Below are 56679 nucleotides of genomic sequence, written 5' to 3'. Positions count from 1 at the left end.
CTGCTGTAACTGTGATTATCCAACTCCACTTATTTCCTAAATTCATTGTCCAAGCATAAAGCCCTTTCCGCCTGACAAAAATATTCAAGTCTTCATGATTGCAGTATATCCGTCCTATCATTAATTGTTCTACTTCTTCCTGAGAATATTTCCTTTTCATAATTTAACCTCACTCTAAATGAGTCAACATCTATGTAACTAGTTTATCAAATTCAAAGCATAGCTACAACGTTATACTAAAAATTATCCATGCTTACACAAAAGCAGGAAACAGGATTCGTATATGGAATCTTCATGTTAAGAAAGGAGGCAAATTTATGGATAAGAAAACTGTCATTAAGTATGTACTTATATTTATCGCAGGTTTATTGGTTGGCTTTTTTATTCTTTAACTTTTTAATATTCGTTAATATGCGAAGAAAAAAATGGCTTTGTCCAAGCTTAGATTCAGCTTTCTCAGAATAAGCCAATAGCCAAAAATCAAATCCAGTAATAAATGCTTCCAGAAAAAAGAACGCTTTTTCAGCGTTCCTTAACAGGCAACATTTCTCTATAAGTTATTGCTTTAAGTTTTGTAAGATTAATGTTTTCTAATGCATATAATTGATCATCTTTTAATACTAAATCAGTATTATCATTAACTGAAACTTCTTCATCATTATCAACATAATACAGATTATCCTTATCTAAGTTTAAATAAGCTAGTAATTCGTTGTTGCTGAGAATATGGCCTGTTTCTAAATCAATATGAATAATTTCATAATTTGCCGGTCTTAAGCCAGCTTCAAATAGAAACCACTGATCCCTAATCACCAATGAAAGAATATTTTTGTTCAAATATGCAGAGATATCCATGAAATAGCCTTTTCTTAATGTATCTCCCTCATATTGAAGTCCGTTTACATATTTATCATAGCGTTCTGCCATTTGCTGATTAAATTGATTAATTTCGTCACTGTCTAAGTTGATTTGAACTTTATCAAGCTGATATGAGAAATCCCATCGATCATTAATTTCTCGTTGAAAATCAGTAACTGAAATATCGATTGTTTCAATTGTAACCAATTCATCTATACTATACTTTAATTCTTCTGATTCTTCTGGTTCTACAGGCTTTTCCGGCTGTTCAACAATCGAAGGTTCTTCCGGTTCCTCGGCTTTTGGCGGTGTTTGGACACATCCTGCTATCATTGTCATCCATAAGAAACTTGCTAGTATTTTTTTCATATCCTCTATCCTCATTACTATAAATATACGAGATTTATTAAATTATTTCTTCTTAAAATTTGAATTTTTTCATAATAAATTAAAAAAGCCTTATTTATAAGGCTTTAATTGATATATGGCAGGGGTGGAGAGGTGAACAGTATTTATATTTTACTGCCATTTTACCTATTTTTTTATTAATTTATTCCACATTTTCCATATTATTTAATTTTTTTTATTCATATTTTATGCATGGCTTTGTTAATCATTCATAACAATTACATCACCGAATAAATCGGTTAATAAATCTGCTTGGTTATAAGTATAGCCAATGCTGAATTGACTCTCATATATCGGTTCTAAAGCTTCATAATCAGCTTCAGAAGTTGTCAATTCCAATATTTCAGGTTTAAAACAGTTTGACGAATACATGAAGCGCCTGCGGCCTTTTGTATATTCATCATCAATATGCTTCGTAACATACTTTAAAATATACTTACAACAAGCTTCCAAATTATCTATTTTCGTGACTGTTGAATAACCATGTTTATAAGTATTCCAATTATAAACCTGTTTACCCTTTTTAACAATCGGTTTTCCACCTAATCTATGCCCCAATGGATAAGTAGCTTTTTTAAGCATTTTTTCGCTTTCATCCTCTAAATAAATAAGACCATGGAAGTGATAAGCGCCATTTTCGTGTTTTTCATGGATAATCAAATATTTAAAATTCGGACAATTTTCCTTATTTCTCGTTTTAAAATGATTGAAAAAAGAAGATATCTTTTTAATACACTCTTGATAATTATAACGGTCTACCTTTTTATCATTGAATGTCAAAGTGATAAAATAATTCCATTCATTCGCTCTTGCAATATCATAAATCTTAGTTCTAGTCTTAACAATATTATTGCTTTTTTCCTTAGATATTTTTCTCTATCCGCAGTATCGGAAGGAGTATAATTATAATCATCAATTAAAGGTAATTTTTCTTTTGTTTCCAATGTTTCTATATTTGTATCAATATACGTTTTTGATTTACTGCACATATAAGACCATAAGACATCGCCATAAATACGTCTACCTATCCGATCGGCTTCCTTTTCTTTAGCTAAAAAAGTAAAGGAATGTTCTGTTTCTTCCCAACCTGATTTCTTTTTATATGCAGTAAATTTTAATCTTTTAATTGATACGTCACCGTTAGGATAACGCTTCTCAACCGTATTAAAAGCATTGTATAACTGCGACGTATCGGAGACACTGTATCGCATGATAAACTTACCTTTCGTTTCTTTTTGGTTGACTTCGAGGGGTATAGTCAAGTATAGTACCCCTCTCGTTTGCTCATAATCTGCTCTATTATTAAGCAGATTATTAACTGCCTTGTACTGCCTAATAAGGCTCAAGGCTGTTTTTTGCTCACCGCCTTGCGACCTGCTCCGCTATGCTGCGCTGATCACAAGACTACAAGCAAAAATAGGATAATTGATTTTATGTCAGCCGTGCTGACGGCTGACAGATACGCAAAGAGATTGCAGACAGCCACAGAGACGCACACGCTTGTTGATTAGTACGTTCTACCTCTCCTTGTACCGTCAAGCGGTGCAAGGCTCTGCCGAGGGCCCTGACAGGGGTCATTATTTGCCTATACCGCTATCTGCTTTATACTGCTTTTCTGCTTCGCCCGGCAGGCGATTGACAGAATGTGATACGGACAGCTAGTCTTTTTTATAGGAATGGCCGCTGACGCTCTCGGGGGCTTGTCAGGTGCGTTTGTATCATAAGCGCCTACAAAGAGTGATAGACCCTTATTAAAAGCAGCTGAGGGCGATTGTGTGGCTGAGGGGGAAAGAAAAGAGGTGCTAAACCTCTTTATCCTTAATTTTGATAATCATATCGCGAAGTTCGTCAGCTTCAATTTCATAAGAACGCATAACCGATAAAGAAATCAAATTATCTTCATCATACTTATCTCGATAATTGTCATTTCTTTCTTTTTCTTTTTCATACATAAGGAGCGTGTAATGATATGCTCTCGTTAAAATCGTTAATTTATCCATTTTTTTCTCCTCTCAAGAAATCTCCCATTAAAATTTTGTCTATGATTGCTTCAACATGTTGCAAAATAACCATGTTTTCTATTGCCTGTTCAACTGGTTGAGGAACTTCAAGACGTTCATCAATCTGCTGCTTTAATTCTAATAATAAAGTAACTACGATAATACGCTCATTATCGGTTAGGTTAATTAGCATTTTCTTTACCTATCCCTTTATAATTTTCAGCAATGATAATTAACTCATGCAATTCATTGTAATCATCGTTTAATCTTTCTAAATTTGTTATGATAATTTCATCATCTTTACCATGTACTTCTTTATACCCTTTATTTCTTTTTTCATTATAAGCAATTATATTGATCGTCGAACTCAATGCTCTTTTTAAATACTTAATTAATGTCTTTATTTCTACTTCTTTTCCTAACAATTTTGTTGTCATATTCTTTCCTCAGGGGATTGCCCTTTTTTAACTAATTTAGTAAAATGAGGGCGGCGGTTGACCGCCCGTGTGGGATACTGCTATTCTTTAATTCGGTTTAGAAACGCTTGAAGGCTCTCAATTCTACAAGCATCTAAACCTTTTTCTTTGCAGTATTCTTTATATTCTGAAAACATTATTTTCACCTCCTTTACCTTACACCTATATTATAAATCAATTTGAGTTATATGTCAACATCATATTGAGTTATTTTTAATTAAATATGAATTATTTTTTGCTGAAGCAATGACATAATTTGATATATTTATAAATAGTATTGATTTATTTAAAATTAAACCTTATAATAAAATCAAGAGGTGATACCATGAGTAAATCAAAAAAGATTAAATACTTACTAGATTGTAAGAATATCAAAAGTAAAGATTATGCAAAAAAATTAGGTTTAACAAGGCCACAAGCGCTAAACACTAAATATATAAGAGAGTCATTCAGCAGCAATGATTTAATAAAATTAGCTGATATAACGCATACAAAACTAGTTTTCTATGACTATCTTAATGATAGAATAATAATCGAATTCGATAATGATGATTTAAGCGATTAACAATCGCTTTTTTTATCGCTCATACATATTCAGCAACATAATTGAGAGACACACATATCCCGGCTGAAGATATGTAGGATTGTCTAAGATATAAACTATACAGCAGATACAATAACGGCCAGTAAGACCCATTAATGTATTTTCACGTATAACTAGGATATCATTGACCTTATAATTTCGGTCATTAAACCTTATTTCAAAACGCTTAGCTCCATTAATTATTTCCTGATAATATTCGGGATAACATTTTATTTCATGTGTTTTCATGACAACACCAAGTTCCTTTCTAACTTTTCAGAGTAACATTCAATATCGCGCGTTTGCATCGTCTGAACACAATACAAATAAATGACACACCTAATATGAGCAACACTGCTTCAAATGGATATGAATAAACAAGTATAAAAATCATTTCTACCATTTATTATTTTCCTTTCTTTTTCAATCCGTTAATAATGCTTAATATTAAAACCCTGCAATAAAAGAAATAAAATTGATATGAATATTGCATTACCCATTAAATTCAATTCATTAAATCTAAGAATTATTTCTTTCATACTGTTTTTTTTCTTTCTTTTTTAAAATTAGATAATCATTAATGAATAGTATAGCTATATAAGAAAGACGAACAAAAAAAAGTAAAAAAACAATTGTAATACACAAAAACGAAATTAAAAAAAATAAATCCAATAATGTAACCATTTATAAATCCCTTTCTAGCTTTTAGAAAAAAAGCTGCCGTCAATCTTAATTTCTTCATTTCTTGGAATAAAGCCTGATTTTTTATATCGTTCTATCTTTTGATACGTATCATAACAATTGCGCAATTCATCACTATGAACAAAGAAATAAGTCTTATCATATCGAATAAATTTCTGCTTTTCCATGTCATAAAAATCAGGTCTTGAGCGTCTCACAATCGTTAAGCAATTGAATAAAGTCTTAGGCACATAAACATAACTCACCTGCTCACGCAGCTCTTTTGTAACTCTGCTAAATACTTGAGCAGTACCAGCGATTAAAGAACGCTGCTTGCGCTGCTGACAAAGTTCGGCTAATAATTCGTAAGGTACATTACCACTATCCTTGCAAGACAACTCCGTTTGTATTTCATCAAGCACCTTAATCACACCGTATTTGCCATTATTCACATTCAAAATATCCTTGATACCCTTTATATCACCGTCTTTAAATGATAGGTTTAAATTAGCGTGTATCTTTGCTTTGGGATACTTATTTTTCATACGCTTCAGATACTCACACATTGCAATCGTCTTACCAGAACCTTGAGGACCACAAAATAAAATGATACCTGTTTCTTTGAATTCGTACGGATCCCGCGTCAGCATATCCTTTACTAAACGCTGCGGAAAATCAACAAACAAACGTTTTGCAAAAGAACGCTTTTTAACAACAGGAATATAATCAGGTTCAACTCTAATAATCGGATATTTCTTTATCTTCACTTCGTAATAATATTTGCCCATTACAACAATGAACATATACAATCCCAATAAAGCGAAAGGTGATAAAACAATACCAAATAAAATTAAAAAGAATTTACCTATACTACCAAATATATTAAACACAGAAAACCTCCTTCCCTCGAGGCGCTGTTCGGCTCAGCCGAACAAGCGCTCAACTTCGCTGCTAGAACGGTAACCATGATACAATCCAACCAAAAACAGAAGCGACAAGCTGAAAGTTATCGACCACGATTTTAAGCGTTAAAAGCATTGCCAGTGAACCCATAGGCAGAAAGTAACCAAGATACTGAAACAGAGCATTAGCACCCTCAACAAAGCCCGTAGGAAGCACAAAATCAATCACAGGCAATAAATCTAAAATGAGCGATAAGATACCAAGCAATAAATTAGCCAATAATTCAAATATCATTTATCACTCACCTCACTTTTTACGTGCCTTATGCATGGCATTCGATATCTTATAAGGAACACGCAACAGATATAAAGACCAAGCACTAAATGAAATAATGGCATGGAATAATGTTCGGTGTTGGTCGAAGAATTGAAAATCAAACAGTTCGAACTCTCCACTACCTAACCAACTAGGCAGCTGCATGATATAACTAGGAGCGCCACTGCTTGTAGGTGAAGAACCTGAACCAGTCATCATAGATACAACTGATGAAGTAATCATGCCTACTTGACCGACAACGGGAAGTTTCTGATTTACCGTTTCATTCATTGATGTTAATTTATCACTCATAAAATTATCAGACGGTATAAAGAGCATTTTAATCAATCCTGTTAAGGCATCAATTAAGCTGCTAATGATATTACCCAATGCGTTAGCAATACCGCCAATGGCATCACCTAAGCCACCGATAGCGTCTCCCAAGCCTCGAAGCAATCCACCTATCAAATTACCCAGAAACTCAATCCAACTTGGCGTATCTTCGGGCCAATCACTATCAGAACCAGTAGCAGGTGGAATATCTGTATCAGTTGCAGGTTCTTCAGTACCGTCAGTAATTATATAAGTATTATTGATAATCGTATTATTTACTATTTGTATAGTGCCATGAGGTTGCCATGATGAAGTATCTTTATCATAACAAACACGATAATATTTTTTATCTGAAGGTCTTTCATCATCAGAACCATAAGTATCATCGTCAGTAATCACAGGCTTTGTTTTACCGTTTTCGTCAACATCACGACCAGCACCACCGCCACGAGTTACACCACCACCAAATTCATGACCTATTACAGAAGTTGAACTATCAGTAGTCGTACCATCAGGAAACGTATATATGCAAAAATAATCAGGATAATTAATAACAGGTTTTTCAGTATCTACAATTGTTCCATCGAATAATCGATAATAACCTTTAATAAAAAGAGTTCCTTTTACACCGTCTTCGCTTAAACTGCCACTAGCAGTAATTTTTTTATCATCATAACCAAAAACATTAGTATTAGGTTCAGATGAATTACTTTTTGAATATGTTGTGGCATGCATTTTATAATAAGAAATATTATATGAACGAGCATTAATTGAAACAGCAAAATCATCATCACCTGCATAAAATGTATAAGATAATAAATCAATACCCCAAGAATCTGAATAACTTAAAACAACAACATAATATTTATAACTTAAATCTTTATCGGAATAATGCTCAGTTAATACTTCCATAGAACGACTTATAACTTCTGAAATAGGTAATTCTCTAGCCCTATATGCTTTTATTTCCATTGATGTTTGAACAGCTGGACTAAGCATAGTAAGAAAAGCCAAACATAAGGCAACAAACCACACCGTAAACTTGCGAAAAAATCTCATATTCTATCACCTACCTTTCTTTATAAAAAAAGGAAACAGGCGAACCTGTTTCCAAGGCGTAAGCCTTAAACATAATAAATAAAATAACAGAAACTAAACTACATACCGATTAAAGCACCACGCAACCAACCGTAACCCTTACGCACGATAATCATCGTAACTGTAACTGGTAATACAGCACCAATACATGCCGTAAACATAGGTACTACTTGCGTTAAATCAATCTTATCAATCAAACCGGCAACTTGAGTGATAGGATCAGAGCCAACTACTTCGCCCTCCATTAAAATAATGGGTGCCAAAGCAGTCGCTAGAGTATTTAAAAGCAACTATGAAATCCTCCTTTCCTTTATATAAACAATGAACCGAAAAAGTTGTAAAAATGTTTGAATATGGATAGGACTAAGAAAACTATCAAGATAAATATAATTATCTGGAGGGTATTCTGAACAGCTACAACGTTTTCGTTCAATGCATATACCAATTCATATAAATCAACTAATTCCATACCATTTACTTAGCAGGGGTTTCAATTATCTCAAAATCACCTATTTTACCTTTTTGATTAAATTCAAGGTTAATAGTTTTACCGAGCAAACGGTCAGCCGTGCCAACAGTCACTTTTGAGAAGAAACGCTTGTTAGAAATGAATTGTGACAGAACTGTATGACCGTGTATATAATCTTCCTCAAATTCTGTAACCAAATGCAATTTAACGCCTTCAATCATTTCACCTGTTTCCTTGTTAGGAAATTTAATTTCTTGTAAACCTAAAATTTTATATTTCATGAGTTTTTTTCTCTCCTTTCCCTAATACTGTCAATAATAAAGCCAATAAATGAATTTAAAACAACAAATAATCCAAAAAGCAATAAAGCCAAAATAATTAAAATAAAAAGAATGACACAAGCATAAAGCAAAAAATAAGCGACTTCACTAGAAGATAAAAATTCACCAAATGTCATCACAATAAATTACTCCTTTGTTTTCGTTGAATGCTTTTTTATTAATCGTAAAAAGAGCCAACCTACAATAATCACAACATTTAATACTAATAAAAAAGAGTTAAGAGTCATTTCCTTTTTTTCCTTTCTTTAATTTGTCGCTGAAATCGTAATAATCGTTAAATAATGTTACTGGTATACTAGCTTTAGTAGGCAACTTATTTTCATCAAGTTCGTAATACTTTTGTATTCTCTTAATAATTTCAGCAGCCCTACTTTTACTAACACCTAATATATACTGCAAGTCTTTAATACGATAAAATTCAACCTCCAATATATCACCCCCATATTATCTATACATAGATAACTTATAATTAAATTATAGCCACATATGGATATTTGTCAACATAAAATTATCTATAAGTGGCTAATTTGTTAAATAATGTAAATTAAATAACTCTTTTATGGGTATAATGTTTACTATGGAGGTATTTAACTATATGGAAAATACAAAAATAGAATATTTAGTAAAAAAGAAAGGTAAATCAAGAAGAAATGCTTCAATAGAAATGAATATACCTTTATCAACGCTTAATCACATACTTGATAAAGATATAAAATCAACAACAGGTAAAAACTTATTAATTTTATCAAAATACTTAAATTTGAGCGTTGACGATTTGCTCAAAGAAAACGATGAAATAAACAAAAAAATAAAAGTAAATGAAATAAACAATTTACTAAACACATTCAATGATGAGCAACTAAATTCAATTAAAACGATGATAGAAGCCATTATAAAAATAAAAGAGAACTGAATAGTTCTCTTTTATTGAAAATCATCATTTAAAGCATTTAAAATATCGTCTTCAGCATTTTCAAACCAATGAGCATATGTTTTATGTAAAGTATCCACAGTATCACCTAAACGCTTAGCAATATCATAATCATACATTTTCTTACTAATTAAATAAGAAGCATGAGAATGACGTAAACAATGTATATGAATTACTGGCAATTCAAACAAACCTTTTTTATTAAGTTCTTCATTTAAAGATATAATAGAATTATGAAAATGACGGCGAAAAGTCTCAGGGGGCAAAGGATCGTAACAGCCAAAGACAAAACAATCATTTTTAAAACCGTACATACTAGATTGTTCATTTTTCCAATCAATCATAAGTTTTAGCAAAACTAAAGGCATTTTAATATAGCGATTAGAATTCTTAGTTTTTGGAGTAGTAATCTTATATCGAATTGAACCATCTGTTTTATGGTTAACGGTTTGATAGATATGAACTTTATTATTAATTAAATCAATATCACTCCACTTTAAGGCTAAAGCTTCACCTTTTCTACAACCCATGTAATATAAAAAATTAATTAAAACATAATATTCACGGCGAATGTTACAATTATTAATATAAAACTGAAATTGTTCAGGAGTCCAAAACATAATATCAGATTTTATAACATCCTTATGAGTTGGCAAATAAACACCTAAGAAGAGATTGCTATCTAAATAATTATTATCAACAGCATAATTAAAAATTTTTTTCATAGTATAAAATATTTTACTAGTATAATTACTAGAATATTTATTATCACATGAAGCTATAAAATCATTAACCATTTTTTTAGTAATCAAATTAATACGAATAGAACCAAATACAGAATTAATAACTTTAAGACATATTTTATCAGTAACCAACGTAGACTCTTTAATAATACGTTTCTTAACATTTAAATATTCTAACGAGAGCTCATCAAATGTAAAATAACTTTCTGAATATAATATAGCTGAAACATTTTTTAAAAATATTTCTTCAATCTTAGCAGCTTCTTTTTTTGACTTAGCACCCTTTGCTAATCGTTTGTATTGAATGTATTTTCCAGTACGAATATCTTTATACTTACCTCTATAATAATATTTATTATTACTCTTATAAACCGCCATAAAATGCCCCCTTTAAAAAAATTATAACACTAAAAAATTTATTTTGTATGCATATGAATATGCACGAAAAAGTGAAAACATAAAAAAAGCCTTATAAATAAGGCTTTATTGATATATGGCAGGGGTGGAGAGGATCGAACTCCCATCAGCGGTTTTGGAGACCGTTATACTACCATTGTACTACACCCCTAAGGTTTACTGCTTTAATACTTTATCATATTTTTTTATCGATGACAAGTAGTAACCGTGAATAACTTAAAAAGAAATTCAGCCATTTTTTAGTAATTGATGTTTAGAAATACGAATTCTGGAAATAATGACAGTGAAAGTAAAGCGCCATTCCCATTGAGCGTGATGACCTCAAGGCACTTTACTGACACTCCCTTTTACAATTTGTCAGAAAACAGTCACTTCGGTGGCTGTTTTCTGTTTCTGCCAGCTACAACAAGTTTGGATCCACTTGATCATGATCATTCCGCAATTTATAACCGCAATACGGACAACAATTAAACTCTCCAAAAAATGCACTTTCATTTGGCAGCTTCGCATCACATTTTGGACAGCGCCAAAATTCATAATAAACAATAGCTGAAGCAAGCATGAAAAGAAAACCGCCGGCAGCAAGAATATACAAACAGATCATACTATCCAGCTGATAGCCCAGCCAGCATGCCGCAGCAAATAATAGACAGCTGACAATTAATAATCGATACGACAACCGCCGCCATTCATAAACTGTTTTTTTCATATTTACCTCTTGGCTTTTTTTCACATAACTATCTATATATCTTATAAAGCAGCAGCTTCAATTGCTTCCCGCTCTCAGTAACAATTGGATCAAGACCGATCTGTTCACATTCAAAACGCTTTACTAATGCCAGACTTGCCATATTTCGCTCATCCACGGCGTAAATATAACCATTATATTTCTCTAAATCATTCAAAAAACTAATCATCGCGGATAATGCCTCATAGCCGTATCCCTGACGATGACAGCTCTGCTTTAGCCACAAACCGACCTCAGGGCTTGTCTCTTCAAGTCCAAATACCTCCATGCTGCCAAGAAATTCACCGCTCTTGCTTAAAATAAGCAGCTCCAGCATTCTGCCCTGATGCATCTCATTGACAAATTCATCCACCACTTGTTTGGCTGTGTCTATTGAAGAAAAGGGATCAGGATATTGAAGTCGAGCAATTTCTTCAGTAAACTCCTCCGCATAATTTTGAAGATATTGATAATCAAAAGGAACTATCTGCAGTCTTTCAGTTTCTAAATAAAAATTATCTGTTAACATATCCTACCCTCCTGTTAAGTCTATTATATCATTACTCCTACGATTCTAAAATATAGAAAAGCCCGATTAACGGGCTATTACTCAGGCAGGCATTCATTGATACAATTTAACGCATTCAAGGTGCGCGGAAAGCCGATGTGAATCAGGCATACAGTGATAGCTTCAATCATTAATTCTTTGCTGTTGCCGACCGCAGCATTCCCCTGTACATGACTTCTCAGCTGATTCTCACAGCCGCCCAGCGCCGCCAGCACACACAAGGTAATCAATTCCCTAGTTTTCACATCAAGCGCGCCGCGTGTATAAAAATCACCGAAACACATGGCTGATAAAGAATCCTGAATATGCATTTGATTCCTCGGCGCATTAGCCCGCAATTCATCAATTCGTTCACCAAAAATCCGTTTCTGCAAAGCCAAGCCCTTTTCAAATCGATCTGATTCATCACTTTGCCGCTGACTTGCAAGCGGCAGCTCAAAGCCTTCCGCCTTTAGTGTCTCATTGACCACATTCACAGCTTCCAGCGCCTTGGAGAAACCGATATACGGTGTGCATTGAATAATCACTTCCTGTATCTCCTCAGCCTTCAAGCCCGCATTTAAACCCGCATGCACATGCTCAGGCAGCTGATTCAGCGTCTGATTCGTACTCAGCACCGCCAATGCTATTATCTCACGCTGCTGATCATTAAGCAGGCTTCGGTTATAAATTTCACCATATGCAAATAATTCATAAAGATGTTCTAAATCATGATTTTCATCATGCATCAATCCAGCTTCACCATACAGACACTTAATCTTGTCAGCAGCAGCCCTCTCTCTGTCCATCATAACTATACCTTCATGTCCATCTCATAGGCTTCATGCATGACAGGCATCGGCTTGATCTCACCTTTTTTCCATGCGCCGACACCATAAATAACACCCTTTTCCACAGGTTCTACTAAACAATCCGTGAAACCGCGGAAGCCTTCAATCGTTCTTGTCATCAATGCCCGATCATTTTCTGCCGCGGCGAGAATGTAATAGAATTCCTTATGACTGATTTCCATATATCTTGCGCAGGCTCGGTCAATCAATGTTTTCATTTGCGCATTCATTGTATAAAAATAAACGGGAGTTGCCATTACCAGCACATCAGCCGCAATCATTTTCTCTAATATCATTGCCATATCATCAGTCTGCGGACAAGGTTTCCCAAACTCGGAGCATAAACCGCAGCCTGTACAATAATTTATCTTATAATCACTCAGACACAGCTTTTCAACTTGATTGCCGGCATCTAAAGCACCGCGCATAAATTCATCACATAACAAATCAGAATTGCCGCCTTTTCTCGGACTTGCCGATAGAATCAGTATATTTTTCATTTTTCACCCTCACTTATCTTAATTTTTTCTCTGCCTTCATCAAACCCTTTTCATATTTATCGATTTTCTGATTTAAACGATCCAATGAAAGCTGCATTTCCTTCATTCTTTCCTGAAGCTGATGACGCTGTTCAATCAATAATGCCTTGCGCGCGTCAATCGTTTCATCGCCCTTTTGAAACAAGGCTACATATTCAATCAATGCTTCGATCTGAACACCCGCCTTGCGCATACATTTCATTAACTCAATCCATGCGCATGAATTTTCATCATAATCCCGTATACCGCTTTTAGTTCTTGGTACCGGCGGAATTAAACCGATGCGTTCATAATACCGCAGGGTATCACTTGTAATATCATATTTCTTACTGACTTCCGCTATTGTCATGCCATCCCCTCCTGTTAAGCTCATGATAACACTTGGAGTACACTCCAAGTCAAGCCCTCTTTAATCTTTTTATCACTTATGTCAAAGATAAGGCACACAAATCTACTTGACATCCTATATAGTTAGCGATATCATTACTTAGTCGATTAATTATTAGTCGGTTAACTAAATGGAGGTTGTTCATGACACCACGTGACATTATACGCAAAATACATGCTTTCAATCGTCTGCATGGCTGTGAAGTAAGACGAATCATGGAAAGTGAAGGTTTATATTACGGGCAGCTGCCGATTCTTGAAATTGTTTCTGAGAAAGGAAAATGCACTCAGAAAGAAATTGTTGAGGAATTAAAGGTTTCGGCGCCAAGTGTCGCTGTCAGCGTCAAACGGCTGGTTAAGCATGGTTATCTGATCAAAAGCAATGATGAAAAGGATCAGCGGGCAACGCTGGTCAGCATCAGTGAAAAAGGTCAGTCTGTCACCAATGCCTGCCGCAAAAAATTTGATGAACTGGATGACCGCTTATTTGCTGATTTCAGTGAAACAGATAAGGAACAATTATCCGCGTTGATCGTAAAACTTAATCAACGACTTGAAAAGGAGGGACAACAATGATTAAAACATTGGCTAAATACCTTAAGGGGTATGAAAAATATGCGATAGCCTGCATATTCTGTGTTGTTATAGAGGCAGTGTTAGAAATAATGATTCCCTTTATGATGGCTAAAATCGTCGATATCGGCATTACCAACCGTGATTTGGATTATGTTATCAGGGTTGGCCTGCTGATGTTTGGGATGTCCCTGGTTTCGCTGCTTGCCGGAGCTGCCGGGTCTTATCTATCATCAAAGGCTGGCATGGGCTTTGGCTCACAGATCAGAAAGGCATTATTCGATAAAATTCAGGACTTTTCATTTTCCAATATTGATAAGTTCTCAACCGCTTCCCTGATTACCCGCGCTACCGCGGATACTAACAACGTGCAGAGAATGTTTCTGATGCTGAATAAGATGGCATTCAGAAGTCCGATCATGCTGGTTGTTGCTATTGCGATTGCGGCTACGATCAATTCCCAGTTAGTCTTTATCTTCCTGTTGATTGTACCGATTTTAGGCTTTGCATTATACTTCATTATTCATAAAGCATTCCCTTTATTTGAGGCAATGCTAAAAAAATATGATGGTCTGAACGCATCTGTTCAGGAAAACCTAACCAGTATTCGGGTTGTGAAAGCTTTTGTGCGTTCTAAATTTGAGAAAATGAAATTTAAAACCAGCAATGACGCTTTGATGGAAGCTTCGATCAAGGCTGAAAGCTTCATTATCTGGAACCTGCCAATCATGCAGTTTTCCACTTATTTATGTATTATACTGATTCTTTGGTTCGGCGGTGAAATGGTGATGAACCAAACGATGCTGACCGGTGAATTAATGAGTTTCATCACTTATGTTACGCAGATTCTCATGGCTTTGATGATGCTGAGCATGCTGTTTGTTAACTGTCTCATTTCCGGTGCTTCCGCTGAGCGTATCGTTGAAGTGCTTAACGAAGAAATCGATATCGTGAATTCCGCAAATGCCTATAAAGGCCCTTTATCAAGCGGAACCATTGAATTTAAAAATGTTTCTTTCAAATATAAAAAAGAAAGCGAGGACTATGTCCTGAAAAATATTAACCTGAGTATTCAATCAGGTGAAACCATTGGCATTATCGGCGGTACTGGTTCAAGTAAGACAACCTTTGTTCAACTGATTCCGCGTCTTTATGATGTCAGTGAAGGCAGTGTTTTAGTTGATAACCGTGATGTCAGAGAGATTGATGTGGTAACACTGCGTGATGCCGTAGGTATGGTATTGCAGAAAAATGTCTTATTCAGCGGTACTATTGAAGAAAATCTGCGCTGGGGCAATGAAAACGCGACGCTTGAAGAAATTAAAGAGGCTTGTGTTGCTGCCTGTGCTCATGATTTCATTATGGATTTCCCTGATGGTTATCAAACGCATCTCGATCAGGGCGGCACTAACGTATCTGGCGGTCAGAAGCAGCGTCTGTGTATTGCCAGAGCTTTGATTAAGAAACCAAAAATTATCATTCTTGATGATTCCACCAGCGCTGTCGATACCGCAACTGATGCGTCAATTCGCAAAGCCTTTAATGAGACACTGTCTGAAACAACGACGCTGATTATTGCACAGCGTATCTCTTCAGTACAAGACGCGGATCGGATCATTGTTCTCAATGACGGTATGATTGATGATATCGGTACTCATGATGAATTATTAAGCAGAAATGCGATTTATCAAGAAGTTTATAATTCACAGATGAAAGGAGTGATCAGCGAATGAAAGCAGCAGCTAAACCACAAAACGGCGGTAAAACATTGCTGAGAATCCTTTCTTACTTATCAAGAAATCGAGTTCAGCTAGTTCTTGTAGTCCTGTTGGTTATTCTTTCCAGCGGCGCACAGGTAGCCGGCAATTATTTTCTGAAGCCAATCATTAATGATTATATTATGCCAATGATCGGTGTCAGCAAGGCTGCCCGCAATTACAGCAGCTTTATCATGATGCTTTGTATGATGGCGATCATTTATATCGTCGGCATCTGTTCTTCTTATGCTTATAAATATTTAATGATGAAAATGAGCAATCGCGCATTAAATGAAATCCGTACTGATTTATTTAATAAAATGCAGGATCTGCCGGTTAAATATTATGACACTCATGCGCATGGTGAAATCATGTCCTGTTACACCAATGATGTTGATACGATCCGTGAATCGATGAGTGAAAGCTTTACAGCGGTTATTCAATCATTAACAACAGTTATCGGTACGTTTACCATGATGGTGGTTTTATCTCCGTCACTGACATGTATCATTGTAATTATGATGATTATCATGTTCCTGACAATCCGCACGATCGGCGGTAAATCAAGAATCTATTTCCGCCGTCAGCAGGCTGCAATCGGTAAGGTAAATGGTTATGTAGAAGAAATGTTTGAAGGTGTTAAGGTCGTTAAAGTATTTAATCATGAAAAGAAAATCTGTGATACATTTGATGACTTAAATAAACAGCTGCGTGATGAAGCGACGATTGCTAATACGCTGGCATCGATCATCATGCCGATCATGGGAAATCTTTCCTACATCACTTATGCCTTAATTGCCGGTGTCGGTGCGACACAAATCATCGGCGGTACCTTAGATGTCGGTTCATTAGCCAGCTTCCTTCAGTATTCCCGCAGCTTCTCACAGCCATTAGTCAATATGTCTCAGCAATTCAACAGTATTTTGGCAGCCTTAGCCGGTGCGGAGCGAATCTTTGCGTTGATTGATGAAAAACCGGAAGTCGATGACGGTATCGTTACGTTGGTGAATGTTGAAGAAGTAGACGGTCAGCTTGTGGAATGTGAACAGCGGACAAATCGCTGGGCATGGAAGCATCCGCATGGCAATGAATTTACCCTTGTTGAAATGAAGGGAGATGTACGCTTCCATGACGTTGTCTTCGGTTATGAAGAAAACCACACAGTTCTGAAAAATATTAATTTATTTGCGAAACCGGGTCAAAAAATCGCCTTTGTCGGTTCAACCGGTGCTGGTAAGACAACGATTACGAATCTGATCAACCGCTTCTATGATATTAATAAGGGAAGTATTACTTATGATGGTATCGATATCAAGCTGATTAAAAAAGATGATCTGCGTACTTCATTAGCTATGGTGCTTCAGGATACTCATTTGTTTACTGAAACAGTGATGGAAAATATTCGTTATGGTAATCTGAACGCAACAGATGAAGAAGTTATTGCCGCCGCGAAGCTGGCAAACGCAGATGGTTTTATCCGCCATCTGCCGCAGGGCTATCAGACAATTCTTACCGCTGACGGCAGCAATCTGTCACAAGGACAGCGGCAGCTGCTGGCAATTGCCAGAGCCGCGGTAGCAAATCCACCGGTATTGATTTTAGATGAAGCTACCTCCAGTATCGATACAAGAACAGAAGCCATCATTCAAGACGGCATGGATCGTCTGATGAAGGGACGAACTGTCTTTGTCATCGCCCACCGTCTGTCAACCGTGCGCAATGCGAATGCCATCATGGTTCTTGAGCATGGTGAAATCATTGAACGTGGTGACCACGAAGAGCTGCTTGCCCAAAAAGGCAAATATTATCAGCTTTGTACGGGTGCCGAAGAATTATCTTAGAAAATTGTAATATTACCCGGGAAATTAAAGAGTCTGATTAATACCATAAATGGTTGTCAATCAGACTCTTTTTCTAGTTATTATACTGAAATTAGCGGCACTTAACGGTACCATGTGACTTTCTTTGGATCATAGCGATCCTGTGATTCCTTTACTTCATCAGGATAACCGACGGCCACAGCCGCAATTGGGATATAACGCTCATCAATTGCATAATAGTCCCGGAAGTTTTTGATTCTTTCCGCTCTAGGACCAATCGCGCACCAGCATGTGCCAAGGTTTAGATGGACAGCTTCCAGCAGCATATTTTCAATTGCCGCCGCCGCATCAACATATAAATATTCATCTGGCTGTGAAGCTTCCCGATCCCCCATTACGATGATCGCGCAGGACGCGGTTTTCATCATTCCTGTATAGGGCTGAAGCTCAACCATCGAATTCAAAGCCTCACGGTTCTTCACTACTAAAAATCGCCATGATTGTGTATTGCGGGCCGTCGGCGCGCTCATAGCCGCCCTCAGCAAATCTTCAATTTTCGCCTCTTCGACTTCCTGATCCGTAAATTTTCTAATACTTCTGCGCTTAACAATTTCTTCCAGCATTGGGAACACTCCTTTCATTTTATATGCTTAACAGCTGGCCATAAATCCCTGCTCACCCTGGGCAGCGGCAGCCTCCGCTTCCTGAATGGACAGAAATACACGCTGATGCAGCTGATCGATATCGATCACAAACTGCCCTTCACAGCCGCCGTAGCTGTCAATACTAAAGGTCTGCTTATTCCCAACACATTCCAGATCCATGATCCTGCCTGAGAATAATACACCATTTATCAAATAATAAACACGCTGACCATTTTCGATCATTCGCTTCACCTCACTATAAGCATACACAAAGATCAATAGAAAAGCCATCAAAATGATGGCCGAATTAAAAGCGCACTCTGCGAGCTGCCCGCCATGAGCAAAATACACAAAGGGCATAGCATAATACAAAAGTCAAAATCACCGCTGGCAGCATTACTAGATCCGCAACCAGCAGCACTGCCTCAGCACAGATCAGCAAACCGCCTAATACAAACAATACACCGCTCCAACGCTGGGTAACCGACCATGCAGCCTCATTTTTTAAGCTCCAATGAGTACGCAGTCCATTGCCTGAATTCAGCTTTGATTTATGGAACATAAACCCAACCACTATCATCAGCAAACCAAACAGCAGACAGAGATAACGCGGCAGGCTGATTGGGGTTAAGCCCTGATTCACATAACCGATATAGGCAAGTACATAAAGCATTGTCAGATTAACCGCGATCAACGGCAATAAGGAACAAAGCCACGCCTTGCTGGCAGCTTCTGTATATTTCACGATGGCTAAACCGATGCCGCCCAAAAGCAGAGAAACCGCAAAAAATATCAGCAGTTCAAAGACTGAACCGATCCGATCCACAGCACCTAATAAATCAAAATGCATCGGTATCTGAGATGGAAATAATATAAATGCAAAGATAAAACCAATTAAAGGCAGTATCATTAATAAAATCAAAACATTTTTTCTAGTATTCATCCTATCAACTCCATATATCTAACATTATACTCAAATTCAAGGTAAAATGGCAGTATGATTTTCAAATTCATAATCTTTTGTAAATATTAAGAAACAAATTTAAAAGAATGCTTTATAATAATGACAATCGCTGACAGGAGATGAAGAAATGAAAAAAGTAAATATACGCACCGCACTACCTGAAGATACACCGCTGATTTATGATTTTATTATGAAGCTTGCGCAATATGAGAAAAAAGAAAAGGAAGTAAAAGCAACCCCTGAACTGTTATATGAAAGTCTTTTTGTCCGCCGTCAGGCAGAAGTATTGATGGCATTTGATGATGAACAGCCAGTTGGCTTTGCCCTTTATTTCCATAACTTTTCCACCTTTTTAGGGAAAGCCAACCTCTACCTTGAGGATTTATATGTTGACGAGGCTTACCGCCATCAAGGCATCGGCTCACAATTATTTAAAAGACTTGCGGAAATTGCTGTTGAGCGCAACTGTGAACGTTTGGATTGGTGGTGTCTTGACTGGAATGCTTCCGCTATTAAGTTTTATACGCAGAAGCTGCATGCTGAACCTATGCATGAATGGACAGTTTACCGGCTTTGTGATAAAGCCTTGATACAGCTTGCCAAGGAGCCGCTGCTTTGAAGAAAAAGCTGATGATCATCGGCATCATATTTTTGCTGATTGCTGCATATGCTTTATTTATCGAGGGTAAAATGTTGAAAATCTATACGTATGAATTAAATAAAACAGAAAAAAATCAGCCTTCTTTTAAGGTGATCCAGCTTTCTGATATCCATTTAAGCGACAGCTTCACATTGGATGATTTAGCAAGGCTGACAGCTAAGGTCAATGAACAAAAGCCTGATCTAGTTGTCTTTACCGGTGATCTGGTTGATCATTTCGCAAGCTTTGATTATTTAGATGAAATAGCACCAATCCTAGCAGACATCAACGCGCCCTTGGGCCGTTATGCGATTTGGGGCAATCATGATTATGGCGGCGGCGGTGTTCGTTACTATGAGCAGATTATGAATGATGCCGGTTTCACCCTGCTGCAAAACAGCGGTGAATTGATTCCCTTAAACGATCAGCACACACTCTGGCTCGCCGGTCTTGATGACGGCTTATTGGGTGATCCTGATTTAAGCTTGATTCCCGCGGCTGATGCTGATTACAATATTCTGCTGCTGCATGAACCAGATCTTGCCGATACTGGCTCAACAAAGGGTTATCAGCTCTTATTAAGCGGCCATTCGCACGGCGGTCAGATATCACTGCCCTTCTTTATTCCTTTTACACCGCCATTGGCAAGACACTATAAGCGGGGCTTTTATGATATGAATGATCAAACAGCCAAGCATTATGTCAATGCCGGCATCGGCACCACCAAGCTGCCGATCCGCTTTATGAATCCGCCGCAGATTGCTGTATTCACCATCTATCTTTAAATCAAATAAGGACTGAACTGCATAAGACAGTCCTTTTTCTTATTTACAATGTTTAACATTGACAATTATACACACCAGGAGTATATTTCTACATATGATAGTTAGTAAGCTAACTAATTAAGGAGGGGTTGAATGAAACTGCCTTTATATTTGACAGTGTTTAAAACACATAACGCATTAAAAAACTGTACCAGACCGAGAATGGCTGTCTATGGTCTGTCACCGGGTCAGCCTAAGATTCTGCGTTATTTATCAAAGCGGGATCATTGGATGCAGAAAGAACTGGCAAACGCCTGTGAAATCAGCGCCGCTACCGTCAGCAATCTTTTATCAAAGATGGAAGAAGCCGGATTGATTACCCGCAGTGAAGCTCAGGATGACCGCCGGGCTGGCAGTATCAGTATTACGGATGCCGGCCGTAAGGCAATTGAAGCGTGGAATGAGGAATGTTTTACGATTGAAGCACGCGGTCTTCAGGGATTCAGTGAGGAAGAAAAAGCGGCTTTTGCTGATTATTTAAGCCGTATGTATAAAAATTTGAGTGGTAAAGAAATAGAATAGGAGATCACAGTATGCTTAAAAAATTTTTTGTTTATTTTAAAGATTATAAAAAGCATTTAATCTTTGCGGCTGTCTGTGTCATGCTTGAAACCTTGTTTGAATTGATTATTCCGCTGATTATGGCAGATATCATCGACATCGGGGTGGCAAATCAAGACACACAGCTGATTTTAATTAAAGGTGCGCAAATGATATTCTGCGCGCTGATATCGCTGGCGCTGGGCATGGCCTATGCGCGGTTTGCGGCGACGGCCGGGCAAGGGTTTGGCAGTGAGCTAAGAAAAGCTGAATATCAGAAGGTGCAAAGCTTTTCCTTTGCAAATACCGATCATTTTTCTACCTCATCCTTAGTTACCCGTCTGACCAGTGATGTCAACGTCTTACAGACAGCCATCTCTTCCGGCATCCGGCCGATTGTCAGAGCACCGTTTATGCTGGTTACTGCCTTAGGCATGGCAATCATGATCAATAAAGATTTAGCTGTTGTCTTTATGGTTGCGCTGCCGGTATTGGGAACCATTCTTTTTCTTATCGTAAGGACATTAAGACCGCTTTATGGCAAAATGCAGAAAGCTGTTGATTTAGTCAACCGTGTCATTCAGGAGAATCTGATTGCCATCCGGGTCGTTAAATCCTATGTGCGCGGTACTTATGAAAAAGAAAAATTCGAAGAGGTTAATTTTAATCTGCAGACAACCTCCGAAAAAGCCTTCCATTTCGCGGTATTAAATATGCCTGCCTTCCAATTTGTCATGTATTCAACGATCGTTGCGATTCTATGGTTCGGCGGTCAGATGATTTTTGTCGGCAATATGAAGGTGGGTGAATTAACCGGCTTCTTAAGCTATGTACTGCAGATTTTAAATTCACTGATGATGATTTCCAATGTCTTTATGATGCTGACCCGTTCCATCGCTTCAGCGGCCCGTATCCAAGAGGTTTTTGAGGAAGTGCCAAGTATTCAAAGTGATGAAAGCAAACCGCTGACAGTTAAAGACGGCAATATTGACTTTGAACATGTCTATTTCAAATATAAAGAAGCGGCTCAGGAATATGTGCTTTCAGATATTAATCTTTCCATTAAAGCTGGGCAGACAGTCGGCATCATCGGCGGTACCGGTTCAGCAAAGACATCGCTGATTCAGCTGATTCCACGGCTATATGATGTTTCCAAGGGAGCTGTTTTAATTGATGGGGTGAATGTTAAAGAATATCCTATTAAACATCTGCGGGATGCCATCGGCGTCGTGCTTCAAAAGAATACGCTGTTCAGCGGTACGATCCGTGATAATCTGAAATGGGGCAATGAATCTGCGGATGATGAAGAATTAATGGCGGCATGCCGGATTGCCTGTGCCGATGAATTTATTAAGCGCATGCCAAAGGGATTGGATACTGATCTCGGTCAGGGCGGCGTCAATGTTTCCGGCGGTCAGAAACAGCGGCTTTGTATTGCCAGAGCGTTACTAAAGAAACCCAAGGTGCTGATCTTTGATGATTCCACAAGCGCTGTTGATACAGGTACCGAAGCCAAGATCCGTAATGCATTAAATCATGAGCTGAAGGATACAACGAAGATCATCATCGCGCAGCGAATTTCCTCTGTCCTGCATGCTGATCAGATCATTATTCTTGAAGGCGGTTATGTCAATGCTGTCGGTACTCATGAAGAGCTTTTAAAAACAAATCCGATTTATCAGGAAATCTATTCATCTCAAAAGGAAGGGGCTGAGTTATAATGGCAAGACAAATGAATTATAAACGGCCTAAGGATTTAAAACGTACAGTTACTAAATTAATGGCTTATCTCGGCAATCATAAATTCGCTATGTTTATTGTCGCCATCCTGGTCATTCTTTCTGCCGGGGTTAATCTGGCTGGTACCTACATGCTGAAACCAACGATCAATTCCTTTATTCTTACTAAAGATCTGATGGGTCTGATGAAGATGGTTGCTACGATGGGCGGCATCTATTTAGCCGGTGTTTTATGTACGCTTGGCTATACACAGCTGATGGTAAAAATGGCCCAGCAAATTATTAAAGAGATCCGCAGTGATCTGTTTGCAAAGACACAAAATCTGCCGCTTCGTTATTTTGACGCCCGTACCCACGGTGAACTTATGAGCCGGTTTACAAATGATATCGATGTTGTCGCGGATGCGCTGAATAATTCATTTACGGCGGTCATTAATAATTTTGTGATGATTACCGGTACTGTGATCATCATCGTTGTCTTAAACTGGCGTTTATCCATTGTCGTATTGATTGCAATGCTGCTGATGACCTTGTTTATTCAAACCAGCGGTAAAAAAAGCAAGCATTATTTCAATAAGCAGCAAAAATATATCGGCTCTCTGAATGGATTTATCGAAGAAATGGTGGAGGGTCAAAAAGTTGTAAAGGTATTTAATCATGAGGAAAAGGATTTTGAGGAATTTGTCAGACGCAATGAGCTGCTGCGTGAATCAGCCACCGAGGCACTGACTTATTCAGGTATCATGGTACCTGTCGTTGTCAGCATGTCCTATCTGAATTATGCGATATCAGCCATGATCGGCGGCTTTTTCTCAATTGCCGGCTTAATGGATCTCGGATCATTGGCGGCATATCTTGTCTATGTCAGACAGACGGCGATGCCAATCAATCAGTTTACCCAACAGATCAATTTTATTCTGGCGGCAATGTCCGGCGCGGAAAGAATCTTTGAAATGATGGATGAAGCTGAAGAAATCGATCAGGGTATTGTAACACTCGTTCGGGTCTGCAAAGATGAAAACGGTGTGATGCATGAATGTGATACTACTACCGGTCATTGGGCATGGCGGCATCCGCATTCTGACGGTTCGGCTGAACTTGTTGAATTGAAGGGTGATGTACGTTTTAAAGATGTTGTATTCAGTTATGATACAGGCCATGAAATCCTCCATGGCATCAATCTGTACGCCAAACCGGGTCAAAAGATCGCCTTTGTCGGCGCTACCGGTGCCGGTAAAACGACAATTACAAATCTGATCAACCGCTTCTATGAAGTAGACAGCGGCAGTATTACCTACGACGGCATTGATGTCAAATTGATTAAAAAAGATGATTTGCGCCGCTCTTTAGGCATGGTGCTTCAGGATACCCATTTATTTACCGGTACAATTGCCGACAACATTCGTTACGGCAACCTTTATGCCAGCGATGAGGATGTCATTAAGGCTGCCAAACTGGCTAATGCCGATTCCTTTATCCGGCGTCTGCCTGACGGCTATCAAACAATGCTGCACAGCGACGGCGCGAATCTTTCACAAGGTCAGCGTCAGCTGCTAGCGATTGCGAGAGCCGCTATTGCCGACCCGCCGGTACTGATTCTTGATGAAGCTACCAGCTCCATCGATACAAGAACCGAGAAGCTGATTGAAAAAGGCATGGATTCCTTGATGGAAGGCCGCACCGTCTTTGTCATCGCCCACCGCTTATCAACCGTCCGTAACTCAAAAGCAATCATGGTCCTTGATCAAGGCCGTATTATTGAACGCGGCAGTCATGATGAACTGATTGCACAGGAAGGCACTTACTATAAGCTGTACACCGGTCAGTTTGAATTATCATAAGTCGTTTCCCCTCTCTCATTCTCCTGATGTTTATGAAATATTATCAAAAATAGACTAAAATATTTTCGTAAAATAAGGTATAATAGATAAGTATAGAAATTTGAAGGGGGATACTCATGCGCAGCTCCAAAGCCGAAATTGAAAAAAGACGTGAAAATATCATCACTTATCTGCTGGAAAATGGTGAATCTAACATTGAAGACATTGCCAGCTATCTTTCTATTTCAACCTTAACGGTACGCAGAGATATCGAAGAATTCAAGGCGAATCAAATTATTGGTCAAAAAAACGGCAATCTGAAGCTGAATGATGATTTTAAGCTTAAATTAAAACAAAATAAATATTCGCGTGAACGCAAAGCCATTCAAAAAGAAGCGGCCAAGCATGTTGAAGAAAATGATGTATTGTTTATAAATACCAGCTATACAGCATTAGGTACCGTAAAATATATCAAGGATATACATTGTACCATCATTACGAATAACACCAACATTGTCAACATTGAACGCGATAAGTCCATTGTAGCCCTGCTTACCGGCGGTGAAATCCGTGAACCTCGAAGCTCAATTGTCGGTGAAATTGCCTATAATACGATCTCACAGATCAAAGCTAATAAATGTATCATCGGTGTTGACGGTATCAGTCTTGAAAGCGGATTGAGCTCATCCATTCTGCATGAAGCCAGCATCACCGAATTGATGCTTAAATGCTGTACAGGTGAATGCTTTGTCGTTGCCAGCAGTGAGCGGATCAATAAAACTGACCGTTTCTTCTGCGGCAGCTTGGATTTGGTGGATACAATCATCACTGATAATAAGGTCGATATGCTGGCTGTTTATGAATTCAGACGCCGCGGTATCGAGGTCATCATCGTTAACCCAGATAAAGCATAATAAAAACCTGCCAAACGGCAGGTTTTTATTTCATCGCTGTGCGAGCAAGTGCACAGTTGAAAGGGATGAATTATAGAATTGACGCATTCTTTAGTTTCTCAGTAATTTCCGCTTCTGAGAGAACATTCTGCAGTCCGATAATCTGTGTCTTGCCGCCTTGATTAAATGATCCTTCAAAGGACAGCGGACAGAGGATGACATCATAATTAGCCGCTGATGAAATAGCGTCTCCGACACTAGTATGATCAATTTGCGCCTCAACCTGATGCTTTTTAAAAATAGCTTCTACCTTCATTTTAATCAGCATGCTTGAACCCATGCCATTGCCGCAGGCAACCATAACCTTTAACATAATTTAATTCTCCTTTATGTGATTGTAATAAACTGCTTTATGCTTACGATAGTAAAGCTGATTCAAGGCCAATAAAGCGATGATAGCGATAATTGCACCGCCATATGGCCCCACAAAATGAATCACAACCATTAAACCAGCGAAGAAGGTGTTGTTGTCGAAGAAAGCCGGCCAAGCAGAAAGTGAATAACCGCCGACACCTTTCACAAACATAATCATCACAAATGAAATCAGCACTTGGAATAATCCGTTCAGTATTGAACACAGGATAGCCGCATTTTTACCGCCGCGTTTGTTGGCATAGATCGCAATGGTCGCGTTATCAAAAAACAACGGTACGAAGCCCGGCACCAAAAACAGCGGTGATTTGAAGATCAACAGACCGGCAATCGCGATAATCTGACCGAAAAAGCCGAAAATGAAGCCAATTAACGGAACATTAGGATGTGCATAATTGAATGCTACCGCGCAGTCAACAGCCGGCATAGAGCCTTTAATCAGCTTTTGTGAGATACCCTCAAAGGCTTTCATCAGTTCTGCCACAAACATTCTGACACCGGCTAACAAAATATACATATATACTGAGAAATAGATACATTTCGTAATAATATAGACGATGAATAAGGTTGTAGCGGTAAACGTAGAATCAATTTCGCGCATCGCCGGTTCCCCAATTACCAGCATCAGACCGCCAAAGAAAATGGTCATTAGAATCGCTGTTGATACAACATTATCCTTAAAGATTGATAAGAAGCCAGGCAATTGGATGTTTTCAACACTATCCTCAGGTTTGCCGAAGAAGCCAGCAATTTTATCTGTGAACCAGATGCCCAGCATCTCCTGATGACCGATTGCGAAGCCCGCTCCGCCAGTCAGATTCTGAGTCGCTTCAACAGTAATATTAGAACCGACCGCAGCCCAGACACCACACAGTGCGCCGAATAAAATGGTGAATCCCATATTGCGGGCAGCCGGGCATACTAAATAGACAAGCCACATCATCAATGTTGTATAGCCCTGCAGCGTATGACCGGTTACATATAATGTACGGCAGCGCGTCCATTTATTAAGGATAACTAAAATGAAGTTGACAGCGATTGAAACGGCAAAAGCAAACATCGTCCAGACGACCGCCCCTTCAATGGAAAATAAACCCGTATCCACATACATCTGTCCCATCAGGAAATACGTGTCGACAACCGCCGCTTCCATTTGAAACTTTGTACCCAAAGCATCAATGATCGGCTTAAATGTACTGGTCAGACCGCCGGAACCGATGGTCAGGATAAAGAAACCAACAGCCGTTTTAATAAAACCGGCCAGCGCTTCATGAAACGGCTTCTTCATCGCAAGCAGACCGATAAATACCATGATGCCAATAAAGTATGCAGGCTGAGTAAGAATGTTGCTCGACAGCATTTGTAAGAATGTAAACATAGCTTCTACCTCCTTTTGTTTGAACTATTTGTTTATGGCTTCAGTATAGCGCTTACATCAGGCATCGTCAATCATTTTATGATAATTTTATCATATAAATTATGAATTAATCATAAAATTTCCAATATTTACCTCTTTTTATCGTATGATTTGCCATTTTATTATAATTTTGACTGTATTTTATCTTAAACATATTGAAAATATTTCATGTATGTGCTTATAATGAGACTAGTTAATCAACTATAAAGGAGGTTTATATTTATGAAAGATGTTTATGCAGGCAATCTGACTTCACCTGAATTCGCAAGGGCAGTTAAGGAATGCAAAGCTGTTATTCTGCCTATTGGCTCATGTGAACAGCATGGTCATCATATGCCGTTGGATACCGATAATCTAATTGGCAGCTATTTGGCTATGGAGACAGCCAAGCGCTGTCACTGTCTGGTGATGCCGGCCATCAATTACGGACAGGTATGGTCAGCCAGAAAATTTCCCGGCACGATTGCCCTCAGCACTAATACATTAATCAGCATTATTAAGGAAGTTGTCATATCTCTGCAGTCTCATCATGTCAAAAACATTATCTTATTAGCCGGACATAATGGTAATTCAAACGCGTTAAAAGAAGCCGCCCGGCAGCTGCTTGATGAATATCAATGGGAGAATGTGTGGTATCTTTGTGCTGAAATTGATTCATCCTTAATGAAACTCATGGAAACGCCAATTCCCTGCGGCTGTGTTCATGCCGGCGAGATGGAAACTTCAATGCTTTTAGCCATCCGCCCTGATTTAGTTCATATGGAAAGGGCAACCGCTGAATTTCCTACGCTGCCTCAGGATGCGAAGTATCGGCCGGTAAGTTGGGAGCATTATATTGAAAGCGGCTCTTTTGGTGACGGCGGCAAAGCAACCGCTGAGAAAGGTAAGGCATTGCTTGAATCGTCGATTCAAAGCGCTGTGCGGCTGATTAATGAAATCATTCCCGACTGATCAAATCAAGCTGGCTGTTTTTGATATTGATGATACACTGCTTCCCCGCGGCCGCTTTGCACTTTCATCACCTACTAAAAAAGCGATTCATCAGCTTCATGAAAATGGCATTATCACCATTCCAGCCACAGGCCGAGGCAGTTATAATACTCCTGCACAAATCATTGATGTGCTTAAACCGCCCTTTCTCATAACCATCAATGGTCATATCATATTAAAACAAAATGAGATTATCAAATCGGCGCCCATAGACCGTCAGGTTATCAGTGAACTATACGCTTTCTGTTTCAGCCATCATCTATCACTGATATATAAGACAAGGGATAGCTATCTGCATGTTTTAGATGCAAATATTGATAAGTCAGCCAAACAGGAACGGACATCCAAAGACATCTACGGCTGTTTTCTTATTCCACCGCCAAATTTTCCCATTTCCTTGCTTGCGAAGCAATTCCCATCATTAGTTTTTACTAAGGGAGGCGATGGATATGATGTCTATGGCTGTGACGCGGACAAATCATTTGGCATCGAATTAGTTTTAAAGCAATTGAATCTCAATTGGGAAAATGTACTGTGCTTTGGTGATGCGGAAAATGATCTTACTATGATTCAAAAGGCTGGCTTGGGCGTTGCGATGGGAAATGCCTGCGGCAGCTTAAAGGCGGCTGCGGATGTGGTTTGCGGAAATGCTGAAGATGATGGAATTGCTGATTTCCTGAATCAGCTGTTCAGCCATTAAATTAAGAATATAGGATAGAAAAAAAATCGTGCTGCCACGATTCTCTCATTAATTCTTATAAGCCACCGCCCGCTTAGGCCATGACGTATCCTTTAATAAAATATGGCAAACCCAATCATATCCGCTTTTTGCTAATTCAGCAAGGCTTTGGCCGCACTTACCCCAACCCCCGTTGGATAAAAACAGCTTTCTTAATGGCCGCTGACAATTCGCTGAAATAACTCTGTTGGCTTGATTCAAGATTTTGATACATACAAAAAATCATTCACTAAGAATATCCACCGCCAAAGGTAGAATATTCACTTTCTGAAAAAGCGTCAGCATAATGCCGATTCTGCAAGCTTTATGTAAATAGGTCAGATAAAATAAAACTTATGCCTGATTATTTTCTAACAGGTGCCAAATTGCCTTAGCTACACCGTCATGCGCCGCATAATCACTGATCCAGTCCGCATGACTTTTTACATATTCACTCGCATTTCCCATCGCGATCCCGCAGCCTGCCAATTCAAGCATTTTCAAATCATTGGTAGAGTCACCGATCGCCGCTGCCTCATGCCATGTCAGATTAAATTTATCCAGCAATATCTCAATCGCCCTAGCCTTATCATTATCGGCACGAAACACATCAAAAACATGCTCCGCAATCTTATCACAGCGCAGGTTAGGGGTGGCATTGACAAAATCAACTAATGCCTGTTCATCCTCAGCAACCACTACACCGTTATATGGCATATTATGCAGATGCCGGGTATGGGTTGGATCATCCTTAATGATTGTACAGCCTTCCTTCACATGGGTTCTGAAAAAGTCCTCGATTTTATCAAACCGATGATAACCATAAGAAAAATCGTCAAAATGGAAACACAGACCACACTCATGCGCCTGCGCATAATCCCAAATCATTTGAAAATCATGATGACTCATCGGATTTTCAAACAAAGCCTGACCTTTCCTATCCTCAATATAACCGCCGTTTAAATTAATTCTGGCATCAAAATCAATTAAATCAGTAATCGCCTTTGTATGAATCGGCGGCCGTCCGGTACACAGTACACATTTTACTCCATGGCGCTGTAAATCAGCAATCGCGTCGATAGAGCTTTGAGCCACGACACCCTTACTTGTTTCAACTAATGTTCCATCTACATCAATAAATACAATTTTAATTTTCATCGTCATCCCTCATTCAAATTTAATCCTATTATAACACATCTCAGACAAGAAAAAACTGCCGCATTAACCGGCAGAATTCACTTTCATTGTTTGCTGGGACTGCTTTTTACGCATTTCCATTTCTTTTTCCTTAGTGACATTTTGAATCAAGCCGACAGCTTTTACCGACTTACCGTTCTCATCCTTAACAGCCGTCAGTGTAATATGATTCCAAACAATGCTGTCATCACCCATATGTGCCTGAATGGTGCAGCTTGCCTGATCCTTACCATCATAGATATCCTGATACATTTGAATAAAATCATCCTCATACCCTTCACAAACCGACCCCTGTTCAATAAATCCTTCCGGCGCGTTTACCACACAGTCAGATAAACCAAAATCATCCTGTGTATGCTTAGCATAATAAGCGGTACGAGTAGCGATATCTAATTCAAAAATCGTATCCCGACCGGATTCCATCGTTAAATAGAACCGTTTTTCAGCAAGTTTCAATTCTTCAATAGTTTCCATATAATCACTGACATCCGATACTGACGCATAGTAAATATCTTTATTATTAATCTCTGAAAGATAGAACAGACGGATTTTAACCCATAACACTCCTTTTGAAGAATACCGGCGTACAATAACCTCTGAACCTTTATCGCCATTCTCATTAGCCTTTAAAAGCGCAGCCATCATCAGCGGCCGGTCTTCCTCAAGAATCGGCAATTCATCATGCTTATAAAAATCCATCATATCATGTTCACACATTAAATTATAATATTGCTCATTTGCCTTCATGACCCGAATATCCTGTCCGTCAAAGGAATAGAGTACAACCTGTCCAAGTATATTGTTCAATAATGCCTCAGACATCATATCCTCATGAAAGAGATCCTTAAAATTCAACTGCCAGTCTTCCAGTGTTTTCTGATTCAAGTGATCACGAACATCAATCTTGCTCTCATCCCTGATCAATTCCTCAAAAGCTGTCAGCTTCATTGGCCGGTAATAATAAAAGCCCTGAGCATAAACACAGCCGATTCCCAGCAGGAAATCAACTTGTTCACGGTTTTCAACACCCTCCGCAATTACCTTAAGATCAAGCCATTTCGCCATATGTACCACAGATTCCACAATATCCTTGCTCTTGCAGTCATTGTTGTCAAGAAAACGCATATCCAGCTTCAGCACATTGATATTAATATCCTTTAAAATATTTAATGAAGAATAACCGCTGCCAAAATCATCCATAGAAACTGTAAAGCCTTCATTCATCAGCTGGCTGATTACCTGAATAATTTCATCGGTACGGCTGCTGTATGCACTTTCTGTCACTTCGATTTCCAGCCAAGCGGCATCAAGTTCATATTTATCAGCCAATGCTTTGATCATCGCAAAAACATCCATGCTGAAAATATCACTCCGCGATACGTTAACCGAAAGCGGCAGCACTGATAACCCCTGCTGTTTGCGCTGATGCAGCCATCGGGCAGCCTGTTCCCACACATAGGCATCTAATTTTTTAATAAACCCATTCCGTTCAAATAAAGGAATGAAAACCGTAGGCGGAATCAGTCCCTTTAATGGATGATTCCAGCGAACCAATACTTCCCCGCCGACAATCAGTCCGGTTTTCATATTGCATTTTGGTTGAATATAAATCTCAAACTCATGATTAGCCAGTGAGGTTTCCACATTGTTCAGCAGATCCTGCTCCTCGATCAAAAGATTACGCATACTGTCATTATACCAAGCTAAATGATGCACATAATTCCCTTTTACGGATTTGCCGGCCATCACTGAACGGTCACACATCAGACTTGCGCGGATACTGCGGTCAGTGATCTCATAAATGCCGATAGCCGGGATAATTTCCATATTTAGCGGATAATTCCGGCAGATGTTTACAATTTTATCCGCTGCCTTTTCACCGCCGTTTTTTGATGGCAGAAAGACGGCAAAAACATCAGAACCAATGCGTGAGAAACAGCTGTTCTCACAAGCCAGCTCAGATTGCAGCTGATGGGCTAGATATTGCAGCAGCGCATCTCCCTGTTCAGTTCCATAAAAATCATTGATCAAGCGAAACCGTTCAATGTCTACGGTAATGATTTGAAAGACTTCATTAGGCACTGCATCTAAAATCTGCTGAATGGTTTCATAAAAGACATGTTTATTACAGACACCGGTCAGTGAATCATAATCACGATAAAACCGCAGCTGTTCTTCGAGCTGCTTAATCTGTATTTCTAATGATTCAATATTCTGACTTGTCATAGCTATCTCCTTGTCAAATTCACGACACTATCATTTTAACATTATCAATATAAATATGAACCTAAAATCGGTGTCTAAAATGGTTTTTTGAGACACTTTTTTTGCCGTTTCAGATATTTGACCTGATTTATGGATCAAAGCACCGCTTGTATTTTAATAAAAACCCTCCTATACTAAAACCAGAGAGTGAGGAAGCGCATGACATACAAAAGAACGCTAATGCAGTATTTTGAATGGTATCTGCCTGCTGATCAAACGCTGTGGAAACGCGCGGCACATCAAGCGGAACAGCTAAAACATGATGGTATTACAACTTTATGGCTGCCGCCTGCTTATAAAGGCAGTGCCGGTGATAAGGATGTTGGTTATGGTATTTATGACTTATATGATTTAGGTGAATTTGATCAGAAAGGCAGCATTCCTACAAAATATGGCACAAAAGATGAATACATTGAAGCCATTAAGTGTTTGCATGATAATCAGATTGAAGTGATTGCGGATGTAGTAATCAATCATAAAATGGGTGCTGATGAAACAGAGGAAGTAATGGCACATGAAGATGCCGGCAACAACCGTAATAGTGAAATCAGCGGCAGCCATATGATAACTGCCTGGACTAAATTTACCTTTCCTAACCGTCATGCAAAATATTCTGATTTCACATGGAATTGGAAGCATTTTGACGGCACTGATTGGGATCAGAAAACACAGCGCAGCAGTATTTATCAATTTGAAGGGAAGGAATGGGACCGCAATGTTGATCAGGAGAATGGCAATTATGATTATTTGATGGGCTGTGATCTTGATTTCAGCTGTCCTGAGGTACGTGAGGAATTAAAAAAATGGGGCAGCTGGTTTTTGGCTTTTACCAAAATCGATGGCTTTCGTATGGATGCGTTAAAGCATATTGATGCCTATTATATTCCTGAGTTTTTAAATGTGATACGCGGCCAATACCCTAACCTATATGCTATTGGTGAATACTGGAACAGTGATGTGAATGTTTTGCTTGATTACCTGCATAAGACTGGCAATGTCTGTCATTTATTTGATGTGCCTCTGCATTATCAGCTTGAAAGAGCCTCTAAATCAAATGGTAATTTTGATATGCGGACAATTTTTGACAACACCCTGCTTAAACTTGATCCTGTGCATGCGATAACCTTTGTGGACAATCATGATACACAGCCGCATCAGTCACTGGAATCATGGGTTGACGGTTGGTTTAAGCCGATTGCCTATGCTCTGATACTTCTTCATCCGGATTCGACACCTTGTGTATTTTATGGTGATGTATATGGCATTCCCCATGATGATATTGCCCCAGTTGATGAATTGCAGCGGCTGCTGCTCATCAGAAAAGAGACTGCGACAGGGCTTTGGCATGAATACTTAGATGATCCAAATATCATTGGCTGGACGCAGGAAGGCGAATCTCAAGGCGGATATGCGATGCTGGCAAGCGACGGCGACGGCGGTGAGAAGGTCATGTTTGCGGGACTAAACCACGCCGGTGAAGAATATCTTGACGTCATGAATCATCGTGATGAAGTCATCATCATTGATCAGGAGGGCAACGGACGCTTTCTTGTCGACGGTGGTTCTGTTTCCGTCTGGCTGCCGCGTTCTGCCTATGAAAAAATCATGATTGAAATTCAATAAATTGAAAAGGGACAACAAATGTCCCTTTTGTTTATAAATATTATTTTATGGTATTAATTTATGCCTGCTTGTATACGGTCAGTTTATGATTTTCATCCACAACAGCCAAAATAATTTGATTCAATTCTGCTTCATCAATGTTCTGTTTTCTTAATTCTCTAACCAACCATTTCTCATCAATATTCATCAGCTTAAGATTTGATTGGAGAATCACCCCATCCATGATAACTGACAGCACCTGAATGGGGTTTGCCGCTTTCAGCTGCAGATCATCATTACGTGCTGGTCTTGCGAAGCCTTTTGGCTGTACAGAAAGTTTACCGGTTGGCTCAAGGTTGGCAGTATATACATCATTGATATTAAAATAACCGCTGGTTCTTAGATTACTGAGCAATTCAGAAACCGTCATTTTTGATTGCTGAAGTCCACTGATCTTAATGCTGCCTTTTTCAATCAAAGCTATTGGTTTACCAGTTAAAACCGCATTTGCTGTTAAATTAATCTGGGTGATTTTATTTAATAACAGATTGCCTGCAAAAAATAAAATAATGGCAAACAGTCCTGATGTTAATGACAGATCAGTGTTTATACTGATTGTCGCCGCAATGGAACCAACGCTAATCCCTGTTACATAATCATAGAAACTCATCTGTGCGATTTGCTTTGGCCCATTTAACCGCGCCATGATCAGCATGACAAGAATTGTTGCGACTACACGAAGCAAAATTTCTGAAAAATTCATAAGGCTCATCCTTTCTCCTCTAGTATGCGCCTGAATTCATAATTTTAATGCTTTTTCTGCAATTTGTACTGTGACTTTCTAAGGATTAAAAACATCATCTATTTAAAAATTTCTATGCCGAAGAAAATTCTTGTATTGTTGAGTTTAATTAACAAATACAACAATATTGTATATAGTAATAATGCAGTGAAAAGTATTTCATCGCTATTTTAATGTATACGAGTGACGGTTCTGACTCGTCGATAAAATAAAAATTGACCGAGCGATGGGTAAGGGGTATGTGCCCCTTATTTTTGTTTTAGGAAAACTATTAATTACACAAGCAGATCAAAAGCCTTACACATACATTTTCTTTTAATTTTAAACAATTAAGGACTATAACTTTGATCAAACTGTTATAGTTCTTTCTATTTCAAATTTATTCATAAAGGGAAGATTAAATTTTAAAACATGACTTAAGCTGTCAAGTTTATGCGGTATAATTATCAATACAGATTACTTTTATTAATCTAAGATTGGAGACAGCCATGAAAGAAAACAGATATTTTCAGATGGTTTATTTATTATTAGAAAAGGGTACGATGACAGCACCGCAATTAGCGGCATATTTTGAGGTATCCGTAAGAACGATTTACAGAGATATCGATATCCTAAGTGCTGCCGGTATTCCTATCTATGCCAGCCAAGGCAGGGGCGGCGGTATCTCAATTCAAGATAATTATGTGCTTAAAAAATCGATGCTCAGTCAAGAGGAACAGAAGCACATTCTCATGGCTTTACAAAGTATGCAGGTGATTGAAGGAGAATCCGCGAAATCACTCTTATTGAAATTAAGCAGTGTATTCCAAAGGGAACATGTTGACTGGCTGGAAATTGATTTTTCAAGCTGGACCAAAAGCGGTGCCGGGAAAGTCCTCTTTCAGACGCTTCAAAACGCAATCCTAAAAAGCCGCAGGGTCAAGTTTCTTTATTGCAATGGCAGGGGAGAAGTCAATGAGCGAACCATCGAACCGCTGAAACTGGTTTTTAAATCTTATGATTGGTATGTGTATGGTTTCTGTACGCTACGCAATGACTTTCGTTTTTTTAAATTAACCAGAATCCGCAGGCTTACCCTGTGTGATGAAGTATATGATCGGCCAATTCCCGATCAGCTGTTTAAAGAATCTGAAAATTTCGCAATGGCTATGACCCCCGTAACACTTGTCTTTGACCCCTGCATGGCATTTAGAGTTTACGATAAGTTTGATGATGAGGTCACCAAAATGCCTGACGGCCGTTTATTAGTAGAAACATATATGCCTGATAATAATTTGTTATACAGCTATATTCTGTCATGCGGAGATAGTGTGGAAGTGATCAAGCCGCAAAGCGTCCGCGAAAAAATAGCTGAAAGAGCTCGAAACATTGTGGAAAAATATAAAACATGACATGGGGTTACAAGTTCAATATGATATTCTATGAATGTCATAACGGCAAGGACATAATTTGTCCAATTGCGAAATGACAGATCGGAGCCAATACTATGGAAAAAGCTTTAGTCATCATTGACATTCAGAATGATATTACCAAGAATTACAAAGATATAATCGATAAAATCAATCAAGCAATTGATTGGGCAGCCGCCAAGGGTTTGCCTGTGATTTATATCCGCCATGAGAATTTATCAAGTAAAACAAGAACATTTAAGCCGGGTACTGCCGGTGCTGAGTTAGCTTCTGATTTGAAAATCGTATCAAATAACATATTTACTAAAGATAAAGGAAATGCCTTAACAAGTGCAGAATTCAGTGCCTTTATCGAAAAGCACAACATTAATGAATTCTACATTACTGGTGCCGACGCTGTCGCCTGTGTCAAATCAACCTGTTATAATATGCGCAAAGCTGATTATAAGGTTAATGTATTAAAGGAATGCATCACCAGTTATGATAAACGTAAGCTTGATGAAATGCTGAATTATTATGAAAGCAAGGGATGCAGGCTGATGAGCTTAAAAGACTTAGACTAGCATTACGGACGCAGATGCTCGGCGGCAATCTGCAGTTCCTGCATCGTGGCTTGCCAGTTAAATTCAATTTTAACGATCCGCTCTTTATAACAAATAATATATTCATTTAAAAAAGGCTGATCATTATGATATAGCTGATAAACAGTATCTGCCTGCCAGAGCGAAGCGTCGGCTTCCTGCCAGTATGCGTTGTTGTTTAGGTGGATATGCCGCAGATTATTCAGACATGTTTCATAAAGCCAGTCTGCCTTGATATCAACAATTTCATAAGTGAGCTGCGGTTCATGCGAATAAATTTTAGGCAGCTGCTGAGTACAGCGTGAATAAGCCAGTACAAAGGATTCCTGCTGATCATTGATATAGGTATAGTCATCGTTTTGAATCGGCAGCAGCTCTTCAACAGTTAACGGTAAGATATCATGTGTAATCAGCCATTCATGACGATTTCCCGCAGCATCAAACACCTCTCTTACTTCCTGATTATCAGCTTTGATAGCTAATTGATACTGATCGACGGCAGAGGAGAAAAGATGAATTGAAGCTATGAAAACGGTGATAAAAGCAAGGACTGTACAAGATAAATTTTCCAAACGCGCAGCGCTGTGCTTTTTTAGATGATACTGAACAAACCGGCTGAAAAGATAACTTGCAAGCAAAGACACAATTACGGCAAGCATCATTAACAATGCCAGCCATGCTTGACTGAAAAGAGCCAGAAGCAGACAGCCAAGCAAGAAAAGCGCACGATGCATCGAATGCCTGACCTCACAGCAAGAACCGCCTTTTTTCACGGCCTTGACAGAACATTTATACCAAGTATCATAGCGAATTATATCAATCAATAGATAGAGGAAAGCCAGCAAGTCCACGCCAAGAAGCAGCCAGTGTGATGGATCAGAAAACCTTACAAGCGGCTGATCAAACATTTGACGGACATTGCTGATACATAATAAAAGATTGAGCACTAAGAGTATGCCCTCATTGAGTAAAACGCCCCTTTTCATTACATGGTGAATCTTATCCAGCTTAAGTGCTTCATCGGTTTCAATCGGTATAGCATCTGCTTGTGCCGTATAGAAGATCTGCATCGCAGCATTACTTGCCGCCAGCTGCCAATCAGCACTTTCACAATAATCAAGGAATATCTCCTGATTATCACTGGGATATGGATCAAAATCAGATGCCTCAGAAAAATAAGTCACGGCAAATTTTAGCTTCTGCGGTTCGATTTTTTGATATGTCCACCACCCTGAGATATTGCATAAGCGCCACCCCTTTGATGCCATCTTCGTTAAATGGTGCTCAATTCCAGTTGAATCATAAAAGTCAAAAGATGCCAGCTGTATTCTTTTCTTCATTCTTACTCACCCCTTTTATATTATTGGTTTCTGATAATCATGAATCAAACACTTCAATCGCTGAACTTCATCCGCTAATGCCTGCTGCCCCGCTTCCGTTATGATATAGCTTCTTTTGCGGCCTTCAACCTTCGTCTCAACAATTAAATCCGCAAGTACGAAGTTTTCAAGTAAATTATAAAGCGTTCCTGGGCCGACCATCACCCTGCCATCGCTCAGCTGTTTTACTTTGGCCATGATATCCGTCCCGCAGCATTCTTCACGAAGACAAAGCAGGATATAAAACATCTGTTCCGTTAATGTCTGAAATCGTTCTCTGGCCATTGTCAGCATTACCTCCGTCCAATATCGATATTCGTTATTTCCTAATTCAATTGTAATATCGATATTCGATAATGTCAATGAGATAAGATTATCATTTGGAATATTTGCTTTATAGAATGAAAATAAAAGCATGACATAAACTAAAACAGGTGATACAATGCGTTTTTTCACAATTATACTCCTGTTTGTGCTTTTATTATTTATGTCTCCCGCCATCCATCACAGCCAAGAAATTACGACTGTTTTTTCAAGACAGACAAGTGATATCAAGCTGTATGGCTTGCCTGTGGAACTGAATACACCCAATGATATATCCGATATCATCGCCCAATATCAATATGATGCCTATCCCTTGCCAGCGTCTTTCCTCCCTTATCTTGATGAAATCGTAATTATTGAACAAAAAGAAATCGACGAGGAATTCTCTGCGAATACAAGCGGTTATACACGTACCTACTTCCTTGATGATCAATACACTGGTTCGACTATTTATTTATCAGATTCTTTATTTAGAGAAACAACACTGCTGCATGAAGCATTGCATGTCATCGATGCCCGCTTTCAGTTTTCCGCGTCCGCTCAATTTCAAAAGCTATGTGAAGCTGAAATGGATAATGAGTATAATGCGCGGATCATCACCTATTATGATCCCCAATATCACTGCAGCGAATATTTTGTGGAAAGCTATATTAATTACCTGTATGATCCGGAAACGTTTCAGCAGCTGCAGCCGCGTACTTATGAATTTATCTATGAAGCAAATAATCAAATAAATTCATAAAAGCTTCTTTAGAGGACTTGCAATTCTGAAAAAATAGAGTAGAATTATAAGAGGTCATCGGGATGTAGCACAGCTTGGTAGTGCACTTGCTTCGGGAGTAAGGGGTCGCAGGTTCAAATCCTGTCATCCCGACCATTTAAAAGGATACCTGTCAATTGCGGCAGGTTTTTTTTATTTTTTTGCCAATCTCTGATTCAATTGTGATGAATTAATTGCTGATTTTCCTATTTCTATTGTATAATTAACAAAGATTGAGTTTATAAAAAACTGGGAGGTTTTACCATGCTGCCTTTTGTTTATCCAATGGATAATCATTCTGTGATTACCCTTTTTCAGCGTATGTTGAATCATGTCGATACCAGATTGGTAGATCATGGTTTCCGTGTCGCGGCACATGCCGATCACATGCTTCAGGAATTATATCCTGATTGTGATCCGCTTATTCGGCGTAATCTTATTTTAACTGCCTTACTGCATGATATTGGTGCCAATAAAACTGATGAAATAGATAATTTATTAAAATTTGAAACAGACAGCAGCTGGCAGCATGCCATCTACGGCTATCTGTTTTTGCTGTATTTTTCACCGCTGAAAGACTATGCGGACGCGGTTTTGTATCACCACACAAATGCTTCTGAATTAGTGAATTTCAAACTTGATCCATTGCTTCGTGATATGGCGCAGATCATCAACATTGCCGACCGCGCTGATATTTATCTGAGTGAAGGTCACAGCTGGGAATCACTGCATCATGAATTACAGAATGCCGATCGCTTTGATCAGCGAATCACGGATGCGCTGCTGAAACATCAAATCCAATACCCGATGTCTGAAGAACAGCTCTACAGCCAAGAACTTCACGCCCTGCTTACCGGCATTCCCTTTACCCAATCCGAAGTTGATCAGTATGTGAAAATGGCCATATACTGCATGGATTTCCGCAGCCGTTATACGGTTACACATACGATTACCACAACGACGATCAGCCGTGAAATAGCCGTGCGCATGGGCTTATCAGATGCCCTTGTTCAGAAAATCGTCTGCGGCGCTATGCTTCATGATCTTGGCAAAATCGGTATCCCAGTTGAAATTCTTGAATATGACGGCAAACTCAATGAGGCGCAGATGACCATCATGCGCTCACATGTAACCCTCACTGAGCATATCCTGCATGGACTGCTTGATGATGAAATTATCCAGATCAGCCTGCGCCATCATGAAAAATTAAATGGCTCCGGCTATCCTTTAGGTCTTAGTGAAAAGGATCTGACACTGCCGCAGCGAATCGTTGCAGTTGCTGATATCGTCAGTGCCTTAAGCGGACGGCGCAGCTATAAAAAAGCTTATGCCAAGGATACCACAATTGCCCTTTTACTCTCTTATAGTCAGCAGCAGCTGATTGATGTACATGTCGTTGACTGTATGATTGAACATTATGACGATATTCTTGAAACCGCGCATCAGCATGCTCAGGAATTATTAAATATCTATCAAATGATTCAAGACGATAATTATGCCCTGCAGCTGCGTCTTGCATCAGAAAAGGAGGCAGCTTTATGAACCAAACAGCATTTCACCAATTAGCTATTGATTCCATGAAAAGACTCTGGCGCAGTTACTTAATCGATCATTCAGAAGCTGAATTCAGATTTCTGCTCCAACATATCGCTGATGATTTTATCATCATCGGAACTGGCAAGCATGAGATATTTAAGGGTGCTGACAACATGGCGGCGCTGCTTGCGAAAGATCAGCAGGAACAAGACGGCGCACAGTTTGAAATTATGGATGAATGGTATGAAGCACAGGCGCTCAGTGATGATTTATGCTTTGTTTACGGCGGCTTTTATGCCCGTGAAATCAGTCATAGCAGAACGCAAGTCATAGCCGATATGGATACTCGCTTTACCGCTGTCTATCGTTATGAAAACGGTGAGGCAATCCTATGCAACCTGCATCATTCAGTTCCAAATATGGATCAGGCAATGGGTGAATTTTATCCAAAAACAATCACTCAAAAAGCAAACGATGCCATTGAGCGTTCAATGTTTCTTGAACAGCAGCTTAAGCTTGATTCTCTGACCGGTCTTTATAACCGCACAGCCTATGAAAAAAGTGTCAACAGCGTGCTGGCAGCCCATGATCGTCATTGCGCGTTTCTCATGATTGACATTGATGACTTTAAATCAATCAACGATAATTACGGGCATCTTCAGGGGGATCTCTTCCTGCGCAGCTTTGCCGATCTGCTGAATAAAACCTTCTGCCACAATGAACTAATCAGCCGTCTTGGCGGTGATGAATTCAGTGTATTTATCGCTGATTATTCATCCAAAGAAGATGTGGAAGCATTGATTGAGAGCCTGCTTGATGAATTAAAGAACACGATTGCCATGCCGTTTAGTTGCACTATCGGTATTGCTTACAATGATCAACAGATCAGCAGCTTTCAAAATATGTATAAAAATGCTGACAAAGCGCTCTATTTCAGTAAAAGCTGTCAAAAAGGAAGCTATACCGTTTATAAATAAGAACTAAACAAGTATGCCATTACTTATTCATATATTTATAATTAGTGTGATTATTAATCTAAGAACAATGTTATCATTGTTCTTTTTTGTAAATAACTTTTAAAACATGACTAAAATTGTCGTTTTATGTGTTTATGATGATAATGTAGCAATAATACAGAAGGAGGAAAACTATGAAAGTAGCAGTATTGGGAATTGGATTTGGAATCGTTCATATACAGACTTTTTTAAAGAACCCTGATATTGATGACATATTTGTTTTTAGCAGAAGTGAAGAAAAGCTGAAAGCACTTAAAGAACAATATCCTATTCAAATCACAACGAATTTATTGTCTATTATGGAAAATGAGGAAATTAAACTTGTTTCCATTGCATTACCGCATCTACTGCATAAGGAAATGGCCATCATGGCAATGCAGCATCAAAAGGATGTAATTTGTGAAATTCCTGTTGGGATAGATATGAATGAAATAAGAGAAATTGAAGAAGTTGAAAAATTAACAGGTCGGCAAGTCATGACTAACCTTTTTATGAGATATCGGCCATGTTATCAAACCTTACTACAATACGTTAATGAACAGAAACTGGGTAAATTATTAGAATTAAGATTAAAGAATAATTCAGGCCCCGTTTGGGGACATCACCCTTTAGGCATACATCAGCTAATAGTAGAAGCAGGACTTTCAGATTTTGATGCTCTAAGTTGGATCGTAAGTGATTTAAGCATTGAAAATATAAATATTAATGATGTATCAGCGGATATATCAAGTATCCATGTGACATTCCATTCTGCAGAAACTGCTATTTATTACTCATGTTGTTCTATGATGCCAGCAAATTATGGTGTTCAAGAAGAATACGAAGCTATATTTGAAAATGGAATATTACATTATCAAGAAACTGCATGGACAGATAATAGAAATAAAATTGAATTAATTGAGTATAGAAATGATTGTATTAAATCTATCGATTTAAGAAAGGACAATCATTATGAAGAATGTTTGAACGATTGTATTCAGCAAATTAAATTTAGAAATACGGAAGGTTTAACAAATCTTAAAGAAGCAAAAAAATCATTATATTTAGTGGAAGAAATTCTTTATAGAATTCAAAAGGAGAAGGCAAAATGAGTGTATATTATCAAGGCGATGTAAAACAATTAGATAAAGAAAGTATAATAGAAATTAATCATTATATTAACCGTGCAAATACTGTGCATGAACTTGATCCAATGAATATGGATAAATTCAATATTGTATTAGGAACATCTCAGGAAAATCACGTTCATTTAACCATAATGGGGATTTTAAAAGAATCTGGTTTAAATGCTTTATATATGCAAACTAATCGTCAAAGTCAAAAAATTAAAAATATTATGAATCAAAAAATCACTGAAATTTCAATCACAAATGGCCGTGGTTTTCTGATAATGGAGTGTGAAACTAGTATCTTAGATGATTTAAAATTAAAAAAAGAGTTTTGGGAAGATTGGTTTTATGAATATCATAAAGAAGGTTATTTATCTCAAGATTATGTGCTTTTAAAATTTATTCCTAAAGTAATTCGTGTTTTTATATAAAAATCACTTGAACTAGAGTAGTATAAAGAAGAGGTGATGGCATGAGCAAATCCAAACTTTTAATTGATATTTGGATGTATGTAAATAAAGTAAAAGATTTCACAGCACAAGAGATTGCTGATGAGTTTCAAATTTCTAAAAGAACAGTTCAACGTTATATCACTGACTTATATGAAATGGGTGTTCCAATTGAAGGAATTCAAGGAAAATATGGGGGATATCATATAGAAAATAATAAGCTGCTTCCACCAATATGCTTTTCATTAGAAGAAACAGCATCAATTATTTTCACATATAGCATTTTAAATAACTATATATCCAACCCTTATAATATTGAAGTGGAAAAGGTTAAGGATAAATTGTATGCTCAGCTTCCAGATTATCTAAAGATTGAACTTCAAGAGATGGGTCAATATATCAAAATGGATGTGCCAATACGTCATGTGCAAAGCACTTATCTAAGAGAAATTTTAGATGCTTCTATGAATAAGAATATTATCGAAATTAAATATGATTCTGTAGATGGAGTAAAAGAAAAAAGGCTTGTGCCAATCGGCATCTATTCCCAAAATGGTTATTGGTATTTTCCTGCGCTTGATCTTAAGTATGATAGAATTAATTTATTTAGAGTCGATAGAGTTCTTAGCTTCCAAGTAATTAGCAAATTTGAAAAACAATTATCAGCATTAAAAAATTGGCAGCAGAATTGCAGTAATGAAAAAGCACTGGTTTGTGTTCGATATCTAATTAATAAGCAAGCTGCACGGATGCATCAGAGTGACTGGGTAGATTACCGAAATTATGAATGGAGTAATGAATTTGAGGAAATAGCATTATCCATTCCCAATGAAGCTATTCCCTTCTTTGCTCAACAGTTAACACCTTTAGGAAACGGTGTAAAAGTATTAGAACCACAAGCATTAGTGGATTGCTTAATTGAAAAAGCTGAAGAAATAATAAATACTTATAAGTAAATAAACAAATAAATTCTTCATTGTTGCCATAAGTTTCTATTCCTTAAAATATGTGATATAATAATAAAAAATTGGGGCACATTTCTGGAGGGAAACTATGAATACGACTACATCAAAAAATTCATTTGGGGATTTGATTCGCAAAATGGGAATCAGTGAAGAAAAAGAGGAGCCGGTTAAATTGGAAAAACCGCAGCCTGTTTCACATAACGAACCTCCCAAGCCCGCTGAGCCAAACAAAACCAGCAATTCATCGACAATTATCGGCAGCGATGTTGAAATCATCGGTAATATTAAGACGGGCGGCAGTATTGAGCTGCACGGTAATGTACAAGGTAATATTGAAGCCGGCGGCTGCATTTTATTGAACGGCACGGTTACCGGCGATATTAAAGCCGAAAGCGTAACCTTTTCGGCAGCCGATCTTAAGGGCAATGCTTCAGTGCTTGAGAATATCATCGTTGATGAAGCAACAACTATCGTCGGTGATTTATCAGCCCGCTCATTAACGCTGGACGGCCAGATGAATGGTAAAATCATCGCGGAAGATACTTGTCTGATTAAAGAACACGCTGTATTAAACGGCAATATTCAGACACGCCGCATTGGGGTATCGCAGGGTGCTGTCCTCAACGGTGAGATTAAAACATTAGCTGAAAACAAATAAGAAAATAGACACTGGCACATTGAATGATACAATGCATACCGGTGTCTTTTTAATTTATTTAAGCAGTTGGGCCAATGCCTGATTGACCGCCTTGCCGTCAGTTTTGCCAGGATAGCGGGCCAGCGTTTCTTTAATCAATATGCCCTTGCTTTTATTGCTGCGTTCAAGCTGCTTTTCTTCAAGGATCTCAAGAATTGCCGCTTGTAATTCATCAGCGCTCATCTGCTTAGGCAGATAGGCCTCAAGAATTTCAATCTTGCGCTTAGTCTCCTCTATCAAATCCATACGATCAGCAGGTGTCAGCGATAAAGCTTCTTTCGTCTGCTTTAACTCTTTCTGCACATAACTCATCGCCTCATCATCACTCAATTCCGCATGTCCCTCTTTTTCCTTTAAGGCAATCGCTGATATCAACAGTGAACATACACCATTCTTAACCGTATCCTTATTCTTTAATGCTTCCATTTTATCTTTTCTCAATGTATCAAGAAAACTCATTTTAACCCTTCTCTCTTTTTTATCATTATACCACTCAGCGTCAAAAAACAATCAATTTGATGCTTGAAAGCTGAAAAAACATTCAACCCCCGTTGAATGTTTTCGCATCAATGAAGTCACTCTCATGACTTTTTTCACATGTTTAGGATAGCACATTTTTTATCGTCTGTGTAAAAACTAGAAAATTTTGGTTTATAAATGACAATTAGCACATTTAACGGCTTTTTTTCTAATTTTTATTCCACAACCTGTCTGAATTTACGCAGCAAATGATACTTAAGTGTCAGAACTGCCCTGTTTTCAGGAACACGCGCGCATTCCTCATCAAATAATGCGGTCATTTCATCTCTGAATATCTCATAAAATGGATCATCAAGACCGCTTTTTTCCATATATGTACAAACTACCTGATTCAATTCATTGACTTGTTCATCAAATGTTTTCTCTTCACGGTGACAGAAATAATTGACCATCGCCTGCAGCTTATGACTTTCGTCCTGCAAGCGGTCAAGATCCGGATTGGTTTTCAGCCGGCAATGATCGACCTGACGGGATATTCCCTGCAGCAGGATATAGGTTTTATACTTATAGCGCGGCAGCTTGCCGACATATTCCAATACCTTTTTAGCCTCATCAAAATGCCCCTGATCAAACAGATAAATGCCGATGTTGTATAAAGAGCTCATGCTTTGTTTATAAGGCAGCTGCTCATAATGTGTGTGTAAGAAGCATTTCAGCTGTTCATAATATTCAAGAATTGATTTTCCCTGGATGTTATTGATCATCTGCAGCTTAAAGACAAAAAGACGCAGATATTGAGCCGCATTGCGGTTGGGATCAATTAATTTTTCCAGCTTGTCAATTTCCATGGCCGCATCAAAATTACGGCGGTTAAAAATTAAGATATGAATATAATTCATGCGGTTGCTGATGCAGGCAGAATGTTTAAAATCATAGACATCCATCAATTCTTCAAATAATTCAGGCCGGTCAAGATGAGCATTCCAGCGCATCCTGAAGATAAAATCCATCAGCATATCAATCAGCGGATCAGGAAATATCGATATGATTTGAAACAATTCTTCGGCATGATCACGATCAGATATATCCTTATTCCAATAATCATTAATCATTTCCAACGCTTCAAGATACAGCGAGCAAAACACACTGCTGCCCTGCGCTTTTAAATAACGGATACATTCATCCATCGTATTCTGACGATCCGGATCATAGCGGTCAGCTTTTAGTCTCAGTTCTCTGAACATGATTTCCAGTTCAGCCTCCTGCTGCTCATCATAAGTATATTCATATCCAAAGATGGCCAGCAGCCGTTCATAGATTTCATCATTCTTAACCGCTTCCCCTTTGCGGATCTTATTGTAGGTACCTCGTGAACAGATACCTTCGATCATATTTTCAACTTTTATGTGATGCTTTAATTGCAGCCAGCGGATAATGCAGTTTAATCTTTCTTTATCCTTTTCAGAAATACCTAGTTGCATCCTCGCCTCCCCATCCTTTCTTTTCTCCTTGATAATATTCTACCATGAATGGCGGATTGGTGTATAATAGTTTTGCAATTGAAAAGAGGATAAAATGATGAATGATTCAATAAAACAGATATGCGCGCTTTCTGACGCTTTTGGTCCCAGCGGCTTTGAAGAAGATATCGCGGCTTTAGTAAAAAAGATGCTGGTTCAGGTAAAGGATGTTCATGAGGACAGTCTGCACAATGTAACCGCACAATCCATTAAAAATACCGGCAATCGTTTAAAGGTCATGCTGGATGCCCATCTTGATGAGGTAGGCTTTATTATTCAGGCAGTGAAACCTAACGGTACAATGCCGTTTCTGCCATTGGGCGGCTGGGTAGCGAATACAGCACCGGCTCACAAGGTGAAAGTCCGCAGCACAGATGGCGAGCTGATTGAGGGAATCATTGCCGCCAAACCGATTCATTTTATGAGTGAGAGTGAAAAGCATGCGGGGGCTGATCTGAGTAAGATGGTCATCGATGTCGGAGCGGTGAGTGATACCGATCTCAAGGAGAATTTTAAAATAGGAATGGCTGCCCCAGCGGTGCCTGATGTCACATGCAGCTATGATGAAAGACATGATTTAATTTTAGGGAAAGCACTAGACTGCCGCATTGGCGTTTCAGCGCTGATTGATACGCTTAAGGAATTACAGCAGCCAGCCGCTGATGTCTGTGCCTCCTTCTCAGTGCAGGAAGAGGTCGGTGAGCGCGGCATTCAGGCCAACCTTGAACGGTTGAAACCAGATTTGGCCATTGTCTTTGAAGGCTGTCCGGCTGATGATACGTTTCAGGAACCCTATATGATTCAAACCGCTTTGAAAAAGGGCTGCATGCTGCGGCATTTTGACCGTTCAATGATAACCCATCCCGGTTTTCAGCGTTTTGCATTACAGCTTGCGGATGCTAAACAGATTCCCTGTCAGGAAAGTGTGCGCAGCGGCGGCGGTACAAACGGTGCTTTTATTCATGTCAAAGATATACCGACGATCGTCATCGGTATTCCGGTACGCTATATTCACTCCCATCACGGCTTTGCCAGTTATGCTGATTACCGAAGCGCGGTTGACTTAGCGAAAGCGATTCTGGAAAATATTCAAAGCGCCCCTTTTTGTGCATAAGTAAGTTAAAAAGAGTCACTGCTCATTTTTTTTCAAGACATCAGCCAAAGAAAATGATAGAATAAAGAGTAATGATATGGAGCTTGGAGGATCGATATGGAATTGACGCTAGCGCAAATAAAAGATTTTGCAATCAGCCCTGATATATATAATGAAGGTCTTAAATACTATGAAGATGGCCGGGTAGTATCTTTAGAGGTAGATGCTAACTTTGATCCTGCCATTATTTTAGTGAATGCGACCGTACAGGAAGATAAAACCTACTATGAAGTCAATCTGGCAATTACTAAGGATGATTATACGATTAAAGCCCATCACTGCAACTGTCCGCTGCATGGCACCTCCCATCCGGTATGCCGCCACGCGGTCGCTGTTTTACTGAAGCTCTACTTTAAAGAGCTGGCAAATCAAGAAGCAGATAAGGCCAAGACGGTCTTGACTGACCCGCAGGTACTGGATTGTATTAAGGAATATGAACAAAGTATTGTGTATTCCACCTTGGCGATGAATAACGGCCGTAAGATTCAGATTATGCCGATCTTAGAATTATTGGATACAACACCGCTCACAGCGGCCGCGCTCAGCTTTAAGCTCGGTTATAATAAGCTTTACATATTAAAAAATCCAACTCAGTTTCTTCATGATATGCAGCAGAATGTAGTCATACAATATGGCAATGAATGTGAGTTTATCCACAACAGTTACTCGCTCAATGATCAAGCTCAGAAGCTGCTGACCTTCATGGAAACGCTCGAATTTGATCATGTTTATTATGAAAACCGCAGTCTTGCCGCCAATCCGCGCCTGCTTTATATGAAGCCTAGCTCTGTTGACGCCTTCTTTGACCGTTTTATGAGTGAAGGCATCAATTATCATATTGAAGCTAACCGAATTATCAATGTCGTCTTCAAGGATGAAAATCCGCCGCTGCGCTTAAACGCGATGCGTTATGATGATACAACCTATGAATTTACCTTATCGCTGAAAGATTTTAAATTAATTGAAGGCAAACAGCATCTCTATTTGTTTCACGATTTAATTCTCTATCGCTTAGACAGTGAATATTCCACCCATCTGATGCCGCTGCTGAAGCTGTTCGCATCGATTAAGCGGGGCTTGTTGGTCGATGTCAGACATATGCCTTCCTTCTATAACAATGTCTTAACTTCAATCAATTCACTCATTGTTTTAAGCGGAGATGATATCAGTGAATTTGCGCCGCTGCCTTTGGCTGCCCGTTTATATTTGGATATGCCTAAGCATAACGTAGTCAGTGCCCGGCTCGTATTCAGCTATGGCAGTGAGGAGTATAATGCCTTCATGCCTACGAAAATGAGTACCTACCGTAATTTCTCAGAGGAGATTGCGATTCAGATGATTGTCAGAAAATATATGACCCGCATTGATAATACAACCGGTATCTCTTATATTGAAAACAGTCAGGACGCCTTTTACGAATTTTTCTCTCAGGGCATCGAGGAATGTGAACACTGCTGTCAGATCTATGCGACCGATAAGATCAAGCAAGTACAGATCCGCAGCAATGTCTCAATTTCCATGGGTGTTAAGATTGAAAATGATCTTTTAGAAATTCAGTTTGATACGAGTGATTTCCCGATTGATGAATTACAGAATGTACTTCAGGCATATAGCTTAAACAAGAAATATTACCGTATGAAATCAGGCTCCTTCATCAACCTTGAGGATTCATCGCTGAGTGAGTTAAGCGAAGCGCTTAATGGTCTGAATGTTTCCAGCAAAGAATTGAATGAGGGACATATTGTCGTTGAAAAATACCGCTCGCTGTCTTTAGATGCCCGGCTGCGTAAGATGGAGCTTTTAAAGGTTGAGCGTGACGGCAATTTCAAAACCTTGGTGAAAGCGATTAAAAACGTATCCGACAGTGACTACAGTGTACCGGCGGCTTTAAAGCCAATCCTTAGAAATTATCAGAAAGTCGGCTTCCGATGGCTTAAAACCATGGCCTCCTATGGCTTTGGCGGCATTCTGGCTGATGATATGGGTATCGGTAAAACGATTCAGGTCATCACCTTATTTGAAGATGAACGGCTGCATCATCCTGAAAGTACCAGTTTAGTTATCTGTCCAAGTTCACTGATCCTTAACTGGGAAAGTGAAATCAAAAAATTCGCGCCAAGTCTTCGCTCTTTGGTTATCAGCGGCACCGCTGAAGAACGCTCAAAGCTGATTGCGATGGCTGATGACTATGATGTGCTGATCACTTCTTATGATTATTTGAAACGGGATGTGGATCAGTATGAGGGCCGTCATTTCCAGTTCCAGATATTAGACGAAGCTCAGTATATTAAAAATACTTCCACAAAGAACGCGATCAGTGTGAAAAAGATCAGCAGCGCGAATAAATTTGCCTTAACTGGTACACCAATTGAGAATTCACTGGCGGAGCTTTGGAGCATCTTTGATTTCTTGATGCCGGGTTATCTGTACAGCTATAACCATTTTAGGAAAAGCTTTGAGATTCCAATTGTCAGAGATCATGATGATGTGATGCTGGAAAGCTTAAAACGCATGGTCGAACCTTTTATATTAAGAAGAATCAAAAAAGATGTATTAAAGGAATTGCCGGAAAAGGTTGAAAATACAATGGTTATCGATATGGATGAAGAAAGCCGTAAGCTCTATATCGCCAATGTAGCTTCTATCAAACAGGAATTAAGCAATGAATTTAATAAGAACGGTTTTGAAAAGAGTAAGATTTTAATTCTGTCAATGCTGACTCGGCTGCGTCAGTTCTGCTGTGATCCACGGTTGATTTATGATCATTATACCGGTGAATCATGCAAGCTGAATGCCTGTATGGAATTGATCCATCAGTGCTGTGAATCAAAGAAGAAGGTTTTAATCTTTTCACAATTCACAAGCTTATTGGCATTGATTGAAACTGAATTAAAAAAAGAAAAGATATCGTATTATCTGCTTAAAGGATCAACTTCCAAAATTGATCGTCAAAATAGTGTCCATGCCTTTAATCAGGATGATACACAGGTTTTCCTAATCTCATTAAAAGCCGGCGGCACCGGTTTGAATCTGACCAGTGCTGAGGTCGTGATTCACTTTGATCCATGGTGGAATGTCTCTGCCCAGAATCAGGCGACCGACCGCGCGTATCGGATTGGTCAGCATAAGAATGTACAAGTATTTAAGCTGATTATGAAGGATACGATTGAGGAAAAGATTCAGACCTTACAGGATCTTAAGAAGGATTTATCAGATTCGATTATCAATGAGAATGATGGTTTAATTACAAGCATGAGCAAGAAAGAAATCATGGATTTATTTTAGAGGTGAACAATGGAGAAAAAAATTATACTAGATGAAGATGCGATGCGGCGTTCTTTAACCCGTATGTCTCATGAAATTATTGAACGCAACAAGGGTGTGGATAACATCGTATTAGTGGGTATTAAAACCCGTGGTGAATTCCTGGCCCTAAGAATGGCGGCGCTGATTAAGAAGGTAGAAGGGGTTGAGGTTGAATGTCATGCGATGAATATTCAGGCATGGCGTGATGATCTTGATGAGAAATACCCATTGCCGGAGATTGATTTTTCAGTAAAAGATAAGAAAGTGATTCTGGTTGATGATGTCTTGTTTAAGGGACGGACAGTCAGAGCGGCGCTTGAAGGTATCCTGCATTATGGACGGGCCAAAGAGGTTCAGCTGGCAGTGCTGGTTGACCGCGGCCATCGTGAGCTGCCGATACGGGCTGATTATGTCGGTAAAAATATACCCAGCTCGATTCAGGAGACGATACGTGTAAAAATGAAAGAAAGTGACGGCATGGATTGTGTCACAATTGAAAGAGGAGAATGAAATGGATAAAGAGTATATCAAAGCATTGGCTGAAAAGCTGTTCAGTATTGACTCCCCCAGCGGTTATACGGGCAATGCGATAGCCTTTTTAGAGCAGGAGGCCCAAAGTCTTGGTTATGCGGCCTTCCGCAATGAGAAAGGCAATCTGCATATCATGGTGAATGGCTGTGATGAATCAAGAACGGTAGGTATCAGCGCGCATACTGATACATTGGGATTAATGGTACGTTCAATCAATGCGGACGGCACACTGGCAATTACCGCCTTAGGCGGCCCCATCATGCCAACCCTGGATGGTGAATACTGCCGGATCATCACCCGTGATCAAAAGGTCTACACCGGTACGATTTTGTCTTCTTCACCGGCGGTTCATGTTTACGCGGATGCCAAAAGCAAGGCGCGTGACTGTGACAACATGCTGGTAAGAATCGATGAGGTTGTAAAGAATAAAGAAGATGTAAAGGCATTGGGCATCATGAATGGGGATATTATTGCCTATGATCCAAAAACGGTAATTACACCAAGCGGTTTTGTGAAAAGCCGGTTTCTTGATGATAAGATTTCTGTCGTATGTCTGTTTGGCGTATTAAAAATGATGCGTGAACAAAAGATTACGCCAAAGCATCGCTGTATCTTTATCATTACCACTTATGAAGAGGTAGGTCATGGCGCCAGCTCACTGCCTGCGCTTAATGAGCTGATTGCCTGTGATATGGGCTGTATCGGTCTTGATCTGGCATGCAGTGAATATGATGTATCGATTTGTGCAAAAGACAGCGGCGGGCCTTATGATTACGCGATGACCAGCAAGCTGATTGAATTGGCAAAGCGTGAAAAGCTAAACTTTGCCGTGGATATTTATCCATACTATGGTAGTGATGTCGGTGCCGGCCTGCGCGGCGGCAATGATATTAAGGGTGCCTTGATTGGTCCGGGTGTCCACGCGTCTCATGGGATGGAGCGCACGCATATGCAGGCTCTTGACGCGACGATGAAATTGATCCTGGCTTATATTACAGAGTAATTGAAGCATACTAATGCAAGGAGGAAAAACGATGAATAAAGAATGGAATCTTGATATCTTGTATAAGAGTTATGAAAGTGAAGAATTTCAGCATGATTTTAAAGCTCTGCCGGCTTTAATCGATGAATTGAGCGAATGCGCGAAGCATCTTGATGAGGGTGCAATCAAGGATAAGCTAGTGGAAGTGCTGATGCTGAATGAAAAGCTGACATTGGCGGTAAGCCGGCTTGCCTACTACATCAATCTTCGGCAGACGGTCAACACATCAGATGCCCAGACAGTTGCTTATGGCGCGCAGCTGAGTCAGATGATGGCGGCAACTGCTAAACCAACTACTGCCATCAATAAGTTTATTGCCGGGATTGAAAATCTTGATGAAGTGATTGAACAGGATGAATTATTAAAAACCTATCGTTTCATGCTTCATGAAATCAAACAGAATGCTAAGCATCTGCTGAGTGAAGAAGTAGAAGAAGTTCTTTCAATGATGGATCTGACCGGCGGTGAAGCATGGGGCAATCTTCAGGAATACATGACTTCTACCTTAGAAGTGGATTACAAGGGTGAAATGGTTAACCTGAGCATGGTGCGCAATCTAGCCTATGATGAAAGCGCTGAGGTACGCAAGGCCGCTTATGAAGCTGAGCTGGCGGGTTATGAGAAAATCAAGGAGCCGGTGGCTTTCGCGCTGAATAATATTAAGAAACAGGTTAACACGGTAGCGAAGTTAAGAGGCTATGAATCACCGCTGGCAATGACGCTGGAGGACAGCCGCATGCAGCGTTCAACCCTTGATGCTATGCTGAAGGCAATGGATAAGCATATGCCTAAATTCAGAGCTTATATGAAGCGCAAGGCAGAATTATTAGGACATGAGAACGGACTGCCATGGTATGATTTATTTGCACCGTTAGGTGAAAGTGATCGTAAATTCACAGTGGAAGAAGCCAGAGATTATTTAGTTAATCATTTCCGCGGCTTCGCTGATGATCTTGCCGATATGGTCGCCGAGGCCTTTGACAATGCATGGATTGATTTTTATCCGCATAAGGGTAAAGTCGGCGGTGCGTTCTGTGAAAACCTGCCGCAGTTTAAACAGAGCCGTGTACTCACTAATTTTGACGGCGCGTTAGGTGATGTCGTTACTTTGGCCCATGAGCTGGGACATGCTTATCACGGCTACAACATTCAAGACCACCGGCCGCTGAATGTAAACTATTCAATGCCGGTTGCTGAGACGGCGTCTACCTTCAATGAGAATTTGATTATGAATTCTGTTATTGATGAAACAGAAGATAAAAAAGAAAAAATGGCGCTGATTGAAAAACAGCTTCAGGATCTGAATCAGATCATCTGTGATATTTATTCACGGTATCTGTTTGAAAGTGCTGTTTTTGAAAATGCGAAGGATCAATTCATGTTTGCTGACAGTTTATGTGAAATGATGATTGAAGCACAGAAGAAGGCATATGGTGATGGTCTTGATGAAAAGACATTGAATCCTTATATGTGGATCTGTAAATCTCATTATTATTCTTCAGGCTTAAGCTTCTATAATTTCCCATATGCGTTCGGCGGTCTGTTTGCCAGAGGCCTCTATGCGAAATATAAGAAGGAAGGCGCTGATTTTGTGCCTAAATATCGTGAATTGCTGCATGCGACAACAATCAGCAGCGTTGAGGATGTAGCGGCGATCTGTGATATTGATCTGACCAAAGAGGAATTCTGGGAAGATGCCATGGTATCCTGTGAAGAACTGATCGACCAGTTCCTTGAATTATCTAAATAAAATAGTTAAAAGATCTCACTGATGAAAAGCGAGATCTTTTTAATTATTGAGACTGATACGGATACCAGAGCTCCATCGATGGAATCTGCGCAGTATGATAAATTTCAGGTGCGAAACAATCCATCACATAACCATGTTCAGACAGCCACCGAGTGCTGAATTTTACCGCTTTATTGAGCGAAGCCGTTACCAGCTCATCAAAGGTTTCCGCTTCAAAGCTGCAGATAATGTAGGCTCTTGGCGGCAGAGTGAAGCTCTCCCATTGGGTATTAGCGGCTTCACACTCGGCACCGGTAAAATAGGTAAAGCAGCCATCAGGGGTTTTGCTGTTCAGATAAGAAACGCCAATTTCACGGCCGTGATGAAGTTTGGGCAGCTGATGTTTCAGCTGATGAAACTGCGTCCATAATTGACCGGGTATATCTACCCCGCAGGTTTCTCCCAACGGCAGCTGAGCGCTGATTGGAACAATACCGCTGATGCCTGTAAAATGAATCGGCTGTTCTAAAACGATATGCTTCATTTCCAGCACCATGCCCTCACTGACTAACGGACTATTTTCTTCAATCTCTGTTTCATTCAGCAGCAAATCCGGCTTATCGAATTGATTCAGCATGATGGGCTTTTGACGATAGCTTGTCGGTGTCATGCCATAAGCATCTTTAAATGAGCGGGTAAATACTTCCTGTGAACCAAAACCGCAGCTAACCGCGATATTCAGGATTGTATCATCACTCTCCTTCAGTATTTCACACGCCTTTGCCAAACGCCGCAGCTTAATATATTCCATGACCGGCTTTTTAACTAATTTTGTAAATAACCGCTGATAATAAAAAGGGGATAGGGCTGCTTTCGCGGCCAATTGTTTAATATCCTGTTTCGCATCCAGATTTTCTTCAATAAAATCCAGCGTGCATTGTATCGATTCCCATGCGTACATAGCTGTACCTCCTTTGATACTTATAGAATATCATAAATCTATACTAAAGCTTTGATTCTCTCTGCTGTTTCACCATGTCAGAATCGTTTGTGTTATACTATCATCAGATGCAGGATGAGTAAAAAAACACAAGGAGGATCATATATGTCAGCCATTGTCATTAAAGGGGCGCGTACAGGAAATCTGAAGAATATTGATGCCACCATTCCTAAGCAGCAATTAGTTGTTTTAACAGGCGTATCCGGCTGCGGGAAGTCCACCTTGGCCATTGATACTTTATTTCAGGAATGTCAGCGTCGTTATCTTGAAGCGATGGGCATGCAGGGTATTCAGAAGCCTAAGCTGGACAGCTTATCGGGCGGTTCACCGGCTATTTTGATTACTGCCGGTCATAGTGTGAATAATCCGCGTTCTTCATTAGGTACGATGAGTAATATTTATACTGATCTGCGGATGCTTTATGAAAAGCTGTCTGCCCGCCGCTGTCC

Annotated in this window: 63 protein-coding genes and 2 tRNA genes (2 of these 65 running past the window's edge); 30 read left to right on the top strand and 35 right to left on the bottom strand. The window is 39.2% G+C overall.

The window, feature by feature from the left end; translation table 11 throughout:
• From DWZ33_RS08555 to DWZ33_RS08525, 7 genes are all read right to left on the bottom strand, one after another.
• Positions 1 to 160: the 5' portion of a hypothetical protein gene (locus DWZ33_RS08555; RefSeq protein ID WP_022938080.1), read on the bottom strand. The gene continues 47 nt to the left of window position 1, outside the view; only the first 160 of its 207 coding nucleotides appear in the window; the start codon lies at positions 158 to 160; its stop codon lies beyond the left edge, outside the window.
• Positions 161 to 522: 362 nt separating this feature from the next.
• On the bottom strand, positions 523 to 1227 hold the full coding sequence (locus tag DWZ33_RS08550; RefSeq protein WP_118454524.1) for a hypothetical protein: 705 nt from the start codon (positions 1225 to 1227) through the stop codon (positions 523 to 525).
• Between the two features lie 240 nt (positions 1228 to 1467).
• Entirely contained in the window at positions 1468 to 2046 is a 579-nt protein-coding gene (locus DWZ33_RS08545) for a rolling circle replication-associated protein (protein WP_118454523.1), read from the bottom strand.
• Positions 2043 to 2477 (bottom strand): hypothetical protein, encoded by a 435-nt coding sequence (locus DWZ33_RS08540; RefSeq protein ID WP_147352878.1) that lies wholly within the window; start codon positions 2475 to 2477, stop codon positions 2043 to 2045. Before DWZ33_RS08540 ends, DWZ33_RS08545 begins: the two co-directional genes overlap by 4 nt.
• A gap of 591 nt (positions 2478 to 3068) precedes the next feature.
• The gene (locus DWZ33_RS08535; RefSeq protein WP_118454521.1) at positions 3069 to 3266 is read right to left on the bottom strand and encodes a hypothetical protein; all 198 of its coding nucleotides are present in this window, start codon (positions 3264 to 3266) and stop codon (positions 3069 to 3071) included.
• The gene (locus DWZ33_RS08530) at positions 3259 to 3459 is read right to left on the bottom strand and encodes a hypothetical protein (protein ID WP_118454520.1); all 201 of its coding nucleotides are present in this window, start codon (positions 3457 to 3459) and stop codon (positions 3259 to 3261) included. The genes DWZ33_RS08535 and DWZ33_RS08530 overlap by 8 nt, the downstream gene beginning before the upstream one ends.
• On the bottom strand, positions 3449 to 3703 hold the full coding sequence (locus DWZ33_RS08525; protein ID WP_118454519.1) for a hypothetical protein: 255 nt from the start codon (positions 3701 to 3703) through the stop codon (positions 3449 to 3451). Before DWZ33_RS08525 ends, DWZ33_RS08530 begins: the two co-directional genes overlap by 11 nt.
• Positions 3704 to 4067: 364 nt before the next feature.
• On the opposite strand from DWZ33_RS08525, the gene DWZ33_RS08520 reads away from it, so the two are divergent.
• Complete coding sequence (locus DWZ33_RS08520; protein WP_118454518.1) at positions 4068 to 4307, top strand: hypothetical protein; 240 nt, start codon at positions 4068 to 4070, stop codon at positions 4305 to 4307.
• A gap of 12 nt (positions 4308 to 4319) precedes the next feature.
• Here the strand turns inward: DWZ33_RS08520 and DWZ33_RS08515 are convergent, their stop codons facing one another.
• The 8 genes from DWZ33_RS08515 to DWZ33_RS08480 form a co-directional block, all read right to left on the bottom strand.
• On the bottom strand, positions 4320 to 4574 hold the full coding sequence (locus tag DWZ33_RS08515) for a DUF3850 domain-containing protein (RefSeq protein WP_118454517.1): 255 nt from the start codon (positions 4572 to 4574) through the stop codon (positions 4320 to 4322).
• A 449-nt stretch (positions 4575 to 5023) separates the two neighbouring features.
• The gene (locus DWZ33_RS08510) at positions 5024 to 5896 is read right to left on the bottom strand and encodes a hypothetical protein (protein WP_118454516.1); all 873 of its coding nucleotides are present in this window, start codon (positions 5894 to 5896) and stop codon (positions 5024 to 5026) included.
• A 61-nt stretch (positions 5897 to 5957) separates the two neighbouring features.
• On the bottom strand, positions 5958 to 6203 hold the full coding sequence (locus DWZ33_RS08505) for a hypothetical protein (protein ID WP_118454515.1): 246 nt from the start codon (positions 6201 to 6203) through the stop codon (positions 5958 to 5960).
• A gap of 12 nt (positions 6204 to 6215) precedes the next feature.
• Positions 6216 to 7616, bottom strand: a complete 1401-nt coding sequence (locus DWZ33_RS08500; RefSeq protein WP_118454514.1) for a hypothetical protein — start codon at positions 7614 to 7616, stop codon at positions 6216 to 6218.
• A 98-nt stretch (positions 7617 to 7714) separates the two neighbouring features.
• Positions 7715 to 7945 (bottom strand): hypothetical protein, encoded by a 231-nt coding sequence (locus tag DWZ33_RS08495; RefSeq protein WP_118454513.1) that lies wholly within the window; start codon positions 7943 to 7945, stop codon positions 7715 to 7717.
• Positions 7946 to 8129: 184 nt separating this feature from the next.
• On the bottom strand, positions 8130 to 8405 hold the full coding sequence (locus tag DWZ33_RS08490; RefSeq protein ID WP_118454512.1) for a hypothetical protein: 276 nt from the start codon (positions 8403 to 8405) through the stop codon (positions 8130 to 8132).
• Positions 8402 to 8584: a hypothetical protein gene (locus DWZ33_RS08485; RefSeq protein ID WP_147352877.1), complete on the bottom strand. Its 183-nt coding sequence runs from the start codon at positions 8582 to 8584 to the stop codon at positions 8402 to 8404. Before DWZ33_RS08485 ends, DWZ33_RS08490 begins: the two co-directional genes overlap by 4 nt.
• Before the next feature lie 97 nt (positions 8585 to 8681).
• Positions 8682 to 8894: a hypothetical protein gene (locus tag DWZ33_RS08480; protein WP_118454510.1), complete on the bottom strand. Its 213-nt coding sequence runs from the start codon at positions 8892 to 8894 to the stop codon at positions 8682 to 8684.
• A gap of 166 nt (positions 8895 to 9060) precedes the next feature.
• Between DWZ33_RS08480 and DWZ33_RS08475 the strand changes: the two genes are divergently transcribed.
• A complete protein-coding gene (locus tag DWZ33_RS08475; RefSeq protein WP_118454509.1) occupies positions 9061 to 9378 on the top strand; it encodes a hypothetical protein in 318 nt (105 codons plus the stop codon).
• An 11-nt stretch (positions 9379 to 9389) separates the two neighbouring features.
• On the opposite strand, the gene DWZ33_RS08470 is transcribed toward DWZ33_RS08475, so the two are convergent.
• From DWZ33_RS08470 to DWZ33_RS08440, 7 genes are all read right to left on the bottom strand, one after another.
• Positions 9390 to 10517, bottom strand: a complete 1128-nt coding sequence (locus DWZ33_RS08470) for a site-specific integrase (protein ID WP_118454508.1) — start codon at positions 10515 to 10517, stop codon at positions 9390 to 9392.
• Between the two features lie 116 nt (positions 10518 to 10633).
• A tRNA-Trp gene (locus tag DWZ33_RS08465) sits at positions 10634 to 10707 on the bottom strand.
• A 249-nt stretch (positions 10708 to 10956) separates the two neighbouring features.
• Complete coding sequence (locus DWZ33_RS08460) at positions 10957 to 11265, bottom strand: hypothetical protein (protein ID WP_118454507.1); 309 nt, start codon at positions 11263 to 11265, stop codon at positions 10957 to 10959.
• A 28-nt stretch (positions 11266 to 11293) separates the two neighbouring features.
• Positions 11294 to 11812 (bottom strand): GNAT family N-acetyltransferase, encoded by a 519-nt coding sequence (locus tag DWZ33_RS08455; RefSeq protein WP_118454506.1) that lies wholly within the window; start codon positions 11810 to 11812, stop codon positions 11294 to 11296.
• A gap of 77 nt (positions 11813 to 11889) precedes the next feature.
• Positions 11890 to 12642: a carboxymuconolactone decarboxylase family protein gene (locus DWZ33_RS08450; protein ID WP_220452417.1), complete on the bottom strand. Its 753-nt coding sequence runs from the start codon at positions 12640 to 12642 to the stop codon at positions 11890 to 11892.
• 2 nt (positions 12643 to 12644) lie between these two features.
• Positions 12645 to 13181: a flavodoxin family protein gene (locus DWZ33_RS08445; RefSeq protein WP_118454505.1), complete on the bottom strand. Its 537-nt coding sequence runs from the start codon at positions 13179 to 13181 to the stop codon at positions 12645 to 12647.
• Positions 13182 to 13194: 13 nt separating this feature from the next.
• Positions 13195 to 13569, bottom strand: a complete 375-nt coding sequence (locus DWZ33_RS08440) for a MerR family transcriptional regulator (protein WP_022938086.1) — start codon at positions 13567 to 13569, stop codon at positions 13195 to 13197.
• Positions 13570 to 13751: 182 nt separating this feature from the next.
• On the opposite strand from DWZ33_RS08440, the gene DWZ33_RS08435 reads away from it, so the two are divergent.
• Genes DWZ33_RS08435 through DWZ33_RS08425 form a run of 3 tightly spaced genes read left to right on the top strand, consistent with a single transcriptional unit; the run spans position 13752 to position 17778 of the window.
• Complete coding sequence (locus DWZ33_RS08435) at positions 13752 to 14183, top strand: MarR family winged helix-turn-helix transcriptional regulator (RefSeq protein WP_022938087.1); 432 nt, start codon at positions 13752 to 13754, stop codon at positions 14181 to 14183.
• Positions 14180 to 15913 carry an ABC transporter ATP-binding protein gene (locus DWZ33_RS08430; protein WP_022938088.1) on the top strand — a complete coding sequence of 578 codons (1734 nt, stop codon included), beginning with the start codon at positions 14180 to 14182 and terminating at the stop codon, positions 15911 to 15913. The genes DWZ33_RS08435 and DWZ33_RS08430 overlap by 4 nt, the downstream gene beginning before the upstream one ends.
• Positions 15910 to 17778 carry an ABC transporter ATP-binding protein gene (locus DWZ33_RS08425; protein WP_022938089.1) on the top strand — a complete coding sequence of 623 codons (1869 nt, stop codon included), beginning with the start codon at positions 15910 to 15912 and terminating at the stop codon, positions 17776 to 17778. The genes DWZ33_RS08430 and DWZ33_RS08425 overlap by 4 nt, the downstream gene beginning before the upstream one ends.
• A 101-nt stretch (positions 17779 to 17879) precedes the next feature.
• On the opposite strand, the gene DWZ33_RS08420 is transcribed toward DWZ33_RS08425, so the two are convergent.
• From DWZ33_RS08420 to DWZ33_RS08410, 3 genes are all read right to left on the bottom strand, one after another.
• Positions 17880 to 18380 carry a nitroreductase family protein gene (locus tag DWZ33_RS08420; RefSeq protein ID WP_022938090.1) on the bottom strand — a complete coding sequence of 167 codons (501 nt, stop codon included), beginning with the start codon at positions 18378 to 18380 and terminating at the stop codon, positions 17880 to 17882.
• 27 nt (positions 18381 to 18407) lie between these two features.
• Positions 18408 to 18644 (bottom strand): hypothetical protein, encoded by a 237-nt coding sequence (locus DWZ33_RS08415; protein ID WP_022938091.1) that lies wholly within the window; start codon positions 18642 to 18644, stop codon positions 18408 to 18410.
• A gap of 64 nt (positions 18645 to 18708) precedes the next feature.
• A complete protein-coding gene (locus DWZ33_RS08410; protein ID WP_118454504.1) occupies positions 18709 to 19344 on the bottom strand; it encodes an SdpI family protein in 636 nt (211 codons plus the stop codon).
• A gap of 148 nt (positions 19345 to 19492) precedes the next feature.
• Between DWZ33_RS08410 and DWZ33_RS08405 the strand changes: the two genes are divergently transcribed.
• From DWZ33_RS08405 to DWZ33_RS08380, 6 genes are all read left to right on the top strand, one after another.
• Positions 19493 to 19984 (top strand): GNAT family N-acetyltransferase, encoded by a 492-nt coding sequence (locus DWZ33_RS08405; RefSeq protein ID WP_118454503.1) that lies wholly within the window; start codon positions 19493 to 19495, stop codon positions 19982 to 19984.
• The gene (locus DWZ33_RS08400) at positions 19981 to 20790 is read left to right on the top strand and encodes a metallophosphoesterase (protein ID WP_118454502.1); all 810 of its coding nucleotides are present in this window, start codon (positions 19981 to 19983) and stop codon (positions 20788 to 20790) included. Before DWZ33_RS08405 ends, DWZ33_RS08400 begins: the two co-directional genes overlap by 4 nt.
• A gap of 132 nt (positions 20791 to 20922) precedes the next feature.
• On the top strand, positions 20923 to 21351 hold the full coding sequence (locus tag DWZ33_RS08395; protein ID WP_022938095.1) for a MarR family winged helix-turn-helix transcriptional regulator: 429 nt from the start codon (positions 20923 to 20925) through the stop codon (positions 21349 to 21351).
• An 11-nt stretch (positions 21352 to 21362) separates the two neighbouring features.
• Entirely contained in the window at positions 21363 to 23090 is a 1728-nt protein-coding gene (locus DWZ33_RS08390) for an ABC transporter ATP-binding protein (protein WP_118454501.1), read from the top strand.
• Positions 23090 to 24949, top strand: a complete 1860-nt coding sequence (locus DWZ33_RS08385; RefSeq protein WP_022938097.1) for an ABC transporter ATP-binding protein — start codon at positions 23090 to 23092, stop codon at positions 24947 to 24949. Before DWZ33_RS08390 ends, DWZ33_RS08385 begins: the two co-directional genes overlap by 1 nt.
• Before the next feature lie 116 nt (positions 24950 to 25065).
• Complete coding sequence (locus DWZ33_RS08380; protein ID WP_022938098.1) at positions 25066 to 25842, top strand: DeoR/GlpR family DNA-binding transcription regulator; 777 nt, start codon at positions 25066 to 25068, stop codon at positions 25840 to 25842.
• Between the two features lie 70 nt (positions 25843 to 25912).
• Here the strand turns inward: DWZ33_RS08380 and DWZ33_RS08375 are convergent, their stop codons facing one another.
• The gene (locus DWZ33_RS08375; RefSeq protein WP_118454500.1) at positions 25913 to 26194 is read right to left on the bottom strand and encodes a PTS sugar transporter subunit IIB; all 282 of its coding nucleotides are present in this window, start codon (positions 26192 to 26194) and stop codon (positions 25913 to 25915) included.
• A gap of 3 nt (positions 26195 to 26197) precedes the next feature.
• A complete protein-coding gene (locus DWZ33_RS08370) occupies positions 26198 to 27631 on the bottom strand; it encodes a PTS sugar transporter subunit IIC (RefSeq protein WP_118454499.1) in 1434 nt (477 codons plus the stop codon).
• Between the two features lie 261 nt (positions 27632 to 27892).
• On the opposite strand from DWZ33_RS08370, the gene DWZ33_RS08365 reads away from it, so the two are divergent.
• Both DWZ33_RS08365 and DWZ33_RS08360 read left to right on the top strand, forming a co-directional pair.
• Positions 27893 to 28621: a creatininase family protein gene (locus DWZ33_RS08365; RefSeq protein ID WP_118454498.1), complete on the top strand. Its 729-nt coding sequence runs from the start codon at positions 27893 to 27895 to the stop codon at positions 28619 to 28621.
• Positions 28602 to 29360 (top strand): HAD family hydrolase, encoded by a 759-nt coding sequence (locus tag DWZ33_RS08360; protein ID WP_118454497.1) that lies wholly within the window; start codon positions 28602 to 28604, stop codon positions 29358 to 29360. The genes DWZ33_RS08365 and DWZ33_RS08360 overlap by 20 nt, the downstream gene beginning before the upstream one ends.
• 372 nt (positions 29361 to 29732) lie before the next feature.
• Here the strand turns inward: DWZ33_RS08360 and DWZ33_RS08355 are convergent, their stop codons facing one another.
• Positions 29733 to 30536 (bottom strand): Cof-type HAD-IIB family hydrolase, encoded by an 804-nt coding sequence (locus DWZ33_RS08355; RefSeq protein WP_182425596.1) that lies wholly within the window; start codon positions 30534 to 30536, stop codon positions 29733 to 29735.
• Between the two features lie 63 nt (positions 30537 to 30599).
• Positions 30600 to 32801: a bifunctional diguanylate cyclase/phosphodiesterase gene (locus DWZ33_RS08350; RefSeq protein WP_118454495.1), complete on the bottom strand. Its 2202-nt coding sequence runs from the start codon at positions 32799 to 32801 to the stop codon at positions 30600 to 30602.
• Between the two features lie 198 nt (positions 32802 to 32999).
• Between DWZ33_RS08350 and DWZ33_RS08345 the strand changes: the two genes are divergently transcribed.
• Positions 33000 to 34463: an alpha-amylase gene (locus DWZ33_RS08345; protein ID WP_118454494.1), complete on the top strand. Its 1464-nt coding sequence runs from the start codon at positions 33000 to 33002 to the stop codon at positions 34461 to 34463.
• Positions 34464 to 34521: 58 nt separating this feature from the next.
• Here DWZ33_RS08345 and DWZ33_RS08340 read toward each other — a convergent pair whose 3' ends face one another.
• Positions 34522 to 35205, bottom strand: a complete 684-nt coding sequence (locus tag DWZ33_RS08340; RefSeq protein ID WP_182425594.1) for a DUF421 domain-containing protein — start codon at positions 35203 to 35205, stop codon at positions 34522 to 34524.
• 527 nt (positions 35206 to 35732) lie between these two features.
• Between DWZ33_RS08340 and DWZ33_RS08335 the strand changes: the two genes are divergently transcribed.
• A complete protein-coding gene (locus tag DWZ33_RS08335) occupies positions 35733 to 36635 on the top strand; it encodes a helix-turn-helix transcriptional regulator (RefSeq protein WP_118454492.1) in 903 nt (300 codons plus the stop codon).
• Positions 36636 to 36730: 95 nt separating this feature from the next.
• Positions 36731 to 37216, top strand: coding sequence for a cysteine hydrolase family protein (locus DWZ33_RS08330; RefSeq protein ID WP_118454491.1), 486 nt, complete (start codon positions 36731 to 36733; stop codon positions 37214 to 37216).
• Positions 37217 to 37218: 2 nt separating this feature from the next.
• Here DWZ33_RS08330 and DWZ33_RS08325 read toward each other — a convergent pair whose 3' ends face one another.
• Positions 37219 to 38574 (bottom strand): DUF2812 domain-containing protein, encoded by a 1356-nt coding sequence (locus DWZ33_RS08325; RefSeq protein ID WP_118454490.1) that lies wholly within the window; start codon positions 38572 to 38574, stop codon positions 37219 to 37221.
• A gap of 15 nt (positions 38575 to 38589) precedes the next feature.
• Positions 38590 to 39069: a PadR family transcriptional regulator gene (locus DWZ33_RS18265; RefSeq protein ID WP_244925863.1), complete on the bottom strand. Its 480-nt coding sequence runs from the start codon at positions 39067 to 39069 to the stop codon at positions 38590 to 38592.
• Between DWZ33_RS18265 and DWZ33_RS08315 the strand changes: the two genes are divergently transcribed.
• From DWZ33_RS08315 to DWZ33_RS08280, 8 genes are all read left to right on the top strand, one after another.
• Complete coding sequence (locus tag DWZ33_RS08315; protein WP_118454489.1) at positions 39056 to 39679, top strand: hypothetical protein; 624 nt, start codon at positions 39056 to 39058, stop codon at positions 39677 to 39679. The two genes, DWZ33_RS18265 and DWZ33_RS08315, sit on opposite strands and share 14 nt — an antisense overlap.
• Positions 39680 to 39737: 58 nt before the next feature.
• Positions 39738 to 39814 (top strand) — tRNA-Pro (locus DWZ33_RS08310).
• 147 nt (positions 39815 to 39961) lie between these two features.
• Positions 39962 to 41239 (top strand): HD-GYP domain-containing protein, encoded by a 1278-nt coding sequence (locus DWZ33_RS08305; RefSeq protein ID WP_118454488.1) that lies wholly within the window; start codon positions 39962 to 39964, stop codon positions 41237 to 41239.
• Positions 41236 to 42210: a GGDEF domain-containing protein gene (locus tag DWZ33_RS08300; protein ID WP_118454487.1), complete on the top strand. Its 975-nt coding sequence runs from the start codon at positions 41236 to 41238 to the stop codon at positions 42208 to 42210. The genes DWZ33_RS08305 and DWZ33_RS08300 overlap by 4 nt, the downstream gene beginning before the upstream one ends.
• Before the next feature lie 173 nt (positions 42211 to 42383).
• A complete protein-coding gene (locus tag DWZ33_RS08295) occupies positions 42384 to 43340 on the top strand; it encodes a Gfo/Idh/MocA family protein (RefSeq protein ID WP_118454486.1) in 957 nt (318 codons plus the stop codon).
• Positions 43337 to 43789 (top strand): pyridoxamine 5'-phosphate oxidase family protein, encoded by a 453-nt coding sequence (locus DWZ33_RS08290; RefSeq protein ID WP_118454485.1) that lies wholly within the window; start codon positions 43337 to 43339, stop codon positions 43787 to 43789. The genes DWZ33_RS08295 and DWZ33_RS08290 overlap by 4 nt, the downstream gene beginning before the upstream one ends.
• Positions 43790 to 43830: 41 nt before the next feature.
• Positions 43831 to 44763: a helix-turn-helix transcriptional regulator gene (locus DWZ33_RS08285; protein WP_118454484.1), complete on the top strand. Its 933-nt coding sequence runs from the start codon at positions 43831 to 43833 to the stop codon at positions 44761 to 44763.
• Between the two features lie 97 nt (positions 44764 to 44860).
• Positions 44861 to 45430 carry a bactofilin family protein gene (locus tag DWZ33_RS08280; RefSeq protein ID WP_022938115.1) on the top strand — a complete coding sequence of 190 codons (570 nt, stop codon included), beginning with the start codon at positions 44861 to 44863 and terminating at the stop codon, positions 45428 to 45430.
• 54 nt (positions 45431 to 45484) lie between these two features.
• Here the strand turns inward: DWZ33_RS08280 and DWZ33_RS08275 are convergent, their stop codons facing one another.
• Positions 45485 to 45928, bottom strand: a complete 444-nt coding sequence (locus DWZ33_RS08275; RefSeq protein ID WP_118454483.1) for a GatB/YqeY domain-containing protein — start codon at positions 45926 to 45928, stop codon at positions 45485 to 45487.
• Between the two features lie 236 nt (positions 45929 to 46164).
• The gene (locus tag DWZ33_RS08270) at positions 46165 to 47430 is read right to left on the bottom strand and encodes a hypothetical protein (protein ID WP_118454482.1); all 1266 of its coding nucleotides are present in this window, start codon (positions 47428 to 47430) and stop codon (positions 46165 to 46167) included.
• Between the two features lie 97 nt (positions 47431 to 47527).
• Here DWZ33_RS08270 and DWZ33_RS08265 point away from each other — a divergent pair, with 97 nt between their 5' ends.
• From DWZ33_RS08265 to DWZ33_RS08250, 5 genes are all read left to right on the top strand, one after another.
• Positions 47528 to 48583: a M42 family metallopeptidase gene (locus DWZ33_RS08265; RefSeq protein WP_118454667.1), complete on the top strand. Its 1056-nt coding sequence runs from the start codon at positions 47528 to 47530 to the stop codon at positions 48581 to 48583.
• 96 nt (positions 48584 to 48679) lie between these two features.
• On the top strand, positions 48680 to 51907 hold the full coding sequence (locus DWZ33_RS08260; protein ID WP_022938119.1) for an SNF2-related protein: 3228 nt from the start codon (positions 48680 to 48682) through the stop codon (positions 51905 to 51907).
• A gap of 9 nt (positions 51908 to 51916) precedes the next feature.
• A complete protein-coding gene (gene pyrR, locus DWZ33_RS17970) occupies positions 51917 to 52438 on the top strand; it encodes a bifunctional pyr operon transcriptional regulator/uracil phosphoribosyltransferase PyrR (RefSeq protein WP_022938120.1) in 522 nt (173 codons plus the stop codon).
• Between the two features lies 1 nt (position 52439).
• Complete coding sequence (locus tag DWZ33_RS08255; protein WP_118454481.1) at positions 52440 to 53462, top strand: M42 family metallopeptidase; 1023 nt, start codon at positions 52440 to 52442, stop codon at positions 53460 to 53462.
• A 31-nt stretch (positions 53463 to 53493) separates the two neighbouring features.
• A complete protein-coding gene (locus DWZ33_RS08250; RefSeq protein WP_118454480.1) occupies positions 53494 to 55251 on the top strand; it encodes a M3 family oligoendopeptidase in 1758 nt (585 codons plus the stop codon).
• Between the two features lie 43 nt (positions 55252 to 55294).
• Here DWZ33_RS08250 and DWZ33_RS08245 read toward each other — a convergent pair whose 3' ends face one another.
• Positions 55295 to 56191 carry a helix-turn-helix domain-containing protein gene (locus DWZ33_RS08245; RefSeq protein ID WP_118454479.1) on the bottom strand — a complete coding sequence of 299 codons (897 nt, stop codon included), beginning with the start codon at positions 56189 to 56191 and terminating at the stop codon, positions 55295 to 55297.
• A 144-nt stretch (positions 56192 to 56335) separates the two neighbouring features.
• Here DWZ33_RS08245 and DWZ33_RS08240 point away from each other — a divergent pair, with 144 nt between their 5' ends.
• On the top strand, positions 56336 to 56679 hold the 5' end (the start) of the coding sequence (locus DWZ33_RS08240; protein ID WP_118454478.1) for an ATP-binding cassette domain-containing protein. Its footprint extends 2095 nt past the window's final position; the window shows 344 of its 2439 coding nt (coding positions 1–344); the start codon lies at positions 56336 to 56338; the stop codon falls past the right edge of the window.

The organism is Dielma fastidiosa (genome assembly GCF_003475485.1).
Lineage (GTDB): Bacteria > Bacillota_I > Bacilli_A > Erysipelotrichales > Erysipelotrichaceae > Dielma > Dielma fastidiosa.
Note: the sequence above shows the minus strand (reverse complement) of the source record. Positions and strands in the feature narration are given on the sequence as shown.

Excerpts from the sequence above, each read along its gene's own strand:
- DWZ33_RS08455 (WP_118454506.1), bottom strand. The coding sequence starts at position 11,812 with ATGTTAACAGATAATTTTTATTTAGAAACTGAAAGACTGCAGATAGTT.
- DWZ33_RS08335 (WP_118454492.1), top strand. The coding sequence starts at position 35,733 with ATGAAAGAAAACAGATATTTTCAGATGGTTTATTTATTATTAGAAAAG.
- DWZ33_RS08410 (WP_118454504.1), bottom strand. The coding sequence starts at position 19,344 with ATGAATACTAGAAAAAATGTTTTGATTTTATTAATGATACTGCCTTTA.
- DWZ33_RS08300 (WP_118454487.1), top strand. The coding sequence starts at position 41,236 with ATGAACCAAACAGCATTTCACCAATTAGCTATTGATTCCATGAAAAGA.
- DWZ33_RS08355 (WP_182425596.1), bottom strand. The coding sequence starts at position 30,536 with ATGAAAATTAAAATTGTATTTATTGATGTAGATGGAACATTAGTTGAA.
- DWZ33_RS08505 (WP_118454515.1), bottom strand. The coding sequence starts at position 6,203 with ATGATATTTGAATTATTGGCTAATTTATTGCTTGGTATCTTATCGCTC.
- DWZ33_RS08280 (WP_022938115.1), top strand. The coding sequence starts at position 44,861 with ATGAATACGACTACATCAAAAAATTCATTTGGGGATTTGATTCGCAAA.
- DWZ33_RS08260 (WP_022938119.1), top strand. The coding sequence starts at position 48,680 with ATGGAATTGACGCTAGCGCAAATAAAAGATTTTGCAATCAGCCCTGAT.
- DWZ33_RS08395 (WP_022938095.1), top strand. The coding sequence starts at position 20,923 with ATGAAACTGCCTTTATATTTGACAGTGTTTAAAACACATAACGCATTA.
- DWZ33_RS08245 (WP_118454479.1), bottom strand. The coding sequence starts at position 56,191 with ATGTACGCATGGGAATCGATACAATGCACGCTGGATTTTATTGAAGAA.
- DWZ33_RS08530 (WP_118454520.1), bottom strand. The coding sequence starts at position 3,459 with ATGCTAATTAACCTAACCGATAATGAGCGTATTATCGTAGTTACTTTA.
- DWZ33_RS08345 (WP_118454494.1), top strand. The coding sequence starts at position 33,000 with ATGACATACAAAAGAACGCTAATGCAGTATTTTGAATGGTATCTGCCT.
- DWZ33_RS08540 (WP_147352878.1), bottom strand. The coding sequence starts at position 2,477 with ATGCGATACAGTGTCTCCGATACGTCGCAGTTATACAATGCTTTTAAT.
- DWZ33_RS08440 (WP_022938086.1), bottom strand. The coding sequence starts at position 13,569 with ATGACAATAGCGGAAGTCAGTAAGAAATATGATATTACAAGTGATACC.
- DWZ33_RS08490 (WP_118454512.1), bottom strand. The coding sequence starts at position 8,405 with ATGAAATATAAAATTTTAGGTTTACAAGAAATTAAATTTCCTAACAAG.
- DWZ33_RS08290 (WP_118454485.1), top strand. The coding sequence starts at position 43,337 with ATGAGTGTATATTATCAAGGCGATGTAAAACAATTAGATAAAGAAAGT.
- DWZ33_RS08385 (WP_022938097.1), top strand. The coding sequence starts at position 23,090 with ATGGCAAGACAAATGAATTATAAACGGCCTAAGGATTTAAAACGTACA.
- DWZ33_RS08445 (WP_118454505.1), bottom strand. The coding sequence starts at position 13,181 with ATGAAAAATATACTGATTCTATCGGCAAGTCCGAGAAAAGGCGGCAAT.
- DWZ33_RS08525 (WP_118454519.1), bottom strand. The coding sequence starts at position 3,703 with ATGACAACAAAATTGTTAGGAAAAGAAGTAGAAATAAAGACATTAATT.
- DWZ33_RS08420 (WP_022938090.1), bottom strand. The coding sequence starts at position 18,380 with ATGCTGGAAGAAATTGTTAAGCGCAGAAGTATTAGAAAATTTACGGAT.
- DWZ33_RS08475 (WP_118454509.1), top strand. The coding sequence starts at position 9,061 with ATGGAAAATACAAAAATAGAATATTTAGTAAAAAAGAAAGGTAAATCA.
- DWZ33_RS08340 (WP_182425594.1), bottom strand. The coding sequence starts at position 35,205 with ATGAATTTTTCAGAAATTTTGCTTCGTGTAGTCGCAACAATTCTTGTC.
- DWZ33_RS08305 (WP_118454488.1), top strand. The coding sequence starts at position 39,962 with ATGCTGCCTTTTGTTTATCCAATGGATAATCATTCTGTGATTACCCTT.
- DWZ33_RS08250 (WP_118454480.1), top strand. The coding sequence starts at position 53,494 with ATGAATAAAGAATGGAATCTTGATATCTTGTATAAGAGTTATGAAAGT.
- DWZ33_RS08375 (WP_118454500.1), bottom strand. The coding sequence starts at position 26,194 with ATGTTAAAGGTTATGGTTGCCTGCGGCAATGGCATGGGTTCAAGCATG.
- DWZ33_RS08360 (WP_118454497.1), top strand. The coding sequence starts at position 28,602 with ATGAAATCATTCCCGACTGATCAAATCAAGCTGGCTGTTTTTGATATT.
- DWZ33_RS08500 (WP_118454514.1), bottom strand. The coding sequence starts at position 7,616 with ATGAGATTTTTTCGCAAGTTTACGGTGTGGTTTGTTGCCTTATGTTTG.
- DWZ33_RS08425 (WP_022938089.1), top strand. The coding sequence starts at position 15,910 with ATGAAAGCAGCAGCTAAACCACAAAACGGCGGTAAAACATTGCTGAGA.
- DWZ33_RS08265 (WP_118454667.1), top strand. The coding sequence starts at position 47,528 with ATGAATGATTCAATAAAACAGATATGCGCGCTTTCTGACGCTTTTGGT.
- DWZ33_RS08460 (WP_118454507.1), bottom strand. The coding sequence starts at position 11,265 with ATGAAAAAAACAGTTTATGAATGGCGGCGGTTGTCGTATCGATTATTA.
- DWZ33_RS08275 (WP_118454483.1), bottom strand. The coding sequence starts at position 45,928 with ATGAGTTTTCTTGATACATTGAGAAAAGATAAAATGGAAGCATTAAAG.
- DWZ33_RS08365 (WP_118454498.1), top strand. The coding sequence starts at position 27,893 with ATGAAAGATGTTTATGCAGGCAATCTGACTTCACCTGAATTCGCAAGG.
- pyrR (WP_022938120.1), top strand. The coding sequence starts at position 51,917 with ATGGAGAAAAAAATTATACTAGATGAAGATGCGATGCGGCGTTCTTTA.
- DWZ33_RS08450 (WP_220452417.1), bottom strand. The coding sequence starts at position 12,642 with ATGATGGACAGAGAGAGGGCTGCTGCTGACAAGATTAAGTGTCTGTAT.
- DWZ33_RS08285 (WP_118454484.1), top strand. The coding sequence starts at position 43,831 with ATGAGCAAATCCAAACTTTTAATTGATATTTGGATGTATGTAAATAAA.
- DWZ33_RS08470 (WP_118454508.1), bottom strand. The coding sequence starts at position 10,517 with ATGGCGGTTTATAAGAGTAATAATAAATATTATTATAGAGGTAAGTAT.
- DWZ33_RS08550 (WP_118454524.1), bottom strand. The coding sequence starts at position 1,227 with ATGAAAAAAATACTAGCAAGTTTCTTATGGATGACAATGATAGCAGGA.
- DWZ33_RS08330 (WP_118454491.1), top strand. The coding sequence starts at position 36,731 with ATGGAAAAAGCTTTAGTCATCATTGACATTCAGAATGATATTACCAAG.
- DWZ33_RS08315 (WP_118454489.1), top strand. The coding sequence starts at position 39,056 with ATGCGTTTTTTCACAATTATACTCCTGTTTGTGCTTTTATTATTTATG.
- DWZ33_RS08430 (WP_022938088.1), top strand. The coding sequence starts at position 14,180 with ATGATTAAAACATTGGCTAAATACCTTAAGGGGTATGAAAAATATGCG.
- DWZ33_RS08270 (WP_118454482.1), bottom strand. The coding sequence starts at position 47,430 with ATGCAACTAGGTATTTCTGAAAAGGATAAAGAAAGATTAAACTGCATT.
- DWZ33_RS08405 (WP_118454503.1), top strand. The coding sequence starts at position 19,493 with ATGAAAAAAGTAAATATACGCACCGCACTACCTGAAGATACACCGCTG.
- DWZ33_RS08435 (WP_022938087.1), top strand. The coding sequence starts at position 13,752 with ATGACACCACGTGACATTATACGCAAAATACATGCTTTCAATCGTCTG.
- DWZ33_RS08295 (WP_118454486.1), top strand. The coding sequence starts at position 42,384 with ATGAAAGTAGCAGTATTGGGAATTGGATTTGGAATCGTTCATATACAG.
- DWZ33_RS08350 (WP_118454495.1), bottom strand. The coding sequence starts at position 32,801 with ATGACAAGTCAGAATATTGAATCATTAGAAATACAGATTAAGCAGCTC.
- DWZ33_RS08520 (WP_118454518.1), top strand. The coding sequence starts at position 4,068 with ATGAGTAAATCAAAAAAGATTAAATACTTACTAGATTGTAAGAATATC.
- DWZ33_RS08255 (WP_118454481.1), top strand. The coding sequence starts at position 52,440 with ATGGATAAAGAGTATATCAAAGCATTGGCTGAAAAGCTGTTCAGTATT.
- DWZ33_RS08325 (WP_118454490.1), bottom strand. The coding sequence starts at position 38,574 with ATGAAGAAAAGAATACAGCTGGCATCTTTTGACTTTTATGATTCAACT.
- DWZ33_RS08415 (WP_022938091.1), bottom strand. The coding sequence starts at position 18,644 with ATGATCGAAAATGGTCAGCGTGTTTATTATTTGATAAATGGTGTATTA.
- DWZ33_RS08380 (WP_022938098.1), top strand. The coding sequence starts at position 25,066 with ATGCGCAGCTCCAAAGCCGAAATTGAAAAAAGACGTGAAAATATCATC.
- DWZ33_RS08370 (WP_118454499.1), bottom strand. The coding sequence starts at position 27,631 with ATGTTTACATTCTTACAAATGCTGTCGAGCAACATTCTTACTCAGCCT.
- DWZ33_RS08515 (WP_118454517.1), bottom strand. The coding sequence starts at position 4,574 with ATGAAAACACATGAAATAAAATGTTATCCCGAATATTATCAGGAAATA.
- DWZ33_RS08390 (WP_118454501.1), top strand. The coding sequence starts at position 21,363 with ATGCTTAAAAAATTTTTTGTTTATTTTAAAGATTATAAAAAGCATTTA.
- DWZ33_RS08535 (WP_118454521.1), bottom strand. The coding sequence starts at position 3,266 with ATGGATAAATTAACGATTTTAACGAGAGCATATCATTACACGCTCCTT.